The 57,671-nt window shown below is 60.6% G+C and carries 48 protein-coding genes (1 of these 48 cut by a window edge); 28 read left to right on the forward strand and 20 right to left on the reverse strand.

The genetic code is table 11. From position 1 onward, the window contains the following. A protein-coding gene (locus tag AC1DON_RS06125) for a TOL_0244 family TonB-dependent receptor (RefSeq protein WP_476933870.1) crosses the window boundary here: on the reverse strand, window positions 1-1,097 show its 5' portion. 805 nt of this gene lie to the left of the window's left edge; 1,097 of the gene's 1,902 nt are visible here — the first part of the coding sequence; its start codon is at window positions 1,095-1,097; its stop codon lies off the left edge, out of view. Window positions 1,098-1,284: 187 nt separating this feature from the next. On the opposite strand from AC1DON_RS06125, the gene AC1DON_RS06130 reads away from it, so the two are divergent. From AC1DON_RS06130 to AC1DON_RS06150, 5 genes are all read left to right on the forward strand, one after another. Continuing rightward, entirely contained in the window at window positions 1,285-3,444 is a 2,160-nt protein-coding gene (locus AC1DON_RS06130) for an alpha-glucuronidase family glycosyl hydrolase (RefSeq protein ID WP_476933871.1), read from the forward strand. Window positions 3,445-3,568: 124 nt separating this feature from the next. Continuing rightward, a complete protein-coding gene (locus AC1DON_RS06135) occupies window positions 3,569-4,339 on the forward strand; it encodes a FadR/GntR family transcriptional regulator (RefSeq protein WP_476933872.1) in 771 nt (256 codons plus the stop codon). A 191-nt stretch (window positions 4,340-4,530) separates the two neighbouring features. Further along, a complete protein-coding gene (locus AC1DON_RS06140; RefSeq protein ID WP_476933873.1) occupies window positions 4,531-5,343 on the forward strand; it encodes an alpha/beta fold hydrolase in 813 nt (270 codons plus the stop codon). Beyond that, window positions 5,343-7,739 (forward strand): PAS domain S-box protein, encoded by a 2,397-nt coding sequence (locus AC1DON_RS06145; RefSeq protein ID WP_476933874.1) that lies wholly within the window; start codon window positions 5,343-5,345, stop codon window positions 7,737-7,739. The genes AC1DON_RS06140 and AC1DON_RS06145 overlap by 1 nt, the downstream gene beginning before the upstream one ends. Before the next feature lie 10 nt (window positions 7,740-7,749). Further along, complete coding sequence (locus tag AC1DON_RS06150; protein WP_476933875.1) at window positions 7,750-8,178, forward strand: response regulator transcription factor; 429 nt, start codon at window positions 7,750-7,752, stop codon at window positions 8,176-8,178. Here AC1DON_RS06150 and AC1DON_RS06155 read toward each other — a convergent pair. Continuing rightward, window positions 8,175-8,588 carry an RrF2 family transcriptional regulator gene (locus AC1DON_RS06155; protein ID WP_476933876.1) on the reverse strand — a complete coding sequence of 138 codons (414 nt, stop codon included), beginning with the start codon at window positions 8,586-8,588 and terminating at the stop codon, window positions 8,175-8,177. The genes AC1DON_RS06150 and AC1DON_RS06155 overlap by 4 nt on opposite strands. 155 nt (window positions 8,589-8,743) lie before the next feature. Between AC1DON_RS06155 and AC1DON_RS06160 the strand changes: the two genes are divergently transcribed. Beyond that, window positions 8,744-9,790, forward strand: a complete 1,047-nt coding sequence (locus tag AC1DON_RS06160) for an ABC transporter substrate-binding protein (RefSeq protein WP_476933877.1) — start codon at window positions 8,744-8,746, stop codon at window positions 9,788-9,790. Between the two features lie 116 nt (window positions 9,791-9,906). Further along, a complete protein-coding gene (locus AC1DON_RS06165) occupies window positions 9,907-11,055 on the forward strand; it encodes an aminotransferase (RefSeq protein WP_476933878.1) in 1,149 nt (382 codons plus the stop codon). On the opposite strand, the gene AC1DON_RS06170 is transcribed toward AC1DON_RS06165, so the two are convergent. Continuing rightward, window positions 11,052-12,071: a cupin-like domain-containing protein gene (locus AC1DON_RS06170; RefSeq protein ID WP_476933879.1), complete on the reverse strand. Its 1,020-nt coding sequence runs from the start codon at window positions 12,069-12,071 to the stop codon at window positions 11,052-11,054. The genes AC1DON_RS06165 and AC1DON_RS06170 overlap by 4 nt on opposite strands. Before the next feature lie 503 nt (window positions 12,072-12,574). Here AC1DON_RS06170 and AC1DON_RS06175 point away from each other — a divergent pair. The 4 genes from AC1DON_RS06175 (at window position 12,575) to AC1DON_RS06190 (ending at window position 20,586) form a co-directional block, all read left to right on the forward strand. Next, complete coding sequence (locus AC1DON_RS06175) at window positions 12,575-15,838, forward strand: TonB-dependent receptor (protein WP_476933880.1); 3,264 nt, start codon at window positions 12,575-12,577, stop codon at window positions 15,836-15,838. A gap of 161 nt (window positions 15,839-15,999) precedes the next feature. After that, window positions 16,000-17,550, forward strand: coding sequence for a tryptophan halogenase family protein (locus AC1DON_RS06180; RefSeq protein WP_476933881.1), 1,551 nt, complete (start codon window positions 16,000-16,002; stop codon window positions 17,548-17,550). Next, window positions 17,543-19,057 carry a tryptophan halogenase family protein gene (locus AC1DON_RS06185; protein ID WP_476933882.1) on the forward strand — a complete coding sequence of 505 codons (1,515 nt, stop codon included), beginning with the start codon at window positions 17,543-17,545 and terminating at the stop codon, window positions 19,055-19,057. Before AC1DON_RS06180 ends, AC1DON_RS06185 begins: the two co-directional genes overlap by 8 nt. A 2-nt stretch (window positions 19,058-19,059) precedes the next feature. Continuing rightward, a complete protein-coding gene (locus AC1DON_RS06190) occupies window positions 19,060-20,586 on the forward strand; it encodes a tryptophan halogenase family protein (RefSeq protein ID WP_476933883.1) in 1,527 nt (508 codons plus the stop codon). Window positions 20,587-20,598: 12 nt separating this feature from the next. Here AC1DON_RS06190 and AC1DON_RS06195 read toward each other — a convergent pair whose 3' ends face one another. After that, window positions 20,599-21,312, reverse strand: coding sequence for a DUF6445 family protein (locus AC1DON_RS06195; RefSeq protein ID WP_476933884.1), 714 nt, complete (start codon window positions 21,310-21,312; stop codon window positions 20,599-20,601). A 103-nt stretch (window positions 21,313-21,415) separates the two neighbouring features. Here AC1DON_RS06195 and AC1DON_RS06200 point away from each other — a divergent pair, with 103 nt between their 5' ends. Then, the gene (locus AC1DON_RS06200) at window positions 21,416-22,105 is read left to right on the forward strand and encodes a DUF6445 family protein (RefSeq protein ID WP_476933885.1); all 690 of its coding nucleotides are present in this window, start codon (window positions 21,416-21,418) and stop codon (window positions 22,103-22,105) included. Here the strand turns inward: AC1DON_RS06200 and gabT are convergent. The 4 genes from gabT to AC1DON_RS06220 form a co-directional block, all read right to left on the reverse strand. Beyond that, complete coding sequence (gene gabT, locus AC1DON_RS06205; RefSeq protein WP_476933886.1) at window positions 22,102-23,379, reverse strand: 4-aminobutyrate--2-oxoglutarate transaminase; 1,278 nt, start codon at window positions 23,377-23,379, stop codon at window positions 22,102-22,104. The genes AC1DON_RS06200 and gabT overlap by 4 nt on opposite strands. Window positions 23,380-23,651: 272 nt before the next feature. Continuing rightward, window positions 23,652-25,208, reverse strand: a complete 1,557-nt coding sequence (locus AC1DON_RS06210; RefSeq protein WP_476933887.1) for a DHA2 family efflux MFS transporter permease subunit — start codon at window positions 25,206-25,208, stop codon at window positions 23,652-23,654. An 84-nt stretch (window positions 25,209-25,292) separates the two neighbouring features. Then, window positions 25,293-26,432, reverse strand: coding sequence for an EmrA/EmrK family multidrug efflux transporter periplasmic adaptor subunit (locus tag AC1DON_RS06215; protein WP_476933888.1), 1,140 nt, complete (start codon window positions 26,430-26,432; stop codon window positions 25,293-25,295). 110 nt (window positions 26,433-26,542) lie between these two features. Continuing rightward, complete coding sequence (locus tag AC1DON_RS06220) at window positions 26,543-28,003, reverse strand: efflux transporter outer membrane subunit (RefSeq protein WP_476933889.1); 1,461 nt, start codon at window positions 28,001-28,003, stop codon at window positions 26,543-26,545. A gap of 144 nt (window positions 28,004-28,147) precedes the next feature. Here AC1DON_RS06220 and AC1DON_RS06225 point away from each other — a divergent pair, with 144 nt between their 5' ends. Continuing rightward, window positions 28,148-28,774 carry a TetR/AcrR family transcriptional regulator gene (locus tag AC1DON_RS06225; RefSeq protein ID WP_476933890.1) on the forward strand — a complete coding sequence of 209 codons (627 nt, stop codon included), beginning with the start codon at window positions 28,148-28,150 and terminating at the stop codon, window positions 28,772-28,774. On the opposite strand, the gene AC1DON_RS06230 is transcribed toward AC1DON_RS06225, so the two are convergent. Then, entirely contained in the window at window positions 28,771-29,412 is a 642-nt protein-coding gene (locus AC1DON_RS06230; protein ID WP_476933891.1) for a dihydrofolate reductase family protein, read from the reverse strand. The genes AC1DON_RS06225 and AC1DON_RS06230 overlap by 4 nt on opposite strands. 113 nt (window positions 29,413-29,525) lie before the next feature. Between AC1DON_RS06230 and AC1DON_RS06235 the strand changes: the two genes are divergently transcribed. From AC1DON_RS06235 to AC1DON_RS06250, 4 genes are all read left to right on the forward strand, one after another. Next, the gene (locus AC1DON_RS06235; protein ID WP_476933892.1) at window positions 29,526-29,858 is read left to right on the forward strand and encodes an ArsR/SmtB family transcription factor; all 333 of its coding nucleotides are present in this window, start codon (window positions 29,526-29,528) and stop codon (window positions 29,856-29,858) included. Between the two features lie 3 nt (window positions 29,859-29,861). Further along, on the forward strand, window positions 29,862-30,374 hold the full coding sequence (locus AC1DON_RS06240; RefSeq protein ID WP_476933893.1) for an SRPBCC family protein: 513 nt from the start codon (window positions 29,862-29,864) through the stop codon (window positions 30,372-30,374). Window positions 30,375-30,480: 106 nt separating this feature from the next. After that, window positions 30,481-32,331, forward strand: a complete 1,851-nt coding sequence (locus tag AC1DON_RS06245) for a GAF domain-containing sensor histidine kinase (RefSeq protein WP_476933894.1) — start codon at window positions 30,481-30,483, stop codon at window positions 32,329-32,331. A 167-nt stretch (window positions 32,332-32,498) separates the two neighbouring features. Continuing rightward, window positions 32,499-34,142 carry an EAL domain-containing protein gene (locus AC1DON_RS06250; RefSeq protein WP_476933895.1) on the forward strand — a complete coding sequence of 548 codons (1,644 nt, stop codon included), beginning with the start codon at window positions 32,499-32,501 and terminating at the stop codon, window positions 34,140-34,142. Window positions 34,143-34,150: 8 nt separating this feature from the next. Here AC1DON_RS06250 and msrA read toward each other — a convergent pair whose 3' ends face one another. Then, window positions 34,151-34,744 carry a peptide-methionine (S)-S-oxide reductase MsrA gene (gene msrA, locus AC1DON_RS06255; protein ID WP_476933896.1) on the reverse strand — a complete coding sequence of 198 codons (594 nt, stop codon included), beginning with the start codon at window positions 34,742-34,744 and terminating at the stop codon, window positions 34,151-34,153. 11 nt (window positions 34,745-34,755) lie between these two features. Further along, window positions 34,756-35,214, reverse strand: a complete 459-nt coding sequence (gene msrB / locus AC1DON_RS06260; RefSeq protein ID WP_476933897.1) for a peptide-methionine (R)-S-oxide reductase MsrB — start codon at window positions 35,212-35,214, stop codon at window positions 34,756-34,758. A 260-nt stretch (window positions 35,215-35,474) separates the two neighbouring features. Here msrB and pstS point away from each other — a divergent pair, with 260 nt between their 5' ends. The 6 genes from pstS to AC1DON_RS06290 all read left to right on the forward strand — a co-directional run bounded on the left by pstS (window position 35,475) and on the right by AC1DON_RS06290 (window position 43,929). After that, complete coding sequence (gene pstS / locus AC1DON_RS06265; RefSeq protein WP_476933898.1) at window positions 35,475-36,563, forward strand: phosphate ABC transporter substrate-binding protein PstS; 1,089 nt, start codon at window positions 35,475-35,477, stop codon at window positions 36,561-36,563. Between the two features lie 135 nt (window positions 36,564-36,698). Beyond that, window positions 36,699-37,634, forward strand: a complete 936-nt coding sequence (gene pstC / locus AC1DON_RS06270; RefSeq protein ID WP_476933899.1) for a phosphate ABC transporter permease subunit PstC — start codon at window positions 36,699-36,701, stop codon at window positions 37,632-37,634. Window positions 37,635-37,644: 10 nt separating this feature from the next. After that, window positions 37,645-38,496 (forward strand): phosphate ABC transporter permease PstA, encoded by an 852-nt coding sequence (gene pstA, locus AC1DON_RS06275; protein WP_476933900.1) that lies wholly within the window; start codon window positions 37,645-37,647, stop codon window positions 38,494-38,496. A 42-nt stretch (window positions 38,497-38,538) separates the two neighbouring features. Beyond that, the gene (gene pstB / locus AC1DON_RS06280) at window positions 38,539-39,351 is read left to right on the forward strand and encodes a phosphate ABC transporter ATP-binding protein PstB (RefSeq protein WP_476933901.1); all 813 of its coding nucleotides are present in this window, start codon (window positions 38,539-38,541) and stop codon (window positions 39,349-39,351) included. Window positions 39,352-39,623: 272 nt separating this feature from the next. Further along, window positions 39,624-41,213: a hypothetical protein gene (locus AC1DON_RS06285; protein WP_476933902.1), complete on the forward strand. Its 1,590-nt coding sequence runs from the start codon at window positions 39,624-39,626 to the stop codon at window positions 41,211-41,213. A 64-nt stretch (window positions 41,214-41,277) separates the two neighbouring features. Continuing rightward, on the forward strand, window positions 41,278-43,929 hold the full coding sequence (locus tag AC1DON_RS06290; RefSeq protein ID WP_476933903.1) for a TonB-dependent receptor domain-containing protein: 2,652 nt from the start codon (window positions 41,278-41,280) through the stop codon (window positions 43,927-43,929). 185 nt (window positions 43,930-44,114) lie between these two features. Here AC1DON_RS06290 and AC1DON_RS06295 read toward each other — a convergent pair whose 3' ends face one another. The 5 genes from AC1DON_RS06295 to AC1DON_RS06315 form a co-directional block, all read right to left on the reverse strand. Beyond that, window positions 44,115-46,142, reverse strand: a complete 2,028-nt coding sequence (locus tag AC1DON_RS06295; RefSeq protein WP_476933904.1) for an ArnT family glycosyltransferase — start codon at window positions 46,140-46,142, stop codon at window positions 44,115-44,117. Window positions 46,143-46,206: 64 nt separating this feature from the next. Then, window positions 46,207-47,046 (reverse strand): alpha/beta hydrolase, encoded by an 840-nt coding sequence (locus tag AC1DON_RS06300; protein ID WP_476933905.1) that lies wholly within the window; start codon window positions 47,044-47,046, stop codon window positions 46,207-46,209. 57 nt (window positions 47,047-47,103) lie between these two features. Beyond that, window positions 47,104-47,418 (reverse strand): Dabb family protein, encoded by a 315-nt coding sequence (locus AC1DON_RS06305; protein ID WP_476933906.1) that lies wholly within the window; start codon window positions 47,416-47,418, stop codon window positions 47,104-47,106. 92 nt (window positions 47,419-47,510) lie between these two features. Further along, window positions 47,511-47,912, reverse strand: a complete 402-nt coding sequence (locus tag AC1DON_RS06310; RefSeq protein ID WP_476933907.1) for a MerC domain-containing protein — start codon at window positions 47,910-47,912, stop codon at window positions 47,511-47,513. A gap of 137 nt (window positions 47,913-48,049) precedes the next feature. Then, window positions 48,050-48,847: a GDSL-type esterase/lipase family protein gene (locus tag AC1DON_RS06315; protein WP_476933908.1), complete on the reverse strand. Its 798-nt coding sequence runs from the start codon at window positions 48,845-48,847 to the stop codon at window positions 48,050-48,052. 121 nt (window positions 48,848-48,968) lie between these two features. Between AC1DON_RS06315 and AC1DON_RS06320 the strand changes: the two genes are divergently transcribed. Then, on the forward strand, window positions 48,969-49,646 hold the full coding sequence (locus AC1DON_RS06320) for a DsbA family oxidoreductase (protein WP_476933909.1): 678 nt from the start codon (window positions 48,969-48,971) through the stop codon (window positions 49,644-49,646). A gap of 106 nt (window positions 49,647-49,752) precedes the next feature. Then, window positions 49,753-51,624 carry an ABCB family ABC transporter ATP-binding protein/permease gene (locus AC1DON_RS06325; RefSeq protein WP_476933910.1) on the forward strand — a complete coding sequence of 624 codons (1,872 nt, stop codon included), beginning with the start codon at window positions 49,753-49,755 and terminating at the stop codon, window positions 51,622-51,624. Between the two features lie 123 nt (window positions 51,625-51,747). On the opposite strand, the gene AC1DON_RS06330 is transcribed toward AC1DON_RS06325, so the two are convergent. The 4 genes from AC1DON_RS06330 to AC1DON_RS06345 form a co-directional block, all read right to left on the reverse strand. Then, complete coding sequence (locus tag AC1DON_RS06330; protein ID WP_476933911.1) at window positions 51,748-51,990, reverse strand: hypothetical protein; 243 nt, start codon at window positions 51,988-51,990, stop codon at window positions 51,748-51,750. Window positions 51,991-52,189: 199 nt separating this feature from the next. Beyond that, window positions 52,190-52,975, reverse strand: coding sequence for a 3-hydroxybutyrate dehydrogenase (locus tag AC1DON_RS06335; RefSeq protein ID WP_476933912.1), 786 nt, complete (start codon window positions 52,973-52,975; stop codon window positions 52,190-52,192). 4 nt (window positions 52,976-52,979) lie between these two features. Continuing rightward, complete coding sequence (locus tag AC1DON_RS06340) at window positions 52,980-53,348, reverse strand: phasin (RefSeq protein WP_476933913.1); 369 nt, start codon at window positions 53,346-53,348, stop codon at window positions 52,980-52,982. 176 nt (window positions 53,349-53,524) lie between these two features. After that, a complete protein-coding gene (locus tag AC1DON_RS06345) occupies window positions 53,525-53,920 on the reverse strand; it encodes a flagellar basal body-associated FliL family protein (protein WP_476933914.1) in 396 nt (131 codons plus the stop codon). A 227-nt stretch (window positions 53,921-54,147) separates the two neighbouring features. Between AC1DON_RS06345 and AC1DON_RS06350 the strand changes: the two genes are divergently transcribed. The 3 genes from AC1DON_RS06350 to AC1DON_RS06360 all read left to right on the forward strand — a co-directional run bounded on the left by AC1DON_RS06350 (window position 54,148) and on the right by AC1DON_RS06360 (window position 57,483). Next, window positions 54,148-55,068, forward strand: coding sequence for a response regulator (locus AC1DON_RS06350; protein ID WP_476933915.1), 921 nt, complete (start codon window positions 54,148-54,150; stop codon window positions 55,066-55,068). Further along, complete coding sequence (locus AC1DON_RS06355; RefSeq protein WP_476933916.1) at window positions 55,065-56,237, forward strand: hypothetical protein; 1,173 nt, start codon at window positions 55,065-55,067, stop codon at window positions 56,235-56,237. The genes AC1DON_RS06350 and AC1DON_RS06355 overlap by 4 nt, the downstream gene beginning before the upstream one ends. An 85-nt stretch (window positions 56,238-56,322) precedes the next feature. Continuing rightward, entirely contained in the window at window positions 56,323-57,483 is a 1,161-nt protein-coding gene (locus AC1DON_RS06360) for a hypothetical protein (protein WP_476933917.1), read from the forward strand. Window positions 57,484-57,671 lie beyond the last annotated feature (188 nt).

Genomic DNA, 57,671 nt, shown 5'->3' on the forward strand with positions numbered 1-57,671 from the left:
TCCTGTGCGAAAATCGACCCCAGGGCGATGGTTGTTTTGGGTTCAGCAAAGTGGAAAATGTTGTAGGAATTGAAGTCTTCCCACCAGTTGCGTACTTCGCCGCCCCAGACAATGCGGTGCCGTCCGCGCTGGGCCAGGGTGTGCTGGACATCGACGTTCAGGGTGTAACGGCTTTCATCCAGGCTGGGGTCGCTGCGTTCATTGTGGTCCACGTAGCCATTGACAGCCAGGGTCGAGCCGTCCTCAAGCGCGCGTGACCAGCCGGCATTCAGATCATAACCGCTAAAGTCGCCACCACCGTCTTTAATAGTGTTGCTGTACGCATTGCCTTTGAGGGTCCAGGTAGAAACGTCACTGACCCCATCGATGCGAAAGCCGCCATGGACACCGTCAATGGCATCCGATGGTACGCCGGCATCGACGGCTTTGGTTTCGCCGACCCGGAAGGCATCGGCAAAGACGCGATAGGTCACGGTCTCATTCAGCCGCCCGCCATAGCCGAGCGTCAGCTGGCGTTTGTACACGCCCATGGCGGCGCGGGCGACAAAGCCTTGCGCGCCACCGGCGTCCTTGGTGATGATGTTGATGACACCGTTGACCGCATTGGCGCCCCACAGCGTGCCACCGGGACCACTGATGACTTCGATGCGCTCTATATTGTCGGGAGCCACATTGACCTGGGACCAGACTATCCCGGATCCGATAGGTTCATAAACGCTGCGGCCGTCGACCAGGACCAGCAGCTTGTTCGCCGTTTCCGGCGAGTTAAATCCACGCGCCGTCACCGTCCAGCTATAGGCGTTGATGCGGGCGACTTCGAGATTGGGCGCCAGGCGCAGGATTTCCGGCAGACTGGTAACGCCCGACCGACGTATGTCTTCCTGGGTGATAATATAGGCGGCCGCCGGGGCCTCACTCAGCGCTTCAGGCCGTTTCGAGACAGAGACTATCTCAAGATTAGCCAGGTCTTCGATCGACATATTGCGCAGTTGTTCGATCGACGGCGAAGCATCATCGGCCCGGGCGGTGTTGGCACCTAGCCAGACAAGGCCGAAAACGGAAAAAACTCCGCAGCGAAGGATTATGCGAAGTGACAAACGTGGTGATCTCGGCCCCATTCTGTCCATATTACGTTGATAATATAAGGAATCGATACGAATTCGACTTTGAGCCGTTGCGCGGCCTTTGGCAACCAGGATTTGATATCGCTAACAGTGCGCTTGATCTGACCAATTTTGACGGTATGGTCTGATCTGCCGGAAAAGAACACCTTGGGAGGCTTTCATGCGTTTTCGTCCCCTTGCCGGGCTGTGCCTGGCCGTGTCCCTGGCATCCGGAGTTGCGTGTGCCGCGCCCGCCAGGGCCGAGGACGGCTATGACCTGTGGCTGCGCTATCGTCCGGTCGATGCCGATGCGCAGGCGCGCTACCGGCCGCTGGCGACGGCGATTGTCGGCGGGGACGGTGCGACGCTCGATGCAGCCGAAACTGAATTGCAGCGCGGCCTGAAAGGGCTGCTGGGCACAGATGCGGCGGTTGGCGTGACGCTGGCCGATGGCGCCATTGTCCTTGGCACGCCGGCCAGTTCGTTGCTTGTCAAAGGCCTGAATCTGCCGCTGACGAAGCTCGGCAAGGAAGGTTTCCTGATCCGCTCGGCGACGATCGACGGCCATGCTGTCACAGTCATCGCAGCGAACAGCGACGTCGGCGTGCTCTACGGCGCCTTTCGTTATCTGAGTCTCATTCAAACCCGCCAGGACGTGTCAAGGCTCGACCTCGCCGATGCACCGAAGCTCCAGGTCCGCGTTCTCAACCACTGGGACAATCTCGATGGCCACGTCGAACGCGGCTATGCCGGGGACTCGATCTGGGACTGGTGGCGGCTGCCCGATCTGGTCGATAATCGGTACACGGACTATGCCCGCGCCAATGCCTCGGTCGGCATCAATGGCGCGGTGCTCAACAACGTCAATTCCAAAGCGATCAGCCTGACCGCACCGTACCTGGCCAAGACGGCTGCCGTCGCCAAGACCTTGAGACCCTATGGCATGAAGGTCTATCTGTCTGCGCGTTTCTCGGCACCGCTTGAGCTCAAGGGCTGTCCGACCGCCGATCCGCTCGATCCTTGCGTCAAGGCATGGTGGAAAACCAAGGCCGACGAGATCTACGCCACGATTCCGGATTTCGGCGGCTTCCTTGTGAAGGCCAATTCCGAAGGCCAGCCAGGTCCGGGCGATTACAAGCGCAGCCACGCCGACGGCGCCAACATGCTGGCCGAAGCGCTGAAGCCGCACGGCGGCATCGTCATGTGGCGCGCCTTCATCTATTCCGAGCACGACGCCGACGACCGCGCCAAGCAGGCCTATAGCGAATTGCAGCCGCTCGACGGCACCTTCGCGCCCAACGTCCTGCTGCAGATCAAGAATGGCGCCATCGACTTCCAGCCGCGTGAGCCCTTCCATCCCCTGTTCGGCGCCATGCCAAAGACCAACCAGATGCTGGAAGTGCAACTGACCAAGGAATATCTGGGGCAGGCGACGCACCTGGCCTATTCGACGGCGCTGTACGAAGAGGTGCTCGACGCCGACACCTTCCAGGGCAAGGGCAAGACGAAACGCCTGACGGTCGCCGATGTCCTCGAAGCAACGCCCCTGACCGGCATGGCCGGTGTCGCCAATATCGGCGACGACCGCGACTGGACGGGCTCGGACTTCAACCAGGCCGACTGGTACGGCTTTGGCCGGCTGGCATGGAACCCGGACGCCTCCAGCCGCGACATCGCCGCCGACTGGGCGAGGATGACCTGGACCAATGACCCGGCCTTTGTCGCGCCCGTGGTCGACATGATGATGGCGTCGCGCGAAACGGTCGTGAAATACATGACGCCGCTGGGCCTGCACCACCAGATGGCGACGGGCCATCACTATGGGCCGGGACCCTGGGTCTGCGACCTCAGCCGCCCCGAATGGAATCCCTGCTACTACGCCAAGGCTGACAAAGACGGCATCGGCTTCAACCGGACGAAGACCGGCAGCAATGCCATCGCCCAGTATGCGCCCGGCGCCGCCAGGCAGTGGCTTGACCCGAAAACGATCGATTCCAAGGACCTGCTATGGTTCCACCATGTCCCTTGGACCTGGCAGATGCCCGATGGCCGCACCGTGTGGGACAGCTTGGTCGTCACCTATGGCGAGGGCGTCAAGGCGGTCGGCGGCATGCGCCGGACGTGGACGGGGCTTGAGACCCATGTCGACCCGCAGCGCTTCCGGGCCGTGTCGTCCAGCCTGGTCATCCAGGAAAAGGAAGCCAGGTGGTGGCGCGACGCCTCGATCGCCTGGTTCCGCTCCAAATCGGGCCTGCCGCTGCCAGCGGGCGAGGCCGAACCTGAAAAGCCGCTGGAGTATTACATGTCGCTCGAATTCCCCTATGCGCCGGGCAAGGGGTAAGATGGGCGGCTTAACTGGCCTGACCACCTTGCCATTGATACGACAAATCGATTAGAAAGGTCCCATCCGGCGGGATTCGGGACCTCGCCGGCGAACTTCCGGTCGCCGTCCCGGCTTTGATGTCATGCACCTTACGCCCAACAAGACTGTCCGTCTCTACCGCCGCGTCGCCGACGAACTCGTCGAGGCCATTCGCAATGGGACCTATGGGGTAGGCGACAAGCTGCCGGCCGAACGCGAACTGGCTGAAACCTTTGAAGTCAGCCGGCCGACCGTGCGCGAGGCCATGATCGCCCTGGAAATCTATGGCGTCGTCGAAATCCGCCATGGTTCGGGCATCTATGTCATCGAACCCGAAACGGCGGGCAACACCAATGATGCCGGCTCGACGCGCGACCTCGACGTCGGCGCCTTCGAACTGATCGAAGCGCGGATCATCATCGAAGGCGAAACCGCCGCGGTTGCCGCGGCCGCCGTCACCGACGCCGATGTCGCCGCACTCGACGCCCTGATCGAACGCATGGTCAGCGGCAATGAGGCCGAATGCGAGCAGGCCGATCGTGAGTTCCACGACTATCTGGCCGGCGTCACCGACAACAGCGCGCTGATCGACACGATCGACCACCTGTGGGACCTGCGGACGCGCTCACCCCTGGCCTCTCAGATCATGACGCGCGCCCAGGGCGGCGGTCGTGAGGCGCGCATCGACGAACACCGCCAGATCGTCAAGGCCCTGGCCAGCCGCGATCCGTCGTCGGCACGCGCCGCCATGCGCCACCACCTGGAGCAGGTGCGGGAATATCTGCTGGTGGCGACGGAAACGGCCGAGATGGAAACCCTGCGCCAGAAGCTGCGCGACAAGCGCAACACCCTGTCGCGGCGCACGGGTTACTAAAGCGATATGCCAAAAAGTGTTCAGCGGTTTTTGGCTAAATATCGGGATAAAACAAAACCGAGAGCATGATGGCGGTTCGATTTAAACGCATCATGCTCTAAGCCGGGTGACCGCAGCGACACGACGTCACGTTTTAAGACGATCATAACCCTGAAGTGGCATCATGCCGGGAAAGTATTCCGGTGTGCTACATGTCTGTCTTCAAACGAAATGCCGTCAATATCAGCGGCCGTGGCGACCAGCCGCTTGTTTTCTTGCATGGTTATGGCTGTGACCAGACGATGTGGCGCCATATCGCCAGCCATTTCGAAGCACAGCGCAAGGTCGTGACGTTTGACCACGTCGGTTCGGGCCAGTCCGATCTCAGCGCCTACGGCCGGACGCGTTACGCCACCCTCAACAGTTACGCCGACGATTTTATCGAGATCATCGAAGCGGCCGATCTCAAAAGCGTAGATGCCATCGGCCACAGCGTCGGCGGCATGATCATGCTTCTGGCAGCGCGCAAACGCCCCGACCTGTTCAGCCGCATCATGATGCTCGGCTCGTCGCCGTGTTATCTCAATCTCGACGGCTACCAGGGCGGTTTCGACCGCGAAGGTATCGAGGAGCTTCTTGCCTTTCTGGAAATGTCGCTGCAGGGCTGGTCGTCCTACCTGGCGCCGCTGGTCATGGCCAATGCCGACCGTCCGGAACTGACCGCAGAGCTGGAAAGCTACTTCGTCAGCAACGATCCCGACATCATGCACGATTTCGCCCGGGTCATCTTCCTGTCTGATCACCGTGCCGACCTGGCCGCCGTCACCACGCCGGCCCTGGTCATGCAGTGCCGCGAAGACATCATCTCGCCACCCCAGGTCGGCGAATTCATGCACGCGCAGATTCGCGGCAGCGACCACGTCATGCTCGACACCCGCGGCCACTATCCGCATCTCAGCGACCCCGACGCCGTGCGCGCAGCGATGACGGCCTGGCTGGACACGCGCATGGAGAAGGCCGCCTGATGGACCTGAATGCCGTTGTCCGTGCAGGCGAGGCCGCGTCATCGGCGGAACTGTTCGACCTGAGCCCGTGCGGCCTGGTCGTCTGTGACGACGCCGGCCGGATCGTGCGCGCCAATGCCAGCTTTTGCGACATGGCCGGCCTAGCGCCCGAAGCCCTCAAGGAAGCCAATATCGGCAGCCTGCTGACCCGCGCGTCCTTCTTCATCTACAAGGCGCGCGTCGCGCCCCAGCTTGCCCTGGCCGGAAGCGTCCAGGAGGTGTCTCTGGACCTGAGGCTGGCCGACGGCCAGACCCTGGCCGTCCTCTTGAGCGCACGCCAGGCGGTGGCGCATGGCGCGAACACCCTGACCCACATCGCTCTGTTTCCCGCGCGCGAACGCCGTCTGTTCGAGCAGGAACAGCTCAAGGCCCGCCGTGAATTGCGCCAGTACCGCGATTATCTGCAAATGGCCGAAAAGCTGGCCAATGTTGGCCACTGGTCGTACCAGCTGGCGACTGGAGACATTCAATGGTCTCCGGAGGTCTACACCATCTTCGGACAGGACCCGAAGATCAAGGCGCCGCTGCTCGACGACGTCGTGGAACTGTACCATCCGGACGACCGGGAGATGGCCAGGCGGGCGATGAACGGCGCCCTGGCCGATGGCGGCAGCTTTACCTACCGCGCGCGTCTACTGCGCGGCGAAAGCCTCGGCATCGTTCAGGTCCATGGCATCTGCGAACGCGCGCCTGGCGGCGAGGTAACCGGCCTTTTCGGTATCTGTCGTGATGTCACCAACTTTGTGCGCAATCAGGAACGGCTGGAGCAGAGCGAGGCGCGCTACCGGCTGCTGGCCGATGAATCGAATGACATTATTACGATTTTCGATCTTTCGGGATGTATTGAATATATCTCCCCCGCCGTCGAAAAGATTCTGGGCTACCAGCCCAATGAGCTGCTTGGCCGCAATGTCCGCGACGTCATCCATCCCGATGACTGCGAAGCGACCTTTGCCGCCTATAGCGTCTATGTCCGGAACAAGAACTGGGAAGAAGGCCTGCGCGTCCGCTATCGCGCCATGCACAAGGACGGCTATGTCGTGTGGGCCGAGGCGCATCCATCGCCCATCCTGGACAAGACAGGCGAGCGCGTCGTCGCCTTTCAGGACGTGGTGCGCGACATCTCGCACCAGAAGGCGACCGAGGATGCCCTGGCCCAGGCCAGTATCGAGGCCAATGCCGCCGCCGAGGCCAAGGCGCAGTTTCTCGCCAATATGAGCCACGAACTGCGCACGCCGCTGACCAGCATCATCGGCTTCTCGGCCTTGCTGCGCGACCTCCTGGCCGGCAATGACGACCTGCGCCGCCACAGCCAGCGCATCCATTCGGCGGGGCAGGGCCTGCTGAACCTGATCAACGACATTCTCGATCATTCGAAACTGGAAGCAGGCCAGCTTGAGCTTGACCTGGCGCCGGCGTCGGTGGGCGACATCGCCACCGAGGTCGCCGATCTTCTGTCGCTCCAGGCCGGCAACAAGGGGTTGACGATCTCGGTCGAAGGCGCGGAAACCCTGGCGCCCCAGTCGCTCGTCGACGATGGCCGCCTGCATCAGGTGCTGCTGAACCTTGTCGGCAATGCCATCAAGTTTACCGAAACCGGCGGTGTCACCATCTCGCTGTCCCAGTTCGAATCCCGTGAAGGCGACCGCCTGCGCGTCTCGGTCCGCGATACCGGGCCCGGCATCTCCGAAGCCGGCAAGGCGCGGCTGTTCGAGCGCTTCAGCCAGGTCGACCGCAGCGCCCATGACATGCCGGGCGGCACGGGGCTTGGCCTGTCGATCTGCAAGCAACTGGTCGAGCTGATGAGCGGAGCGATCGGCGTCAACAGTACCCTGGGCGAAGGATCGGAGTTCTGGTTTGAAATTCCGTTGCCCGACATGCACCAGATGCATACGGCGCCGGTTGCGGTTGCGCACCGGCCGGGCCGTATCCTGGTGGTCGATGACCAGGACGCCGTGACCGACCTGCTGGGCAACCTCCTGACTCCCTATGGCCATGAGATCGACGTCGCCATCAACGGCTACGATGCGGTCCAGGCCAGCCAGCGCGCGCCCTATGATCTAATCCTTATGGACATCAACATGCCGGTCATGGACGGCTTTGCCGCCGTCCGGACCATCCGCAGCGGTTGCCCGTTCAATGCCGATGCGCCCGTCCTGGGGCTGACCGCGGCAGGTGGCGACGCGCGCCTCCAGGCCTGCCTGTCTGCCGGCATGAACGCCATGCTGGCCAAGCCCATCATGCCCGCCGCCCTGCTCAATGCCGTGGCGCTGTGGCTCAATGTTCCGTCCGGATCGGCCTTCGATCCAACGGCGGCCATCCGCATGGCCAATGAAACCAAGTATAAGACTGCATGAGGATCCAGTCATGACTGAACCCCGCCGAATCCTGATCGTAGAGGATAATCCCGATATCGCCGAGCTGGTGGCGATTCGCCTGGGCCTCTCGGGTTACAACACGTGCAAGGCCAAGGACGCCGACACGGCTATGCGGCTTGTCGGTGAGTTCAAGCCGCATGGCATCCTGCTGGACATCGGCCTGCCGGGACGCGACGGCTTTTCGTTCCTGCAGGGGCTGAAAGCGACCGCGCCTTATCGGAACATACCGGTGCTGATGTTGACGGCACGTCAGGCGAAAGGCGACATCCAGATGGCGATGAGCCTTGGCGCCAAGGACTATGTCGCCAAGCCGTTCGACGACCACAAGCTTTTGTTCCGCATCGCCCGCATGTTGGGCGACCAGGTCGCCAAGCCGACGGCAAAGGAGCGCACCTATGTCTGGGGCGGTCAGTCTTAAACCGAAAACGGTTTGGCCAGGGTAGAGCCTTCCAGCACGCGCGCCATGGCGTCGCGGGCGGCGACCAGTATGGTGCGCAGGGAACAGTCATCCGGGGTCGGGCAGTCCTCGCACTGCGCATAGGCCGTGCGGCTGGCGCAGGTCGTCAGTGCCAGGGGGCCGTCGGTCAGGCGAATCAGGTCAGCGATGGAGATCAGGTCGGCCGGCTTGGCCAGGGTATAGCCGCCGCTGCGGCCGCGGCGCGATGTGAGCAGCCCTTCGCGGCGCAGGTCGAGCAATATGCCTTCCAGGAAGTGTTGCGGCGCCTTGATGCGGCTGGCCAGTTCGCCGGCCTGCAGGCTTTGTTCAGGGCCGCATCGGGCTAATTCCTGCATTACACGTATAGTATACTTGGCGCGCTGGGACAGCATGTCTGGTTTGTTCCCCTGATCACAACGCAACGATAGGGCAACTTATTGAACATCACAAGCGAGCGGTGATTTTTTCTCAATCGTCGCTGCAGAAATTTTCGCACGATAAATCTACACTTAAATGATAGGAAATATCCGCCACCCGGAGATTTCCCATGACGTTTACCAGCAAGGTTGCCGCATCCGCTAATGTTCCGCTGGTCTGGTACGCGCGCTGCCCGACCCTGACCGCGACAGGGCTTGTGGCCAATCGCGGCGTATTCCAACGCGAATTCCTGCGCGAGAACGTCCGCATGGTTTCTGTGCGCGAAACCGACACACCGTCGGTGCGTCAAGGACATCTCGACCACAGCCTGTCCAACCTGATCCGCGAAGCCGACGCCGCCACCGCCTTGTGGGCGCACGGGCTGAATGGGCGCTCGCGCCTGATCGCCCTTGGGGAAACGTGGCATTCTGTCAGCGTGGTTACCCGTCCCAAGACGCTGGTGTCCAGTTTGCGCGACCTTATCGGCCGCCGCCTGTCCCTGCCCAAGGAGGCGGGCAGCTTCTCACCAGCCCAGGTCCGGTCTTTGCGCGCCTGGGACACCGTGCTGCGGGTGAGCGGTGTGTCCCTCCAGGATATCGAATTTGCCCCGGTGGTCGCCGATCATCCGTCCGTGCCGTTTGGCGACATCGCCCGCCGCGAGGTCGAAGCTCTGCTGGGCGGCCATACCGATGTCGCCATCCTGTTTGGCGCCAAGGGCTTGGAACTGGCGCGTTCGGCGCACCTGCATGAGGTCCACCGCTTCACCGCCGAGGAAATTCGCAACCAGCCAAAGCTGGCCGGCCTCGTCGAACTGCGCGCCGTGACGGCCGATGAACCGTTCATCGAGGCCAGTCCGGACGTCGTGGCGCGTATCCTGAACAACCTGCTTCAGGCGGCGTCCTGGGCGGAAAGCTTCCCGAGGGAGGCGCTGCGCCACGTCGCGATCGAAGGCAAGGTCGAGGAGGGCGATGCGGCCACAGCCTATGGCGCGCACCTGGCTGAGGGCGCGCGCCTGGGGCTTGAGGCCGATCGCCTGCAAAAGCTGGCCGATCTGCAGGCCTGGCTGAAGACGCGTCATCTGGTGCCGGACGACCACGACCTCGCTGGCTGGCTGCGTCCCGACATTCTCGACAATGCCCACCAGCGTTCGAAGGCGTCCAGGCGAATCCCGGCCTGATTGCCTTCGCATTGAACGGGGTGCGATCTGGTGATCGCATCCCGTTCAAATTTGTTGGTCGCCATGCTCTGCCGAAAACCGCTATATACTTTCGGTATATCGCTATGGGCACGCACATGAACCCTGTTTTCGCCGGCCTGAAGACCAGCATATTCGAAGTCATGTCGCTCGAAGCCCGGGCGCGCGGCGCGATCAATCTCGGCCAAGGCTTCCCCGAGAGTGATGGCTTCCCCGAGGTGCGCCAGGCGGCAGCTACCGCTTTGGCGGAGCAGTCCAATCAATATGCGCCGATGCGCGGCTTGGCCGTGCTGCGCCAGGCCGTGGCGGACTTCTACCGGCGTACCCAAGGCGTAATGCTCGACCCTGAACGCAATGTCCTGATTACCTCGGGCGCCACCGAAGCGCTGTCCGCCGCTATCCTCTCGCTGGTCACGCCAGGTGACGAGGTCGTCGTCTTCGAGCCGATGTATGATGCCTACCTGCCGCTGATCCGCCGTGCGGGCGGCGTGCCGCGTATCGTGCAGCTCCAGCCGCCGCACTGGACCTTTAGCGAAGCGGACCTTGAGGCGGCCTTCAGCGACCGGACGCGGCTGGTGCTGATCACCACGCCCAACAATCCGACGACCCATGCGCTTAGCCGCGCCGAGCTGGAATTGCTGCAGCGGTTTTGCGTGCAGCACGACGCCTGGCTGGTCAGCGACGAGGTATGGGAGCAGATTGTCTTCGGCGCACCGCACCTGAGCGCCCTGCACCTGCCGCAACTGGCGGAACGGTCGCTCAAGATCGGATCGGCTGGCAAGATCTTCTCGCTGACCGGCTGGAAGGTCGGCTTTGTCTGCGGGCCGCAGGTCCTGGTCGATCAGGTGGCGCGGGCGCATCAGTTCATCACCTTTTCAACGCCGCCGGCTCTGCAGCACGGCGTCGCCTTCGGGCTTGGCCTGGCGCCGGAACGCTTCGCCCTTGCCCTGTCCGAGCTTGAAGGCTTACGCGACCTTCTGGCGTCGCGGCTGGGGGATGCGGGTTTTGCTGTCCTGCCGCCGCAGGGGACCTATTTCCTCAATCTTGACCTGCCGGCATCCGGCATTACGGAAAGTGCAATCGACTATGCCGGCCGGCTGGTACGCGACCATGGCGTAGCCGCCATCCCCCTGCCCGCCTTTTGCGACAGCGACCGTGAACTGGCGGTGTTGCGTCTGTGTTTCGCCAAGTCGGAGGCCACCCTTGTAAAGGCAGCTGCGGCGATGGCGGCATCGCGGCGAGCTTAACCCCGCAGGATTTGCTGCAGGGCGCGAATCAGGCCGTTGCGGATCTCGGCGGTGTGCCGGCCCAGACCGCCCTGGTGCCGGACCGGAATGTGCGCCACGGCGTCGCCATTGCTGCGGAAAATGTAATCGTCGAACATCTGCTTCCAGTAGGCGCGCTCCTGGTCTGGCAGGTCCTTGAGCGCCAGGATCGCCATGTTGAAGCAGGTGACGGGATTCTCCAGCGGGTTGGGCGGGGTGCCCCACCAGTAGTTGATCAGCACATTGAAGCGGTCGAGCGACTGGACGTGGTGCCACCAGTAGCGCGGCACGTAAAGCGCGTCGCCAGGCTCCATGTCGGCGACCTGGGCGTGGGCAATGGCTTCGCGCAAACGTGGGAACTTGTCGAAATCGGGCTCTTCCAGGCTGGCCAGGCTGATGGCGCGGCCCGCCGGCGTATGCTCCAGCGGACCGATGTAGAGATTGCCGGCCTGGTCGGGTGGAAAGAGGGTGAAGCGGCGGCGGCCAGCGACCACGCAGGCGATATTGTGGTCGTTGTCATTATGTGTCTGGGCGCGCGTCTGGTTGTTGATCCATATATTCGGCGTCACGAACGGTGGCAGGAGCGGGTTGACGTTTTCGACGGCGAAACGCGGCAGGTGCTGGGCGACCGGAGTGGACTGGATATAGGCGTAGGGTGGGTTGGGATGACCGATCAGCGCCAGAATCTGGTCGATGCCCTCGCTCACCGACCGGACCTTCCGGTTGAAATTGAAGTCATGCATGTCCGGGCCGTAGGCGAAACGTCCCTTGGTAACGCTACCGGCTTCCAGCACCGTGGTCGGGCGGCCCGTGTCCATAGCCTTAAGGTAGGTGCCTGCCGCTTCGGCCGACGTGCGGCCTTGCGCTACAGCCGGCCAGTGGTCCATCAGCCCTTTGAACAGAATCGGTTGCGCCGCCGGCAAAATGATGCGCCCGAACATTTCGGGCGTGACGTCGGTGCGGATGGCAACGGACGGGACGGAGAAATTTTCTAGCATAAGGGTAACTTGGCTGAACTGTGGAAGTGGCCGTTCTATCCGTGACACCAAAGACACGCAATCGCCATGCGCCGGTAAGCATTTTTTAACGCTGTCGTCAAAAGGGCGGGGCGTTTTGAAGCTTATTGAAAATCGTTTTCAAAGAAGCGCGTCAAGTGTGACATTCATGCCATTATCTGCCGCTGTTTTCGCAGTTTCGTCATATTTTGCCTAGCTTTTACCCTGCCCTTTGGATATCTAATAAAGATGAAATAATTAATCGGGAAGAAAGCACGTCCTGCTGAAGGGTAGCAAAACACCGGTCCGTATAAAAAACCCCAGATTTCATTGACGGCAAGGTCAAATCTCGGGGCGGCCAGGTGAGAATCTTAAGAATGATTCTGTACCTGCAGTTGATCATTAATAAAAATGAGGACGTCGCCCGTGAGGCGATTTCAATTGGCTAATTCGGTCTTTGCCGCCGCATCGGGTAATGGCGGCCAGAGCAACTAGGGAGAACAAATATGAAGAAAACTGGAAGCGCGGCCTTTGGGCTGAAGCTTTTAAAGGGCAGCGTATCGCTGGTAGCGCTAACGGCTATGGCCGTTACGGCGTCGTCCGCGATGGCCCAGGAAAAGACTACTGACGGCGCTGACGAAGTTGTTGTCACCGGCGTCCGCAAGTCGCTGAAGAGCGCCCAGCAGATCAAGAAGGACGCCGATACCGTCGTCGATTCGATCACGGCTAACGACATCGGTTCGTTCCCGGACAAGTCGGTTGCCGAAGCGCTGCAGCGCGTCGCCGGTATCACCGTCAACCGCTTCGCCGCTACCGGCGATACGGCCCACTTCTCGGCTGAACCGTCGGGCGTCGTCGTTCGCGGCCTGCAGCAGGTCCGTTCGGAATTCAACGGCCGCGACATCTTCACTGCCGACTCGAACCGTGGTCTGTCCTGGTCCGACGTTTCGCCGGAACTGATGGGCGGCGTCGATGTTTACAAGAACCAGACCGCGGAACTGATCGAAGGCGGCATCGCCGGCACGATCAACCTCCGTACCCGTCTGCCGTTCGACCAGAAGGGCCGTGTCCTGGCCGCTACCGCCGAATATACCTACGGCGACCTGGTCGAAAAGGGCGCGACTGCCATCTCGGGCATCTATGCGGACCGCTTTGACACCAGCGCCGGCGAGTTCGGCATAATGATCAACGCTGCGCATTCGGGGATTTACACCAACTCCGAAGGCGTCCAACTCGGCCGTATTGTCCCATACAGCAACTCGGGCGTCTGGGGCACGAGCGCCAAGCGTTACTTCCCAATGACTGTGTCGCTGCGCGACAACGTTTATGACCGCGTCCGTACGGGTATTGCCCTGGCCGGCCAGTGGCAGAATCACTCCAAGACGATGCTTGCCTCGCTTCAGTACAATCAGTCGAAGAAGACTGAAAAGTGGGAAGAGTATGTCGCAACGGCTGCTACCGGAGCGGATGCTTGGGCCCAGCAGATCGATTTCGTGTCTGGTGCGGACAACGTGCAATGCCTGACGGGCACCACCTGTACCTTTGACAGCAACGGTTTCTTCCAGACCGGCAGCCTCGTCAACGCCAATGGTGCGTGGTATGGTTCCTTCCAGAACCCGACCGGCTCGACCTCGCCGAATGGCCTGGCCCGCACTTGCTATTCGTGGGAAGCATCGACTTCCTGCCCGGCCACGCAACGCGCTACGTCCTACTCGAACGACACGCGCTGGAGCGACTCCACCAATGACACGCGTGACCTGTCGTTCAATTTCAAGTGGGATCCGACGGATCGCCTGAAGCTGAACTTCGACGTTCAGGCGGTTGAAGCGACGCAAGAGAACTACGACATCTCGACTCAGCTGACGACCTGGGCGACGGCCAAGCTCGATTTCTCGGGCGACCATCCGACCATGCAAATCGCAGATTCGGCAGTGGGCTGGTACCTGGCACCGGGCGGTATCACCAACAAGGACAACTATCGCGTACCATGGATCATGGATCACGTGACGGACTCGGAAGGCAAGTCCTTTGCCGTTCGTGCTGACCTGGCTTACAGCTTCGATTCGCCCTGGCTTAACACTCTGAAAGCCGGTGTCCGTTTCGCTGATCGTGAGCAGACCGTGCGTTGGTCGACCTACAACTGGCAGGCCGTCGTCAACAACTGGACGAACTACGACCGTGACAACTTCTACGTCAATGGTTCGAAATTCCCGAGCCAGAGTGCATACGGCAACTACACCTTCGACGAAGATTTCTACGGCGGTGGTGCAACCAATGTCAGTACGGCTCCGTTTATCCTGACCTCTGTCCTGCAGGATCGTGAAGGCTTCGCCAACACCTTTGGCAACCAGGCTTACAAGCCTCTCGACACTAGCGGGAACAATACTAATGGTTGGGCGCCGATCTGCATGCGGAGCGGCGAAACTGACGGCTGTTTCCGTCCGGCGGAAGTTGCCCAGGTCCAGGAGCAAACCAAGGCTGCCTATATTCAGCTGAAGTTTGGCGGTAATGACGCTACGATCTTCAACGGTGTGACCGTGACCGGCAACGTCGGTCTCCGCTACGTGGAAACCTTCAACGAGAGCACCGGCGGGACCAACTACAATAGCGGTGTCACCTATGATACGACTCCGCTGGTTGAGACGGCACCCGGCAGCGGTATCTTCCGTCCGAGCATCACCTACTACGTTTCGGCCGCCGATCGTGCGTTTATGGCGCCAAGTACAGCTCTGGAAACGGCAAGCATCACACACAAGAACTGGTTGCCGAGCTTCAACGTTCGCTTTGGCTTGACCGACGAGTGGTTCTTGCGCTTTGCAGCTTCGAAGGCCATGTCGCGTCCTGATATCGGTAACCTGAAGAAGTACACCAGCGTGGGGATGGCACTGCCGTCTGCGACGAATGCGACACTGGATTGTAACCCAACCACGGGTGCCTTTACCTGCAACAGCTCCGGCGCTATCGTGCAGACGAAGACACGCTTCACCGGTTCGGCGAACAACCCCTACCTGAAGTCGGTGACTGCGGATCAGCTCGATCTGTCGGTGGAAAACTATTTCTCCTCGACAGGGTCTATGACGTTCAACCTGTTCTACAAGAAGTTCCACGACTATATACAGTACGGCAGCTACTTCACGGACTTCACCAACAATGGTCAGACCCGTCAAGTACAGGTCAACGGTCCGATCAACGGGGACGGCGCCTCCATCAAGGGCTTCGAAGTCGCCTACCAGTCGTTCTTTGACAGCCTGCCGGCTCCGTTTGACGGTCTTGGTATCCAGACCAACTGGACCCACCTGTCGAACAGCGGCATCAAGGGCTCGGGCGTTGTCGTCAACTCGGGCGACGGCTCTTCGGGCACCACCGGTGGCGGTACGTCGCTGGCGGCTCTGAGCTTCACTGGCCTGCCGCTCGAAGGCCTGTCTGACGACACCTTCAACCTGGTAGGCATGTACGAAAAGGGCAAGCTGTCGGCACGTCTCGCCTACAACTGGCGCTCGCAGTATATGGTCACGGCTCAAGACTGCTGCGCGGTCTTCCCGATCTGGCAAGAAGCCATTGGCTACCTCGATGGTCGTGTGGCTTATCGCCTCAACGAGAATATCGAAGTGTCGCTGGAAGGCTCGAACCTGCTGCAATCGGAAACGGTATTGCTCCAGCAAGTCGATGGTCCGACGTCTAACGGCGGTACGAACGCTCAACTGCTGCTGCCGTACTCCTGGTTCAAGAATGACCGTCGTATCCAGGCGTCTATCCGCCTGAAATACTAAGTCTATACTTGTGTTAATAAATAAAGGCGCGCTGTCCGAAAGGGCAGCGCGCTTTTTATATGAGATAAGAACTGTTCTTGACCATTAGGTTGCAGTCGGTCTTTATTAAAAAAGCAAAACCGTCTAAACGGTGACACATCAACCGCCGGGAAGCGAACGATATGAGCCAGGTTCCGTTAAGGGTCGTTATTCTGGGAGGCGGAACGGCGGGCTGGATGACAGCCGCCACGCTCAACAAGGCCTTTAAGCCGGAGTTCTGCACGGTTCGGCTGATCGAATCGGATGAAATCGGTACGGTCGGAGTCGGTGAGGCGACGCTGCCTCAGGTGAAAAGTTTCAACGATTTTCTCGAACTCGATGAGCCCGAGTTCATGCGTGAAACCAATGCGACCTTCAAACTCGGTATCGATTTCTGCAACTGGGCGCGCAATGGCGACAGCTATATCCATCCGTTCGGTATCCACGGCCAGGCTATCAACGGTGTGCCGCTCTTCCAGTACTGGCTCCGTGCCCGGCAATCCGGATATGATTCCGACCTGCAGGACTATTCCTTCGCTATTTCAGCCTGCCGGCACCTGAAGTTCGATTTTCCGTCTGAAGATGATAATTCCGTCCGCTCGACCTTTGCCTACGCCTATCATTTCGACGCGGTCCTGTACGCGCGCTATCTGAGAAAATGGTCGATTGCCCGCGGTCTGCAACGTACCGAGGGCAAGGTTGTCGACGTGACGCTGCGGCCGGAAGATGGCTATATACAGTCCCTGACCCTGGCCTCGGGCGAGGTCATCGAGGGAGACCTGTTCATCGATTGCTCCGGTTTCCGGGGCGTGCTGATCAGCCAGACGCTGAAAATGGGTTGGGAGGACTGGACGCCCTGGTTACCATGTGACCGTGCCCTCGCCGTGCCATGTGACCGGGCCGGTGATTTTACGCCCTATACCCGGGCGTCTGCAAAGGAAGCGGGCTGGACCTGGCGTATTCCGCTGCAGCACCGTACAGGCAACGGCTATGTCTTCTCCAGCCGTTTCACGACCGAAGACCGGGCAGCCGAAGTCTTGATGTCAGGCCTGGATGGCAAGGCGCAGGCCGATCCCAGATTGATTAAATTCCAGGCCGGCCGTCGCCAGCAATCGTGGCATAAGAACTGTATCGCAATTGGTTTGGCCAGCGGCTTCCTCGAGCCATTGGAATCGACCAGTATCTATCTGGCGCAGATCGCGACCAATTTCCTGATGCGCCTGTTCCCGTCGAAAACAATTGATCCCAAGCTCATCGACGAATTTAACCGCCTGATCGATATTGAATACGAGCGGGTGCGCGACTTCCTCATTCTGCACTATCACGCGAATGAAAAGCCCCCTGAAGAGGATCCGACGGGCTTGTGGCGTTACGTTCGCGAAATGGCGGTGCCTGATACACTTACAACCAAGATGGAAACCTTCCGCCATCGTGGTCATATCCATCGCTACAAGGACGGACTCTTTGCGCCGCCGAGCTGGATCGCCGTCTATGCGGGGCAACGTGTCCTGCCGAACAATTATGACCGCCAGGTCGACAATATGAGCCTGGACAATGTTCTTGAGACACTGACGGAGGTGCGCGAGCGCGTCCGGGTTAATGTCGACGTCTTGCCGACGCACGAGCAGTTCTTGAAAGACTACTGTTTCGATCCCACGGGCAAAGTTATGCTGCAGGATGCTGTCAATGGATGAGTCCGCCCGCATATCCAGAGTTGTCATCGTCGGCCGCGACGAATCGTTATGGCTGGCCGCCAACGTGTTGTGGCGGGCTTTCGGTAAGGCCGGACTTGAAATCACGGCAATCGAGCTGCCGTCCATGTTGCGGCCGGGTGACGTATTTCCGACCCTGAAGCAGCAGGAAGCCTATCATCGACTTATCGGGATTGAGGAAGCGCCGATGATGAGCGCCTGCCAGGCAACCTACACCCTGGGCCAGCGCTTTGTTAACTTCTCCAGGACGCGCCCGTCCTTCATGCATGCCTATTCGACTTACGGCCGGCCCATCGATCGCGTGCCTTTCCATCATTTCTGGCTCAAGGCGCGTGCCGAGGGCATGAAGGCGGAATTTGACGATTTCTCGATCAATGCCGCCGCTGCCAACCGGGGGAAATTCTTTATTCCAGGTGATGAGACAGACGGCTTTGCGAACTGCAACTATGCCTACCACCTGGGGGCGACGGGTTACTGCTATGTTTTGAAAACCGTTGCCCTGGAACGCAAGGTCAACCACGTAGTTGCCAGGCTGGCCGAGGTCGTTCGCGACGCAGAGGATGGGCGTATTACCGCGCTTAAACTCATGAACGGCCAGACAGTCGAAGGCGATTTCTTCATCGATGCGTCGGGTGCCGAAAGCGCCGTGTTGGGCCAGGGACTGGGGGTCGAATTTCAGTCCTGGGGCCAGATGCTGCCTTGTGATCGCGTGCTGACGACCTATGGTCCTCCGATGTCGCCCTTGCCGCCTTACAGCCAGGTTGCCGCCTTCCGTTCCGGATGGGTGGGCATGTATCCTTTGCAGAATTGCACGGCGATCCAGCAGGCCTATTCCAGTGTCGACCTTAAGGAAGACGAGGCCTTCCAGGCAGCGGGAATTGTCGCGTCCATGCGCCTGAACCCCGACGCGACGGTTACGCCGTTCATGGCCGGAACGCGCAAAACCTACTGGGAAAAAAACTGCGTCGCGATCGGTGAGGCTGCGGCCGTACTTGATCCTATCGACAGCCTGCGAATCCATACCAGCTTCATAGGCCTCTCTCATCTGGTGTCTCTTTTCCCCATCGACCGCAATTGCGCGGTGGAAAGGGACGAATACAATCGCAATGTCGGTGCGTCTCTTGAGCGCGCGCGTGATTTCCAGATATGCCACTACGTGCTCAATCAGCGCGCCGGGCAACCCTTCTGGGACTATTGCCGGAATATCGAGGTTCCGGATCTTCTGCGCTACAAGCTGGAACTCTTCTTCGCCCGTGGCAGCCTGGCGCTATATGATGACGAAGCTTTCGAAGAAGATGACTGGATCGCCATGCTCCTGGGCCACGGCCTGATTCCCAACGCGTATGATCCCCTGGTCGATCAGACCGACCAGGCGGAAGCCATACAGCAGTTCCAGAAAATGCTTGGTTTCATCCGCACGATCGTTGAGCCCATGAAGCCAATGGAAATGTATCTTGGAAAGGTGCCGGTTCCGGCACAGGAGCGATAAACGTGCAGTCCGTAGTCAGGAAGATTGTGATTGTCGGCGGTGGGACCGCGGGCTGGATGACGGCGGCGTGTTTCGCAAAGGCGTTGAGCACGCACCACTACGACATAACGCTTGTCGAGTCCGAGGAGATCGGTACGGTCGGGGTCGGCGAAGCCACCATCCCCCCGATTATTGAGTATAATTCCTTCCTGGGACTCGATGAAACCGATTTTATTCGTGAGACCAATGCAACATTCAAGCTGGGCATCGAGTTCGTCGATTGGCGCCGGAAGGGCCACAGCTATATCCATCCATTCAGCGTGTTCGGCAAGGACATCGACGGCTTTACATTTCAGCACTACTACTTCCGCCACTATATCGAACGCGGTGGCGGCGACATAGACATCGGCAAGTACAATGCACCGACAGAAGCTGCGCTGCAGGGCCGTTTTTCCCGCGTGAAATCGGAGCCTGGCAAGCCCGACCTGACCTACGCCTTTCAATTCGACGCGGGGCTTTATGCGCGCTATCTGCGTCGGTATTCCGAAAAGCTTGGTGTGGTGCGCCAGGAAGGCCGGATCGTAAAGGTCAATCAACATCCTGAAACGGGCTATGTTACGTCGGTCCAGACCGCCGACGGACGGGTGATCGAAGGTGACCTGTTCATCGACTGCTCGGGCTTCCGTGGGCTGCTGATCGAAGAAACGCTCAAGACGGGTTACACCGACTGGAGCCATTGGCTGCCGATGAACCGTGCGGCCGCCGTGCCGTGCGAACGGGCAGATCAACTGGTGCCCTATACGCGGGCGACGGCGCGCGAAGCGGGATGGCAATGGCGGATTCCGTTGCAGCACCGCACAGGAAATGGCTACGTTTTCTGTAACGATTTTATCAGTGAGGATGAGGCCGTCGAGAAACTGCTGTCGCGTCTGGACGGTAAACCCCAGGCCGACCCCAAAATTCTGCGCTTTGTCACGGGTCGCCGCAATAAGGCGTGGAACAAGAACGTGGTGGCGCTGGGTCTTGCCAGTGGTTTCCTCGAGCCGCTGGAATCGACCAGCATTCACCTGGTCCAGGCGGGTGCCTTCAAATTGCTGGCCCTGTTCCCGCGCCACGGATTCAATCCGCACATCGTTGATGAATATAACCGCCAGGTCGAGCACGACTACGAGAACATCAAGGACTTCATAATCGCGCACTACAAGGTCACGGAACGCGATGATACGCCGTTCTGGCGTCACGTTCAGCAGATGGCTATCCCAGACAGCCTGCGCGACCGCCTGGATGTTTTCCGTGCGACCAGCCAGACGCTGTCGCGTGAACCGGATCTTTTCCGGGAAGTCAGCTGGGTAGCCGTTCTGACGGGACAGGGGATTGTGCCGCACGACTATCACCCAGCCGCCGATGCGATGGACAATGACGATTTGCGCATCCACCTTGGAAGCTGGCGCAATGCCGTGCTTGAGCGGGTCAAGAATCTTCCGTCGCATGAAGACTATATCCGCCGTCACTGCGCGTCCGCAGACTTCAAGATGCGCGAAGCCGGCTGAGAGAGGCGGGTGTTATAGCCCCTCGGTGTTGAAGAACATGTTCGCGGTTAAACGACCGGTGCGAGGCGTGTTGCCCAAATCGACGCCGGCCGTCAGGCATGCAGAATGGAACAACCCTGCCCGGTAAAAGATCAGGCGATTGAACCTTGCCTCAACGTGCGCAATTTCCTCGTATAGCTGGCGGACTTCCTCCAGCGGCCTGTCTTTGTGCGCTTCCAGCTCCTGGCGGCGCAATCGTCTGTATCCATCGCTGCGGATCGGTGTCACCACCTCGTAGCCCGTAGCCTTGTGACGATAAAATGCCGTTCCGCCAAAGGCGGCCGGGCTGAGATAGTGAACCGTCGCGAAGCTGTTCAGGCGATGCGAGTCGATGTGTGGAGCGGCTTGGGCGGGTGTCATCGCCTCAGGCCCCACGGTCGCCAGGCCGAAAAAGCCGTAGCTGGGTGGGCGAAAACCCGGGTTAACGCCAAAGCTGCCCGCCATTGGACCGAGCAACAGTTGTGCAACCTGGTTGCGGTAGGTGTCCGGCAACGGGGCCACAAGCCCGGGATAGCGTGACGCGGCGGGCGGAAGATCAAAAGCCGCCTGTGCCGCGTGTTCGATCAATGCGTCCGGATCAACCAGGACATTGTCGACGACCACGACGGGTTCCTCACTGTCCCCGACCCTGAGAATTTCTATACGGGCATCAGCATTGAAAACGAGGTCAGGCAGATGTGTGGTCATGACGCGATGTTCGATTTTCTTGAAATTTCAGAGGGCGTGCGGCGAGGTTTGCAATGGGCGTTGATTTGAGTCTAAAACGTCGAGCTTGTATATGGAGTAGGGCATGTCGGTACAGACTATCCGGATCGGGGAAGAGCAGACTCCCATCGTCGTTATCGACAATTTCTTTCAGAACCCGGACGAGATTGTCCAGATTGCCACCGATCTGGCGCCTTTTCCAGCGCAGAAGGGGCACTACTATCCCGGATTGCGTCATCGCATTACGCCACAGGATCTGGAAAGTTTCGCGTATGTCGAGGCAGTGTGCCGTGGTCTTGCCGGTATCATGGAAGATGTCTACGGGATTCGCAAATACGACATTCTTGACGCCGGGTTTTCCCTGATGACCCTGCAGCCGGATGATCTGCAACCCCTGCAAAAAATACCGCATTTTGACCACCATACGGCCGATGGTTTTGCCATTATCCACTATCTCTCAAAGGGGCCGAGCGGCGGCACTGCCTTCTACAAGCATGCGCGTACGGGGTTTGAGACTCTGACGGACGCCCGTTTGGAGGCTTATGCCCAGGCGCGCGAAACAGATATCCGTGAATACGGCGTGCCCAGCGGCTATCATTCGGGGGATCGTAGCGGATTTATTGAATTGGCGAGCGTTGAGGCGCGGTTTAATCGCGCAGCCATCTATCCCGGACGCATACTGCATACGGGGATCGTGCCCGAAAATTTCAATTTTAGCCCCGATCCGCGACGCGGGCGTCTGACGGCCAACATCTTCGTCAGAGCCTTGAGCTAAACCTTAAGCGCCCGTTCCAGCTTGTCGAGGCCTTCGTCGAGGATGGCGTCTGAGGCCGTCAGCGGGCACAGGATGCGGATGGTATTGGCATAGACGCCGCATGACAGCAGGATAAGGCCGTTCTCCTGCGCCTTCATGCAGGCGGACTTGGCGGCGGCGGCATCGGGTGTGTGGCTGCCGCGCTCGGTCACGATGTCGAAGGCGATCATGGCGCCCAGGCCGCGGATGGCGGTCATGGGGACGATGCCATTGCGGCGGCTCAGATCTTCCAGTCGCGCCTTGATTTTCGCGCCTTGGGCATTGGCGCCGTCGAGCAGCTTTTCCTCTTCGATGACATCCAGCACGGCCAGGGCGGCGGCGCAGGCGACCGGGTTGCCGCCATAGGTGCCGCCCAGCCCGCCGATGACGGGGGCGTCCATGACCTCGGCGCGACCTACGACGCCCGACAACGGATAGCCGCCGGCCAGCGACTTGGCCATGGTCATCAGGTCGGGTTTGACGTCGTAATGCTCCATGGCGAACAGCTTGCCGGTGCGGCCAAAGCCGGTCTGGACCTCATCGGCGATCAAAAGGATGCCGTGGTCGTCGCAGATTTTGCGCAATGTCTGCATCAGCTCCGGCGGGGTGATCAGGAAGCCGCCTTCGCCCTGGACGGGCTCGATGATGATGGCGGCGACCGCGTCCGGCGCTATGTCGGCCTTGAACAGGTAGTCGAGCATTTTCAAGGTGTCAGTGACGTCGATACCGTGCGCTTCTACGGGGAAGGGCAGGTGATAGATGCCGGGCTGCTGCGGCCCCAGGTCCTTCTTGTAAGGGACGACCTTTCCAGTCAGGGCCGAGGTCAGGGCGGTGCGGCCATGGAAGCCACCGGTAAAGGCGATGATGCCATCGCGCTTGGTGTAGGCACGGGCGATCTTGACGGCGTTTTCGACGGCTTCGGCGCCGGTCGTCAGGAAGACCGACTTGGCCGGCTTGGCGACGGGCGCCAGGTCGTTCAGGCGCTCGGCGAGGGCGATATAGGCCTCATAAGGCACGACCTGGAAGGCAGTGTGCGTAAAGGCATTCATCTGCGCCAGCGCTGCGGCCTGCACCTTCGGGTGGCGGTGACCGGTGTTGAGCACGGCAATGCCGCCGGCGAAGTCAATGAAGCGCTTGCCGTCGGCGTCCCACAGCTCGGCATTTTCGGCGCGCCCGGCATAAAGCGAGGTGGCGTGGCCAATGCCGCGCGGTACGGCAGCGGCACGGCGGGCGGCGAGATCGGCGTTTTGGGTCATGGGACAGCTCCGTTAGAAGCCAAGCGATAACAAATGTGATCACAATTTGCCAGTGAGCCATGCTCAAAATAAAAGGAGGGAGCGGGCCGGGAAGCCGCTCCCTCCGTCACGGTCCACCGTGACACCTCGTCGGGGGGGACGAGGGTTCTGTTGCAGCGCCGGAGCAATGTGCCAAAAAGTGTGCAGCGGTTTTGGCTTAAACATTGCGACCAGATTAGAAGCAATGTGCCAAAAAGTGTGCAGCGGTTTTTGGCTTAAACATTGCGACCAGATTAATGCGCGCTGCCCATATCGACCGGGCCCTTGGGCCGGGGCAGGGTCCAGGCCAGGCAGGCGCACAGGGCAAAGACGACGGCCGCGCCGATGAACATCTCATTGGTGGCGATCATCAGGGCCTGGCTTTCGACCATACGGTTGAAGCTTTCCAGCGCCACTTCGTGCGGCATGCCTTGCTGCGTCATTGTCTGCACCGCCGCTTCGGCATTGGGCAGGTGATTGACGATCTTGGCGTGGTTGGCATTGGCCGAGTTTTCCCAAGCCGTGGTGACGAAGGAGGTCGCCACCGCACCCGCCATGGTGCGGATGAAGTTCTGCAGACCCGCCGCTGAGGCGACTTCCTGGGGCAGGACCGAGCCCATCGACACCTGGATCAGCGGCATGAAGAAGAAGGGCATGCCTGCGCCGGCCAGGAAGATCCACACCGTGATGCTGGTGAAGCTCATGTCGGTCGTGGCCTGGCCGCGCATGAAGGTGATGAAGGCCAGCCACATGACGCCGAAGAAGATGATCTTGCGCGGGTCGTAGCGGGCCGCAAGCTGCGCGGCGATCGGGGCGGCGAAGATGGCCAGGATGCCGATGGCGCCCGTCGCATTGCCGGCCCAGCTGGCCGTCCAGCCGAGGTTGCCCTGCATCCACAGTGGCCCCAGCACGTTGATGGCGAAGAAGGAGCCGATCATCATCGCCATGCAGACCATGGCCAGTGAGAAGCCGGGGTGGCGGAATATCCTCAGGTCGACGATCGGGTTGTCGTCGGTCAGTTCCCAGATGACGAAGGCGATGAAGCCGAGCAGGGCCGTGACCGCCAGGCCGATGATCAGCGGCGACGAGAACCATTCGTTCTCCTTGCCGAGGTCGAGCATCAGCTGCAACGCGCCGACCCACAGGACCAGCAGGGCGAGGCCGATAAAGTCGATGCGCGCCTTGACCGTCTTGGTCTCGTAGCGCGACAGCACACGCCAGACCAGGAAGCCGGCGCCAAGGGCAATCGGGATGTTGACCAGGAAGATCGAGCCCCAGCCGAAATTGTCGCACAGGGTGCCGCCCAGGACCGGTCCGGCGATCGGCGCGGTCAAGGTCGTGATGGCCCAAATCGACATGGCGACGGGGCGCAGTTTCGGCGGGAAGATGGTCAGCAGCAGGGTTTGCGCCAGCGGCATCAGCGGGCCGCCGCACAGGCCTTGCAGGACGCGTCCCAGGATCAGCACGTCGAGATTAGGCGCCAGGCCGCACATCAATGAGGTGAAGGCAAAGCCGATAAGGGCGGTCGAGAAGACGCGCACGGCACCGAAGCGCGCGGCCAGCCAGCCGGTCAGCGGCACGGCGATGGCTTCGGCAACCGCGTAGGAGGTGATGACCCAGGTGCCTTGCGACGTCGAAACGCCGAGCGCGCCGGCGATGTTCGGCACTGAGACGTTGGCGATCGAGACGTCGAGAATGGCGACGAAGTTGGCCAGTGCCAGCAGGATGCCGCACGCCCACAGGGCTATGCCGGTCAACGGCTTGGGTTCGGAAGAGGGCAGCTTGCCTGCCGTGGTCGTGGCGCCGGACATGGGCCAGGTCCTTTATTGGAGACTTGGATAAGGCCCACCACTACATAACGCGCAGCGCGAGATGCAGTGGTGGGGCAGGCTCGCTTAGCGCGTACCGCTGATGTCGATCTTGGCCTTCATGCTCATGCCGACACGCAAAGGGTGCGCCTTCAGTTCCTTCGGGTCGAGCGCGACGCGGACCGGCAGGCGCTGGACAACCTTGATCCAGTTGCCGGTAGCGTTCTGAGCCGGGATGATAGCAAAGGCCGAGCCCGTGCCGCCCGACAGGCCCGAGACCTTGCCGTGGTACTTGACGGCCGAACCGTAGAGGTCCGAGGTCAGTTCGACCGGCTGGCCGATGGCGACCTTCTTCAGCTGAACTTCCTTGAAGTTGGCGTTCACATAGGCGTTGTCGATCGGCACGATGGTCATGAGCGGCGTGCCGACCTGGACGCGCTGGCCGACCTCGACCGTGTTCTTGGCGATGACGCCCGAGATCGGCGCGCGGATAACCGTGCGGTCGAGATCGAGGCGGGCCTGGTCGACACGGGCCTGGGCCAGCTTGACTTGCGGATTGCTTTCGACATCGCCGCCGGAAATCAGCGCGGCATTGGTGGCGCGCTGGCCTTGCGCGGCGGTGGCCTGGGCCTTGGAGGTGTTCAGGGCGGCCAGGGCGCGATCGAGCGCGGTCTTGGCGTTGGTCAGGTCTTCACCCGAAACAGCGCCCATGGTCGCCAGGTTGCGGCGGTCCTCAAAGGCGCGCTGGGCCTGGTCAAAGGCGGCCTGGGCCGAGGCGACCTGAGACTGCGCGGCGGCGGTCTGGGCAGCCAGCGTTGCGTCGGTCGAATAGTAGCCCTGGACCTGGCGGCGGACCTGATCGAGCTGGGCCTGGGCCTGGATGAGGGCCAGTTGCGCGTCGCTGTCGTCGAGGACAACCAGGACGTCGCCCTGTTTCACCAGCTTGGTGTCGTTGATATTGGCTTCCTTGACCGGCGCGGACACCAGCGGCGTCACGGCAGCGGAAGAGGCTTCGACATAGGCGTTGTCGGTTTCGACCGACTTGCCGCCTTCGATGATGTGATAGACGCCGAAGGCTGCAGCAGCCAGTGCCACGACGCCGCCGAAGATCATGAACAGCTGGCGGCGGCGCGGATTACCCGCAGGTTTGGCGGCGGCGACAGGGGCGCCGGTGGGGGCGGATTGCTCAGTGGACTTGTCGAGCTTGGGGGAGGAATCATCGGCCATTGGAGGTGCCTTGCGGATAAGCGCATCCCGAAAAGTGGTCACCGGTTTTCGGATAAGATGCGCGACAAAACAAAAATTTAGAGCGTGTTTCGATGAAATCGAAACAGGCGCTAAGGTTGGAAACCGCCGCCCAGCGCGGCGATGAAGCGGATACGGTCGTTATAGGCCTGGGCTTTGAGGTTGTTCTCCTCAAGCTCAGCCTGCAGCAAGGTGGAGTGGGCGCGCAGGACATCGATAGTCGTGTCGAGCCCGCGGGCCTGTCGGGCCTTTGAGTTGTCGTACGTGCCCTGGGCCGAAGCGACGCGGGCGTGCGCCTGGCGCAACTGGTCGGCGGTCGATTGGGTACCGGCGGCGGCGTCGGCGACGTCATGCAGGGCCTGGATCAGGACCTTGTCGTAGGTGGCGACGGCGTCGTTGTAGTCGGCTTCGGCCGAGCGGTACTGCGCGCGTAGCTGGCCGCCCTTGAACAGCGGCACGCTGACGGCGGGACCAATGCTGCCGATGTCCGAACCCTTGGCGGTCAGAGCGTCGAGACCAAGACCATCCTTGCCCAGGGCCTGCAAGCCGAAATAGGCGTTCAGCTTCACGTTCGGATAGAAGTCAGCCTTGTAGTACTTGATCTGCTGGCCGGCGGCTTCGACGCGCAGGCGGGCGGCCTGGATGTCGGGGCGGCGGCCCAGCAGGTTGAGACGGACGTCCGACGGCAGGCTGTCGGCCGAGGCTGGCGCCAGTGCGGGACGGGTCAGCGACAGGGCGCGGTCAGGACCGGCGCCGGTCAGGGCCGCGATCAGGTTGCCCTGGATGCGGATGGCGCCATTGATCGCCGACAGGCGCTGGGCGACCTGGGCCTGGTCGTCCTGGGCGTCGAGCAGGTTGTCTGTCGTATCGAGATTGTGGTCGAGGCGCGCCTGGACCAGTTCGACGCGCTTGTCGGCGCCCTGGCCGATTTCGACCAGGTCGTCGCGCTCCTGATAAAGGCGATCCAGTTCGACATAGGCGCGGGTGACGGCACCGGCCAGGTTCTGGCGGGCCATTTCGGCGTCGAGGCCGGCGGCCTGGGCCTGGCTGAGCGCGCCTTTCGAGGCGGCTTTATGCTTGCCCCACAGGTCGAGGTCGTAATTGGCGTCGAGCGTCACGCGGTCGGCGTACCAGTAGCCGTCGGGCAGGAAGGCCTTGAATTCATCCGGAAAGCCCATATTGACGGACGACTTGGCGGCATCGACTGAACCGTTGAGCGTAAGCGTCGGCGAACGCACGGCCTTGACCTGATCGAAGACCGCAGTCGCCTTCTGGATGCGGGCGCGGGCCGTTTTCATATCCGGTGAATTGGCCAGGGCCTCGTCAATCAGCGCGTTGAGCTGCGGGTCATTGAAGCCTTTCCACCATTGCGTTTCTGGCCAGGCACCGGCCTCACCCTTCAGGGTTTCGGCGGTGGCCAGGCGTGTGGCATCGATCGGTGTTTCGGTGGTTGCGGTGGGCACGGCAGCGCATGAGGCCAGGCCGAGGGTGGCGACTATGATCGCCAGAGCACTTATTTTTTCAAAGCGATGTGCTGTGGGGGAGGGCAACATCAGGGACGTCCTACAGGGAACAAGAATTTCGCGGCTGTCAGATTTTGGAACACGCTTTAGTGAACCGTACTGTACAGTTCAGTCCGTATGCGCTATATGATGCGTACAGTCAACAAAAAACGTACAGTATGGTACAGATTATTTATGGACACCCAAACCAGTAATTTTCGTGATGAACGCCGGGCGCGTATCCTGCAGGTGGCTCGCGATGTGTTTTATGAGTTCGGTTACGCCGGCGCATCCATGGCAACCATTTCGGCGCGGCTTGGTGGCTCGAAGGCGACGCTCTATGCCTATTTCAGCTCTAAGGAGGAGCTGTTCGGCGCCATGATCCTTGAGCGCTGCGAAGCCATGGGCCGTGTTTTCCAGGCCCATATCGGCGCGGACGACCTGCGCAAGGCGCTGAAGGAAATGTCGCTGCAGCTTATCAATGTCGTGATGTCCGACTGGGGCACGCGCACCATCCAGCTGCTGATCGAGGAAAACCGCCGCAATCCGGGCCTGGCCAGGCTGTTCAGCGAGGCCATGGAGGCGAACGGCCGTGCCAGCCTGCAGGTGCTGCTGGAAACGGCGCGCGACCGTGGCCAGATCGACGCGCCGGATGTTCCCGAGGCGACCAAGATATTAAAGAGCCTGCTGTTCGGCGATATCCACTTCAAGCGGCTGCTGGGCATCTGTCAGGGCATAGATCCCGTTGATCTGAACAAGCATATCGATCGCGCCATAGACGTCTTCATGACCTACTATGGCGCGAAGGATAAGGCGGCTTAACGCTTAAAGGTCAGGTGGATGATGCCGCTCTCGGCCGTTTCCGATCTGACCGTATAGCCGGCTTCAAGGCCGCGCAGGTCTTCCCACAGGTTGATGCCCTGACCGAGCAGGATCGGGGTGATGGCGACATGCAGTTGGTCGACTAGCCCGGCCTTGAGATATTCGCGCACGACGCTTGGGCCGCCACCGATACGGACATCCTTGCCATTGGCGGCCTTTGTCGCCTGCTCAAGCGCGTCTGCTGGCGTCGTATTGATGAAGTGGAAGGTGGTGTCGCCCGCCATTTCGAGCGATGGCCGGGCCTTGTGCGTCAGGACGAAGACCGGGCAGCCGAATGGCGGCTCATCGCCCCACCAGCCCTTCCAGTCGGGATCATTGGGGAAGTTGTGCAGGCCGAACATGCCGGCACCCATGATTTCCGCGCCGATATTTTCGAAATATGCCGTGGCATAAGCGTCGTCCATGCCAGTCGTGCCCTTGCCGCTCGTGTCCTTGAACACACGCTGCTGGAAGGTCTTCGTCGCGGCATAGGCGCTGGTCAGGCGGCCCCAGTCCTCGCCGAACGGCTTTTCCGGCGTCTGGTCCGTCGTTGTTGCAAAACCGTCCAGCGAAATCATGAGATCGACACGCACTGCCATGGGGGCCTCCTTGAGGACAATACTAAGGTGATTGCCTTCATATCTGAGCTTCAATACTAAGGCAAGTGCCTTATTTTTGTTGACCGGCGTGCCGGCGCGTTTTAAAAAATCGCATGCCCTATCATTCGACCCCACTGGATCTTGCTTTCCACGCGCTCAGTGACCCGACCCGCCGCGCCGTAGTGTCGCGCCTGGCCGAGGGGGAGGTGCCGGTTAGCGTCCTAGCCGAGCCCTTCGACATGGCGCTGCCGTCCTTCGCCCAGCATCTCAAGGTGCTTGAGGATTGCGGCCTGATCGCCAGCGAAAAGCGCGGGCGCAGCCGCTGGTGCCGGCTGATGAAGTCGCGCTTCGATGAGGCCGCGGACTGGATGCAGACGGAGCGCCAGGGCTGGGCTGACCGGCTGAACCGGCTGGAAGACTATCTCGACAGAACGGAAGAGGGCTAGGATATGGGTAGCGAGAAGGACGGGGGTAACGCGAAGGGCAGGGGTAATCTCTATGACTGGTCGCTCGATCGTGAAATCGTACTGGTCAAGCTGCTGAACCACCCGCGCAGCAAGGTCTTCGCCGCCTGGATGAACCCGAAGGCCCTGGTCGAATGGTACGGCCCGGCCGGCCTTAACATCGAAAGCCACGAGGCCGATATCCGTGAGGGCGGGGTGTGGCGGTTCGACATGGTCGGCGTGTTCGAAGGCAAGGCGCAGCGCTTCCCGAACCTGATGCGCTTCTTGGAAATCGTGCCGAACGAGCGAATCGTCATGGACTACGGCACGCCCGACCCCGAAGACCCCGAACGGTTCCGAGTCACGGTGACCTTCGATGAGCAGTCCGACGGCAAGACGGTCCTGACCATGCGTCAGCTCCACCCGACGCGCGAACGGCGCCAAAAGGTTATCGGCTTCGGCGCGGTCGAATACGGGCTGCAGACCCTGGACAGTCTCGCCGCCTGGCTGGACGCTTGAGTTTCAGCCATCCGATATCGGTAAGATTGGTTAAGAACGGCGCGTTTTCATTTACAAATGGGTAAACCTTTTTGGTTAACTATGGATCATCCATAAAGGTTTACCCATGTCGCAACTCGCAGAAGATATGTCTTACACCGCCGCAAACGCTGCTCCGGCGCAAGGTTCGGGCCGCGATCTCGAATTCGGCCGTATCGTGAAATCAATCTGCGAGCTGGCCGTCGGCCTGTTCGAAGCGCCGATGGCGATGATCAAGCTTTACGAAGGCAGCCAGCTGGTCGTGAAGGGTACGATCGGTTTCGCCTCCGAAGCCATGCTGGATGACCTGAGCTTCTGCCAGCGCAAGCTGATCCCGGGTGAAAGCCTTATCCTTTCGGACGCCACGGCCGACGCGCGCTACTTCCTGGAAAGCGCCGTGTTGAGCGGCCCGAAGATCCGTTTCTATGCCGACATTCCGCTGGTCTCCGACGGCGTCGTTCTCGGTGTCCTGGCGATGTGCGAGCGTACGCCGCGCCACGACTTCACCGGCAACAAGCTGAACCTGTTCCGCCAGTTCGCCAACAATTCGGCCACCACGATCGCGCTCGCCCAAAAGACGCTTGAGCGCAACACCCTGGCCACCGAGATCAAGTCGCAGCAGAGCCGCTTCGACCTGGCCCAGGAAATGACCGGCATCGGCTATTGGTCGATCGACCTGAAGACGCGCGACATCACCTGGTCGCGCGGCCTCTATGCCGTCTATGGACTGACGCCCAAATCCTACAAGCCGCGCGTCGCCACCCAGCTCGACATCTATGAAGAGCAGGACCGTGCCGTCATCATCGACCGCTTCCAGCGCGCCGTGAACTATGGCGAAGACTTCGACTTTACCGTCGAGATCATGCGCCGCAAGGACAAGGTCACCCGCACCGTCCGCACGAAGGGCGGCGTCGAATATGGCGACGACGGCAAGCCGCTGCGCCTGTGCGCCTGCGTCCGCGACATCAGCGAAGGCGCCAATGACGCCGAGGAACTGATCCGCGCCCGCCTGGCCGCCGAAGACATCAACGACGCCAAGAACGCCTTCCTCGAGCAGATCACCCACGAGCTGAAGACGCCGCTGACCAATATCCTCGGCTATGCGCGCCTGATCAACGAACAGCGCCACGAAAATCCGGACATCGCCTCTTATACGCAGAACCTGATGAAGTCGGCCAAGGCGCTGCAATCGGTCGTCAAGGACACGCTCGAAGTCTCGACGCTGGATACGCCGACGGTTCGCGAAACCAGCCACGCCCACACCTCGGAAGAAGCGACCAACATCGTCTCGCTGGTCCGCGACGTGGTCAACCAGTTCGGCGCTCAGGCCCAGGTCAACCAGACCCGCCTGAATGCGCACTTCGTCGATTTCGACAATTCCTGGGCCCAGATGGACTCGATGCGCGTGCGTCAGATCCTGCAGAACCTGCTGTCGAATGCCTGCAAGTTCACCAAGGGCGGCCTGATCAACGTCACCGCTTCGCAGGTCATGGTCGATAACGCCCAGTGGCTGCGCATCTCAGTGCGCGACACCGGCATCGGCATGGCGGATGAGCAGGCGCTCAGCCTGTTCGGCGGCAATGTCGAAGACATTAACGGCAACCGCGTTTCCGGCGGCGGCCTCGGTCTGTCGATCGCGAAAGCCATTGTCGATCTGTTGGGCGGCCATATCGGCGTCGTCTCGCGCATCGGCGAAGGCTCGAACTTCTGGTTCGAACTGCCGGTCAAGTGGGTCGATGCGCCGGCCAAGGCCCGCACCGCGGACATCGTGCCGGCCCCGATGGCCCGCAATGTCAACCGCGTCCCCGGCAACGATCCGATGCACGATGCCCCGCGCGCCCCAGCGCCGCTCCAGCGTGCGGCGACCGTCGACGAAGACCGCATCAACCGCGAATACCTGCGCGCCCTGCTGCAGGACATGAAGCTCGATATCGGTTAAATCCCGCAGTTACAAACGGCTTGAAAGCGCGTCTGGCTATGGCTGGGCGCGTTTTTGCATCTGTCTGATTTCATCCGGGTGCACCAATTTCTTAAGGCTTCGCGCGTATCCTCGTTCTCACGGACCGTCAAAATACGGCCGGTGTGCCCAGAACGGGGGATTATATATTGGCCGACGATTATAAAAGTCAGCGTGACAGCTATATCGCATTCTCGCTTGCCGCAGCTGATCTGCTGATTGAAGCCGGCGCCGATTTCAGAATTCACCGCACGATTGGCGCAACCCAGGCCCTGCTCAGCCACCTTGGTGACCTGAAGGGCAGGAATATCTGCGACATCTTCGCTGCGTCCGACCGGTCCTTTGCCCGGCGCCTGCTTGACCGCGCCCGCAAGGTCGGCCGTATCGAGCCGTGTAGCGTCCGTTTGGACCAGCCCGACGATCGCTCGATCCTGGTCAATCTCGGCGCCTGCTATTTGCCCAACACCGACAACGCCATCTATATCAGCCTGACCGTCCTGTCCGACGCCGTTGTCGTCACGCATGAGCCACGCGATGCCTCCGGTCTGCTGGACCGCGAAGACTTCGAACAAATGGCCAGCCGCGCCATGGATCATCCGGATGGTCACGCGCCGAAGGAAATGAAGCTGATTCGTCTGAAGGGCCTGTCGGGCGTGGTCGCCAGCCTGCCCAAGGACAAGTCGGATCTGCTGCTGGGCGAAATCGGCTCGGTGCTGCGCGCCCAGTCTCTGGCAGGCAATGGGGCAGCGCGCCTGTCCGACGAAGAATTCAGCTATGTGGCGCCGGTCAAGGGTGACAGCGCTACGCCGGACTCACTGACGCGCGACCTCTGTGGCGTCATGAGCGCCGCCGGTATCGACGAAGATATTCGTCCCAATGTCATGAGCTTCGAGCTCAATACCGGCAATCTCGATCAGGACAGCATCGCCCGCGCCCTGACCTATGCCCTGACGAATTTCTGCCATCCGGACAACAAGCCGCCAAAAGCTTCGCTGGAGGCAAGCCTCAAGGATGCGATGGACGAGACGGTCCAGCACTTCGATTCGATCCGCAACCTGATCGATGACAACAATTTTACGCTTTTCTACCAGCCGGTGGTCAATCTCGAGACCCGCAAGGTTCACCATTACGAAGCCCTGATGCGTTTCAAGGACGGCCGTGCGCCGTTCGACACCATCCGCATGTCGGAACAACTGGGCCTGGTGCAGGATTTCGACCTAGCCGTCGCCAAGAAGGCGATTGAGACCATCAATATCCACAAGACCGTCAGCATCGCCATCAACCTGTCGGGCCAGTCGGTCCAGGACGAACAGTTCCGCAATGATCTTCGCCAGTTGCTGGCGCCTTACCGCATGACAACCAAGCTTCTGATGTTCGAACTGACGGAGTCGAGCGCTATCGAGGATCTGGAAGCTGCCGGCAAGTTCCTGAAGTGGCTGCGCCAGTCGGGCTTTGGTGTCTGTCTGGATGACTTCGGTGCGGGCGCCGCCGCCTATTCCTATTTGCGCCGCTTCGATGTCGACTTCGTCAAGATCGACGGCCCCTTCCTGCGCGAAGCCAAGGAAAACCCCCGTCAGCGCGCCTTGATCCGGTCGGTATCCGTGCTGTGCAAGGAGCTCAAGAGCAGCGTCGTCGCCGAGATGATCGAGGACGAGGAAACCGCCAAGCTGTGCAAGGCGCTGGGCATCGAATACGGCCAGGGCTATCTGTTTGGCAAGCCGCGCGCGGAGATCGCCGTGGCCAAGGATCCGGTTGCCGCGCGCCGCTCAGGCACAGTTGAAAGCTGGAGCTAGGCTACAGCTTATCCGCCCCAGAGTTTCTTAAGCGCCGGACCACGGCCGCAGCCGAAGTGATAGCGATCATATTCAGATTTGTGCGTACGCCAGTAATGCTGGTGGTAGTCCTCGGCCGCGTAGAAGGGCAGGGCGATGGTCGATGCCTTGACGATCTTCGTCACGACTGTCTTCTTCAGCCTTGCCTGGATATTGGCCTTGGCCTGGGTCGCTTCGGTGTATTGCGCGTCGTTGAAGGTGAAGATCGCTGTGTGATAGCCCGGGCCCTTGTCGCAGATGACGCCATTAGGGTCCGTCGGGTCGGTATGCTTCCAGTAGGCGTCGAGCAGGGTGGCGTAAGAGACCTTCTTGGGGTCGTACTTGACCTCCACCGATTCGAGGTGGCCCGTCCCGCCACGCACGACCTGCATGTAGTCCGGGTTCTTGACCGTGCCGCCATAGAAGCCCGCGCGTGTCGACGTCACGCCCGGCACGTGGTCGAAGGCCTTCTGCGTGCTCCAGAAGCAGCCTCCGGCAAAGATGGCGGTGTCGGCCTGCGCGGCAGGCGCCATGGCCGCCAGGCCCAGCGCGGCGGTGGCAATCAGAAAAGTGCGTTTCAGCATGTCACTCAGTCCTATGCCGGGATGAATTTGAGGGCGACGCCGTTATTGCAGTAGCGCATGCCGGTCGGTTTCGGCCCGTCATCGAACAGGTGGCCGTGGTGGCCACCGCAGCGGGCGCAGTGATATTCAGTGCGTGGATAGACTAGCTTGTAATCCGTCTTGGTCTTTACGTTGCCGGGCAGGGCGCGGAAGAAGCTTGGCCAGCCGGTGCCGCTGTCGAACTTGGCGTCCGAGCTGAACAGGGGCAGGTCGCAGCCAAGGCAGGCAAAGGTGCCCTTGCGTTTTTCGTCATTAAGTGGCGACGAAAAGGGACGTTCGGTCGCCTCTTTGCGCAGCACGGCGTAGGCGGCTGGCGGCAGGCGCTTCTTCCACTCAGCATCGGTGAGCACGAGGGGTTTGACGGCTTCGGCGCGGGCGGTGCCGGCCAGGCCAAGTGCGCTTAAGGATATCAGGACATTGCGGCGATTCATGTGAGGACTCCGGTCTCTGTCATAATATACGTTCAAACGCCCAGGCGGGTTACACCTCAGGACAATATAAATGCACGCGCCTGTAAAGGGGCATTGCGGCGCGTGTCCTTGACAATTTCATGACAAACGCCGAGGAAATAGCCCGTCCCATATCGCCGTGAGCCCTGCCCGGCATGACGACTGTAACAATAGTGTCATAAAAAGCGGATAGACGCTCGCTCATGTGTAGCCGGGTCAGCCCCAGGCTTAAGGAGATGGACATGAAGAAGTTGCTTTCGATGGCCCTGGCGGCCGTTCTGATGACGGCGGTCGCGGCCTGTTCGCCAGCTGGCAAGGATAAGGCAGCCGCTCCTGCCGCCGATGCGGCCGGCATTTCCGGTGCAGGCGCGACCTTCCCGGCTCCGCTGTATGCCAAGTGGTCTGAAACCTACAAGGCCACCACGGGCAACAATCTCAACTATCAGGCCATCGGCTCCGGCGGCGGCGTCAAGCAGATCCAGGCCAAGACCGTCGATTTCGGTGCGACCGACAAGCCGCTGACCAAGGACAAGCTGGACGAAGCCGGCCTATATCAGTTCCCGACCGTCATCGGCGGCGTCGTGCCGATCGTCAACCTGCCGGGCGTTGCCTCGGGCCAGCTTAAGGTGTCCGGCGCCCTGCTGGCTGACATCTATCTCGGCAAGATCACCAAGTGGAATGATCCGGCGGTCGCCGCCCTGAACCCGGGCGTAAAGCTTCCTGCTCTGCCGATCACCGTCGTCCACCGTTCGGACGGTTCGGGCACCACCTTCCTGTTCTCGTCCTACCTGGCGCTCAAGAGCGCGGAGTGGTCGTCCAAGGTCGGCGCCAGCGATTCGCTGCAATGGCCGGCCGGCGTCGGCGGTGCCAAGAATGACGGCGTGGCCGCCCTGGTCCGCCAGACGATCGGGTCGATCGGCTATGTCGAGTACGCCTACGCCATGAAGACCGCCAATGTCGCTTCGGTCCTGGTCCAGGCCAAGGACGGCGGCTGGCCGAAGCCGGACGCGGCCTCGTTCGCCGCCGCCACCGAAGGCGCCGACTGGAAGAATGCGCCGGGTAACTACCTGCTGATCCTTGACCAGTCGGGCGCTAATGCCTGGCCGATCACCGGCGCCACCTTCATCCTGATCTACAAGGACCAGGCGGACGCGGCCAAGGGTTCGGCCGTCCTGAAGTTCTTCGACTACGGCTTCGCATCGGGCGACACGACGGCTTCGGAGCTCTACTACGTTCCGCTGCCGGCCTCGGTGAAGACCATGGTTCGCCAGCAGTGGGCCGAAACCATCAAGTCAGGCGGCAAGCCGGTCTACACCGCACCGGCTTCGTAAGGGCCTGAAAGCGTGATCTGAATACCACGAATGGGCGGGGCGGTCAGCCTCGCCCGAATCGTGTAAAACGCCTGTCATAATTCTTGCCTCATGGTAGAGGCATCGTTTTGTACCCGAGAGCCGACCGAGATCTATATGACGCCTGCGCCGACTCATAAGACTGATCCCTTCGATCCGATCTTTCGCTATGTCGCCTTCTCGGCTGCAACGCTTCTCCTGGTGACATTGGGCGGTATCGTCATGTCGCTTGTCATCGGCGGCTGGCCGGCCTTGTCGAAGTTCGGCCTGGGTTTCTTCACCTCGGTCGACTGGAATCCTGTAACGGATGTCTATGGTGCAGCCGGCCCCATCGTCGGCACCATTGTTTCGGCCTTCCTGGCCCTGGCCATGGCTCTTCCCATCGCCATCGGGATCGCCGTCTTCATCACCCAGTTCGCGCCACGCGCCCTGGCCCAGCCGATCGCCATCGCGGTTGAGCTGCTGGCTGGCATCCCGTCGATTGTCTACGGCATGTGGGGCCTGTTCGTCTTCGCGCCGTGGTTCGCGCGTACGGTCCAGACGCCGCTGATGATGGCGTTTGCGGACAATCCCGACGGCTTCTGGGCCACGATGTTCTACGGTATCCCGAACGGCGCCAACCTGTTTACGGCCTCGGTCATCCTTGCCATCATGATCCTCCCCTATATGGCGGCGGTCTTCCGCGAACTGTTCCGCTCCATTCCGCCTCAGGTCCGTGAAGCGGCCTTCGGTGTCGGCGCCACGCCGTTCGAAGTCGTCACCTCGGTCATCATTCCCTATGTCCAAAAGGGCATGGTCGGCGTCGTCATGCTGGGCCTTGGCCGCGCGCTGGGTGAAACCATGGCCGTGACCTTCATCATCGGCAACACCCACCTGTTTCCCAAGTCTTTGTTCGACTCGTCCTCGACCCTGGCCTCGACTATCGCCAACGAGTTTAACGAAGCCACCGGCATGCACACGGCGGCGCTGATGTCGCTGGGCCTCGTGCTGTTCCTGATCACCTTCTCGGTGCTGGCGATCGCGCGCTGGCTTCTGTCGTCGCAGCGTTATTGAGGAGATCGACATGTCCGCACGCGCCGCCCGCCGTCAGATTGCCTCGCAGATCTTCGTTGTCGTCTGCGGCATCGCGACCCTGATAGCCCTGTTCGCCCTCGGCCTGATCCTCTATTCGCTGTTGAAACAAGGTATCGGCGGGCTGAACCTGGCCGTCTTTACGCAGGACACGCCAGGGCCGGATTCGATCGGCGGTTTGCGTAACGCCATTTTCGGCTCGATCATGATGTGCGGCGTCGGCATGCTGATCGCCCTCGGCGTCGGTATCCTGGCGGGCACCTGGCTGGCCGAAATCGGTGGCGATACGCCCTATGGCCACGCCGTGCGCTTCCTGAACGACGTTCTGCTGTCGGCGCCGTCTATCCTGGTCGGGTTGTTCGTCTACCAGATCCTGGTCTATCCGGGGCCACTGTCGCTCGGCACCTATTCCGGCTGGGCGGGCGCCATAGCGCTGGCCATCCTGGCGACGCCGATCGTTACACGCACGACCGAAGACATCCTGAACCTTCAGCCCAATGCCCTGCGCGAGGCCGGCATGGCGCTGGGCGGCTCCCAATTCATCACCATCCGCCGCATCATCTGGAAGGCGGCGGGTGCCGGCCTTCTGACCGGCGGCCTGCTCGGCTTCTCGCGCATCTCGGGCGAGACGGCGCCGCTGCTGTTTACCTCGCTGAACAACAACTATCTCGATTTCAACATGGGCCACTTCATGGGCAGCGTGCCCGTGGTCATGTACAACTTCGCGCTCAGCCCCTACGAAAGCTGGAACAAGCTGGCCTGGGCCGGCGCGCTTCTGGTGGCGGCTGCCGTTCTGGCCGTCAATGTCATCGGGCGCTGGATGGCGCGCGAACAAACCAAGTAAAGCTTTTCATCTGGACCCCATTTTTCGTTTCCTAGGCCCTTCATGAGCACCGACACCGCCTCCGCCGACTTCAAGAGCGTCATTACGCCGCCGCCAGCCGACAGCCTGGTGATGGAGGTCAAGAAGCTCGACTTCTATTACGGCACGCACCAGGCGCTGTTCGGCGTCGACCTGCCGGTCAAGCGCAATGCGATCACCGCGCTGATCGGTCCGTCCGGCTGCGGTAAGTCGACCCTGCTGCGCACCATCAACCGCATCTACGACCTCTATCCCGGCCAGCGCGCCGAAGGCGAGATCCTGCTTGAGGGCGAGAACATCCTGGGCCCCAAGATCGATGTTTCCTCCCTGCGCGCCCGCGTCGGCATGGTATTCCAGAAGCCGACGCCGTTCCCGATGTCGATCTACGACAATGTCGCCTATGGCGTGCGTCTGCATCAGTCGAAGACCAAGTCCGAGATGGACGAACTGGTCGAAACCTCGCTGCGCCGAGCGGCCTTGTGGGACGAAGTCAAGGACAAGCTGAGCAAGTCGGGCCTGGGCCTGTCGGGTGGCCAGCAGCAGCGCCTGTGCGTGGCGCGCGGTATCGCCGTTAACCCCGAAGTCCTGCTGCTCGACGAGCCGGCCTCGGCGCTTGACCCGGTTTCGACAGCCAAGCTGGAAGACACGCTCGAAGAGCTGAAGCGCGACTACACGATCGTTATCGTGACGCACAACCTGCAACAGGCCGCGCGCCTGTCGGACTACACGGGCTTCATGTTCCTGGGCAAGATGATCGAATTCGGCCCGACCGAAGAAGTCTTCGTCAAGCCGAAAGTGGCGAAAACCGGTGAATATATCGGCGGCCGATTCGGCTAAGCTTTCGCTTTACAGGTGCAATTGGGACTTTACTCTATACTCGCCTCACCTGTGGGGCGAGTATTTTTATTCTGTCCGCGGTTTCTGCGTGACTGAATAGCCACACGACTCATATGTGGTGGCCAATTACATAAAAGCGTCACACAAATTTGGCCGTTTTGTCACATGCCGTGCCTAATAGGCTTCTCCAACAGTGCCAGGCCGTAATGAGAGAAGGGGGGCGTTCCGTTCGCTCTTCGACGCGCCTGTCCGTAATTGTTGGAGATATGGACATGATCAAATCGAAGAAACTGCGCGTGGCCCTGATGGGCGTTGGCGCGATGTCGGCCATGGCTGCCGTCCTGGCGTCGTGCGGCGGCGCCGATGGCGTCGCTTCGCCGGGCGAAGGCTCCTTCTGGGGCGGTTTCTCGTCTTCGTCGTCCAGCTCGTCGTCGAGCTCTTCGTCGTCGTCCGACACCGCCGCCGCGTCGTGCCCGACCGGTTTCACCAATGCGGGCGTGATCGCCAACAAGCGTAACTGCCAGCTGCCGAACCGCATCGTCGGCAACCTCAACCTGCCGAAGCTGCCGGGCGTCGTTTACTCGATCAGCGGTCGTGTCGACGTCGGTTATGACATGGGGGCGGATGCTGCTAACCCGCTGTACCAGGCCGGTGGCGAAGCTTCGACGAAGGGCGTGCTGTCGGTCGATCCGGGCGTGACCGTTTTTGGCTCTCAGGGCCTCGACTACATCGCCGTCAACCGCGGATCGCAAATCTCGGCTACCGGCACGGTTTCCCAGCCGATCGTCTTCACCAGCCGCCAGAACGTCGAAGGCGCTGGCGCCGCGATCGGCCAGTGGGGCGGTATCATCCTGCTCGGCCGCGCGCCGACTAACCTTTGCCCGACCAATACACCGCCGGCGACCCTTGACGCTTATAAGGACTGCACAGGTGTTTTTGAAGCGGTCGCGACGCTGAACTACGGCGGCAACAAGGTAGACGATTCTTCGGGCACGCTGAAATACGTCCAGATCCGTTACTCGGGCTATGCTATTGCCCAGGATAAGGAAATCAACGGCCTGACCATCGCAGGCGTGGGCGCCGGCACGGTCCTCGACTACATCAACGTCTACAACTCTTCGGACGACGGCATCGAAGCCTTTGGCGGCACCGCCAACCTGAAGCACCTTGTCCTGACCGGAAACGATGATGAACAGTTCGACACCGACTTGAATTATTCCGGTTCGGTCCAGTTCATGATCGCGAAGCAGCGCGACAATGGCGGCGACTTCCTGTTCGAAATGTCCTGTAACAAGTCGGGCTCGGGCGGTATTACTTCCATGTGCCCGCCGCCGTCCGGCTACACGGTCCGCGCCAACATTTACCCGAAAATCTCGAACGCGACCCTGATCATGCGTTCGTCCACGAACAAGGACGGCATCAAGCTCGATACCGGCACCGGCCTCGGCCTGTACAACTCGGTCGTGACGAGCGCCCGTACCGGCGGAGCAGGTGCTTGCCTGGTGTTCAACAACGCCAACACCCTGACGACCATGACGCAGATTGGCGGCGCCAATGCCTTCAAGTCGGTCTTCTTCTCTTGCGCTACGTCCTACAAGGGCGACGCGGCGATTACGTCGGACCAGATCAAAGGCGTCTTTGAGGCGGGTGCAAACGTGACCCTGGCGGGTGTTACCTCGCTGGCGGATTTCGTCAACGGGACGAACGAGACGGCCGTCACCGCTTATGACGTTACCGCGCTCAATACCTTCGGCAACAACAATATGGGCTTCTTCGTCAAGACCACCTACATCGGCGCCGTCAAGGACAGCACCGACACCTGGTGGAAGGGCTGGAGCTGCGGCCTCGACGTCGAGTGCTGATAAGGCATAGGGCGGCGTTCATACGCCGCCCAACTTCATTTCCTGTCAGCAAAAGGTTACACCCATGAAGACCCAAAAAATATCACTCGGCGTTTTGCTGATGGCGACTACGGCCCTGGTGGCGCCGTCATTTGCCATGGCGCAGGACACATCGGCTCAGGCAACGGAAGTTCAGGCCACCGAGCCGGCTCCGGAAGCCGTGCCTCAGGAAGAGCAAAAGGAAGTCATCGTTCGTGGCCGTCACGTCCCGAATACGATGCGCCGTACGGCGGAAGTCACTTCAATCATCACACGCGAGGATCTGGTTCGCACCGGGGATGATTCCGCAGCTCTGGCTCTGACCCGAGTGACCGGCTTGAGCCTCGTTGAAGGCAAGTTCGTCTATGTCCGCGGCCTGGGCGAGCGCTATTCGTCGGCCCTGCTCAACGGCGGCGCGCTGCCCTCTCCGGAGCCGCTGCAACGCGTTATTCCTCTCGATCTGTTCCCGGCCTCGATCCTGAATCGTGTTGCAGTTCAAAAGACCTATTCCGCTGATTATCCTGCTGAGTTTGGCGGTGGCGTGGTTGACCTGGAAACCGTCGCGGTTCCGCGCGAAGGGTTTCTCAGCGTTGGCGTCAGCACGGGCGGCAACTCCGAAACGACCTTCAAGAAGGGTGTCACGCACTACGGTTCCGACACCGACGTCCTCGGCTACGATGACGGTACACGCGATCTTCCTGATCTACTGAAGGCGGCAAACGCCACGGGCAAGCAGGTCAACTCGGCGAATTTCACACCACAGCAACTGCAGGCCATCGGTCAAAGCTTCACCAATGCGCCGCTCAATCTTATTCAGTATACGGACGACCTGCCGGCCAATTTCGGCTTCAATGCCAGCGCGGGTGATGCCTATGACCTGTGGGGCGGCCGTCTCGGTTTTATCGGGGTCGTGGACTTCTCGAACAACTGGCAGTCGCGCAATGGTATCAACGAACGCGGACAGGATCCTGGCACGGGCTTTGAGGTTGATCAGCATTACGACTACAACCTGACCAATAACAACGCTGCCCTCAACGGTCTCTTCGGCCTTGGCTTCACGCGTGAGGGGCATTCGGTCAAGTGGACGAACCTTTACATCCACCGCACGACCAAGCAGACGCGCGTCCTGGAAGGCAACAACGAAAACAACGATGAGGTCCGCAAGGACACCACTGGATGGTACGAACGTGAGCTTGTTCTGACCCAGTTGAGCGGTCGTCATCCCATGGGGGACGCGTTCCAGTTCGACTGGCAGGTCAGCCATGCGGAAACCAGCCGTGATGCGCCCTATGAGAAGGAGATCAACTATCTCAAGGAAGTGGCGACCGGCAATACCAAGGGCCTTTACTATTGGGGTCCGACCAACAGTTATACGCCTGCAACCACCAACTTCAGCACGCTCAGCGACAAGGTCGATAACCTGACGGCTAGTCTGACTTACAATTTCAGCCTTGGCGAAGGTCGTGACGGCAAGATTGTCGGTGGTGTGTATAACTATAAGGACGCCCGTGACTACCAGAAGCGCAGCTATCGCCTCACCGGTGATCTGCCCTACCCGGCCCAGTTCGAACGCGTCGACTTCCTGTTCTCCGACGTGAATATCGGGCCCGGTCGTCTTGTCCTGCAAGAAACGACGCCGGACACAGGACCTGCATACGAAGCAACACTGGACGTTGACGCCGCCTTCCTCAAGGCCGACGTGGCGGTGCTTCCGCTGGTCCGTGTTGCAGGTGGTCTGCGTTTCGAACACGCCAAGGAGCAGGTTGTCCTGCGTAACCTTTACAACACCAATACCGTCCTGACGCAAAGCCCGGCAATCGAGAAGGATTACAGCCTTCCGTCCGCTACGGTAACGTGGAACTTCGCCGAGGACATGCAACTGCGTCTGGGTGCTTCGCAGACGATCGGTCGCCCGCAGTTCCGGGAATTGGCGTTGCCGACCTATACCGATCCGGAAAGCAACCGCAGCTTCATCGGTAATCCGACCTTGCGTGACACTGAAATCACCAATTTCGATGCACGCTACGAGTGGTATTTCGACGCGGGCAAGTACATCACGGTCGGCGCATTTGCGAAGGATATGAAGAACCCGGTTGAATCCATCTTTGCCGGCAGCTTCCTGACCCAAACCTACGTCAACGCACCGCGGGCCGAACTGTATGGCGTCGAAGTCGACTACAAGACCCTGTTCGACTCGCCTTTCAGCGGCGCCTTCTTCGAATCGAAGCGCTGGCTGTTCCAGGCGAACTACACTCTGTCGCAATCGAAGGTGAAGGTGAAGTCGGGTGATACCATTGCGTTCAACCTGACTCTGTTCCAGCCCGTTGATGCTTCCGTCTACATTCAGGACGGCGCGCGTCTGCAGGGCCAGTCGGACCATGTCGCCAACCTGCAGTTCGGCTGGGAAGACGCCGAAGCCAAATCCCAGGCGACGCTGCTGCTGACATATGTCAGCGACCGCGTCTCTGTTCGTGGCAGCACCACGGAACCGGACTTTATCCAGGATCCGGGCGCGACGCTCGACTTCACCTGGCGCAAGGGCTTCAAGTCCTTCGGCAAGGATGTCACCTTCTCGCTCGAAGCGCGTAACCTGACGGGCACGGAGTACAAGGAATATCAGGAAGGCAAGGAGCGCGTGTACGTCGACAACTACAAGATCGGCCAAAGCGTCTCGCTCAGCCTGTCGACACAGTTCTAACTTACGGGGTGATGAGTGCCGGTTTGCTCTTAAAGCAAACCGGATGAGATTGAGACTAAATGTCTCGATCTCCACGAAGAACGCCCGAAGCCATGCGAAGGGCCGACCCGTGGCCCCACGTCTTTCTGCTTACAAAACGGCCTGCCCCCACTGGGACAGGCCGTTTTTTGCTGTGTTATGACCGCTTACTTCTTCTCAATCACGTAGATCGTTCTTGCCGGGCCGTTCGCCAGGCTGCCGTCTGGCCGGGTGCCGCGGACGGCCAGTGTATGCTCCCCAGGGACAAGCACACCTTGCGGGAACTTGTAGTCGAACTGCAGGTTCGGCCAGTTCGGATCGTAGTTCAGCACGTCCGGCGTTGGGGACTCCTTGGTATTCAGCCCGTAACGCACCGGAATGACCGTCTTGCCGTCCAGCAGTATCTCGACCTTGGCAAGTCCGGCCGGATCGGCCGCCATGCCATAGTGGTTACGGTCGTCGCCAGCCTTTATGAAGCGGGCGCGGCCGGGACTGGCGATGTAGAGGGCGGGGATCAGCGGGCAGGGGCCAGAGGGGGCCTGCGCCAAAGGCTGTGGCCGCACGCGCGCCGTATAGAGGCTGATCAATGTCCGGCCGGGTGGCAGGGCGCTCTGCTTGAACGGCTCGATGTCCTGGAACGTCGCACACAGCCGGCGATAGACGTCGATATCCTCCTGGACATGCAGCAGGTAGTCAGGCTCGTTCATGGCGATAACGACGCCCTTGCCGGCGCGGTCGCGTTGCAGGGACTCCAGATCGAGTTTCCAGTCGTGGCGGGCGACGACAAAGCGCGCGACGATGTCGTAGGGATCGCCCAAGGCGTAGACGTGGCGGCCTTTATGGCCGTCGGCTGGGAATTCGAGGTGGACGGCGCTGATGTGGCCCGAGGTGGCGATGGCGACATCAGGACCGAAGCGCACTTTGGCGCGGGCCGTGGCGGCCGCCAGGTCCGGCTCCAGCAGGCTCCAGTTCTCGTTCTTGAGGATGTTGTGCTGGCGTTCGGTGTAAGGAATTTCCGCCGAATGACGGTACTGCCACTGATAGATGCTGGCGGCGATGCCGATGGCGAAGGCAAGCAAAGGCCCGGTGGCGATCAGGACCGCGCGGACATTGCGGCCCATATTGCTGGTGGCGGCATCGGCAAAGGCGATCAGCACGCCAGGGACGTAAGGAAGCAGCGGCAGGTAAGCCATGAACGGCCAATGCGGCATGACCTTCTTGTTCACCAGGGTCTGAAAGACATAGAAGACGAAGATGATCGCCGTCTGGTAGCCCAGCATGGCGCCGGGCGTCCCGCGATCCCGGAACAGCGACGTCTTTCCGGCGGCGACCAGGGCGATAAAGAAGAGCGGCGTGGTGATGCCGAACTGCGTCATCAGAAAGCTGATGATGCGGCCGATATCGGGATCAAAGCGCGGCCGGTTGACGACGTGGAACTGGATGGCCGGCCAGTCGTGTGTGGCGTTGTAGATTAGGGCCGGCACCAGGCCGACGACCGCCAGGGCCGCGGTGATATAGGGGCCGGGCTGCGTCCAGAAGGTGCGGCCACGCTTGTCGGCCAGCATATAGGTGACCACCGCCAGGCCGGGAATGAGGAAGCGGAAATGGACCAGTTGCCCCAGTCCGGCGCATACCCCCGCCCAGATCCACCACTTGTGGCGTTTGTATAATGAAGTCTCGGTCGTGGCGTCCTCATCGAAGGCGCGCACCAGGCAGCCAAGCATCAGGATCAGCAGAAGCTGCAAGGCGCCTTCGGGATAGAAGATCGTGCCGTTCAGGGCCGACGGCGGCAGCAGCAGGGAGATGATCGCCGCCCAGATGGCGTTGCGCCGCGTCGTCAGCGGCTGGGCCATGAAATAGACGGCAAACGGGATGGCAGTCGCAATAGCCAAAGCGACGATGCGCAGCGGCCAGACCTGCCAGCCGAAGATCGATGTGATGATTCTGGCCAGCCAGGGGAAACCGGCCGGAATGTCGGGATAGCCGAAGTCGAAATATTCGCCCGAGACGACGAAATGGCTCTCTTCCCAGATGACGTGGCTGATCAGCCCGATATAGAAGCGCCAGACGGTCATCAGGACGACGAGGGCTAGCCCTGCATTCAGGAGGGTGTCGTCGTTGCCAAACAGCTGTTTGCGCGGTCCGCTTTGCTGGACGGGCAGCTCGTCAAGGGCATAGAATTTCGGTTCGGCCATCGTTCCCCCGGTGGAATCTGGAAGGGCGGACTATGGCCTATCGTTTCGCGGAGGAAAAGGGGCGTTACTTCGACAGATAGCCCTGATCGTGCAGCCAGTCGGCCAGGCGGTCCGGCCAGTTGCGCACCGCCTGACGCTTTGAGCGGTCGCCCATATTGAAACCATGCCCGTCGCCGGAAACGATATGGCGCTCAAAGGATACGTTTGGCCATGACTGATAGAGGGCCTGAATGCGGCCCGTGCTTTCGACCGCCATATGATCGTCATAGGCCGTCAGCATGAAGACCGGCGGCGGCGCGGCCGACAGGCGTGAAGGGATGCCGGCCGGGCCGGGATAGATTTCGATCAGGAAATCGGGGCGTGCAGCTTGGCGGTCGACCGGATCGGTGGCCGATGCCTCGGTGCCCTGAGGATCAAAGGCCAGCATGGAGACCAACTCACCGCCCGCTGAAAATCCCATGACACCGACACGATTGGGGTCGATGCCGTATTCAGCGGCGTGGGCGCGGACATAGCGGATGGCGCGGACGGCATCAGCCTTGGCGTCGGCTATGGCGTAGGGCGAACCCTCTTCGCGCGCCAGGACGTATTTCAGCGCAAAGGCCGTGACGCCCAGGCCTTGCAGATGCTGGGCGGGCTTTACGCCTTCCTCGCCGAAGACCAGTTCGCGGTGTCCACCGCCGGGCAGGATGATAACCGCTGTGCCCCTATTCTTGTCGGGGGCGGCTGCGTAGACCGTCAGCGACGGATTGTTGATGCTGCGCCACCACCACTGGGCATGCTGTTCGGGGATATCGCGGCGGGCTTCGAAGCCGGGCTGGCCGGCTTCCCACAAAGGAATAACGGATTGCGCCATGGCCTGTGGCGCCATCATCAGTGCGCAGAGCGCGAATACAAGACGCATGTCATCCTCCCGAATTGTGTTTTCGGGGGAGATTAACGGAAGTCAGCGGTTATGCAATCAGGCCTCGATCGGCTCGCGTGCGGCATTGCCGATCGTATAGTCGGCGGCGACGCGGACATCGCGCAGGTGGCGGACGCGACGGATCGATTCTTCGTAGAGCGGATGGGCCTTGTAGGCACGAAAATCTTCTAGCGTCTCGAACTCGCCATAGACAACGACGTCGATATCGTTGGCCAACTGGTCGATTTTTTCGTTCAGCGACACTTCCAGAAGCCTGGCGTGTGGGATCTGGGTCAGGACGGACAGACCGCTATGGATGGCGGTGAGATCGGCGCGATCCTTACAGCTAAACATAACGATGTGACGGATCATGCGGACCAAACGACGTATTTCAAAGGCAGCGGGGCCTTCTCCTTAAAGGCTTGGGGCATGCCGTCAAGCGACTTGTTGCCGCAGCCTCAGGCTTACGCGTCGGTGGCGCAATCAGCCGTGTGACGGTGATCGAAGCGCGGGGCGCTGTAGTTGATCGCATGGGCGGCCGCGACCAGCAGGGCGCCGATGATGCTCAGCTGCGTTTCAAAGTCGTGCAGGGCCGGCACGAAGGCAGCAGAGGCCAGCAGGAACAGACCGCCGGCCATAGGCAGGGTCACATCAGTCTTCAGCCAGGCTTTTGACTGCTGCACGGCCAGGGCGCTCATCGGGACGGCCATCAGGACCAACGCCTTGTGTACCCAGTCATTCTGCGCGACGGCGCCGAACATAGGCAGGGCAGCGATCAGGAACGGCAGCAGCAGGCAGTGGGCGACGCAAAGGGCCGACAGCCCTACGGACGCAATATCCAGCCACTTGCTTTTCGAAGGAGTCATCTGTGCCGTTTCCTGTGGCTACTGCAAATATGTTATACCGTAACTCTTGGCAAGAGGGCGCGATGAGAATTTAACCGCGCCGCCCGATGTTGTTATAGTATAACATAGCACAAGGCAAGCCTGAAAATGGCAGCAGGCTATTTTAGGTAGGGCCTGATCTCAGGGCTTTGCGCTGCCCAGCTCTCGACGGCCAGCTTGCCGAAATAGGCAGAGCCGGCAGCGCCCAGATGGGTATAGTCAAAGGCCTGCTTGTCGGACTTGGTGCCCTGTGAGGCGTCGCTGAAGACGGCGGGGACAGAGGTGCCGCTGTTTTCGCTGTCGAGGATGTTCTGCGGAATAGGATCGCCGGCTAAGCGGTTGGCGGCCGGCAGGCCCATTTCCTGGACGGCTTTCTGGCTGACGGCATAAAAATCGACAACCTGATAGCCCCGGTCGCGCGCCACCACCTTGATGGCGGTCGACCACGGCAGGAGGTCCGCGCGCAGCTTGCCATCCTTGAACCAGCGCTGGGTCAGCGGCGTGACATAGACGGGCACGGCGCCGGCGGCGGTAATGTCGTCGCCGAAGCGGCGCATATTCAGCGGGAATTCGGCCTTGATGTCGGTGTGACGTTCGGGCTTTGAGGAGCCGTCATTGTGACCGAAACCGATCCAGACATAGGTTTTGCTGTAGGCCGTATTGTCGCGCATCTGCTCCACCGCCGTGTCCCACAGGCCTTCAACGCGATAGCTCTTGGAGCTGCGGCCGCCGCGCGCCAGGTTGACGCAGGTCACTTCCGGCTTGAACTGCGCACAGAAGCCTTCGCCATAGCCAGACTTATTGGTCATGGTCGAATCACCGATCATCATGACACGGATGGGCTTGAACGCTTCGGCATGAGCCGGGGCAACGAATGCAAGCGCCAGGATGGCGAGGAAAGCATGACGGATCGGCATTTAAGGGTTCCCCTCTGGTTCTGTGTATTCAACGGGCAGGCGGCGGCTGTCTGTCGCTGGCGGGCTTGACCCAAACCGTAACCGCACTACATACAGATCGTCGCGACTTTGGGAGACCGTCATGCATATCGAAATCTGGTCGGATGTCATCTGTCCGTTTTGCTATATCGGCAAGACGCAGCTGGAGGCCGCGCTCAAGGAGGCCGGCGTCGAGGCGCAGATCGAACATCGCGCCTTCCGCCTGATGCCGGGCGACGCCGTGGCCCCCGTCGAGGAGATGTTCGCCAGGAAGTACGGTCAGACGCCACAGCAGGCCGAAGCGACCATGCGCAATGTCGAAGCCAATGCGGCCGGCGAGGGGCTTGAGTTCCATATCGCCGGTACGCTGACCGGCGATACGCTGGATGCGCACAAGCTGCTGATCCTGGCGGGGGACAAAGGCGTGCAGCCGCAGGTGCTCGACCGGCTCTACCGCGCCTATTTCACAGAGACCCGGAATGTTTTCGACCGTGTCACGCTGCTCGAGCTGGCGGCCGAGGCGGGGCTGGACCGCGACGACGCCACGGCCGCCCTTGATTCGGCCGAACTGGCGGCGCGCGTGGCTGCGGACCAAAGGACGGCACAGACCTTCGGTGTACGCGGCGTGCCTTTTGTCGTCATCAATCGCAAGTTCGCCGTGTCGGGCGCGCAGGGAAAAGACAATTTCGTCAAGGCCTTGCAGGCAGCCATCGCCGAAGCACCGGTCGTCGTCGGCAATGATGGCGCGGCGTGCGACATAAATGGCTGCGATCCCGCATAAAAATAAAGCAAGCTTAAGATTGGCGCAGGCGGAAGTGCGGCCTATATAGGGCGAAATAATGGGTTTGCCGCGATAAGTGCGGGAGCCGCACTTTGAAAGCTTCATTATGAGTCCTCCGCCAGCGTCTCAAGCCACTCAGACTGCTAATTTTCCCAAGCCCAAGCCAAAATTCCAGGAAACCCTGGCCTTTCTCAACCCCTACCTCTGGCCGCGCGACCGCGCCGACCTGAGGCTGCAGGTGGTGTGGGCACTGCTGTTCATGCTGTTCGGCAAGCTGCTGACGGTCGCCATTCCCTATACCTACAAATGGTCGACCAACGCTCTGACCGAAAACAAGGACATTCAATTCTGGGGCTTGCTGGCGGCCGGCCCGATCGTCCTGGTCATCGCCTATGGCGTGGCGCGGATGATGGCGCAGATTCTCAACAATATCCGCGATGCCCTGTTTGCCGCCGTCGGCCAGCACGCGGTGCGCGGCCTGGCCAACCGCGCCTTCGGCCACCTGCATAACCTGTCGCTGCGTTTCCACCTGCAACGTCGTACCGGCGGCCTGTCGCGCGTCATTGAACGCGGCAAGGCTGGCATCGAAACCATCATTCGCCTGACCATGATGGTTGGCATCCCGACCGTGGTCGAATTCATACTGACGGCCATTATCCTGTGGCTGCAGTTCAACATCCTGTACGTCATCGTCGTCGCCGTGACGGTCGTGATTTACGTATGGTTCTCGATCATGGCGTCGAACTGGCGCATCTCCATCCGCAAGGACATGAACGAAGCCGATTCCGATGCGATGTCGAAGGCGGTCGATTCGCTGCTTAACTTCGAGACCGTCAAATATTTCGGTAATGAGCAGCTCGAAGCCGATCGCTACAACCGCGCCACCGGCATGTACGAAAAGGCCGCGATCAAGACCTATACGTCGCTGGCCTGGCTCAATATCGGCCAGGCGGTGATCTTCTCGATCGGCATGGCCATCGTCATGGTGATGTCGGCCTGGGAAGTGGCCAATGGCCGCCAGACGGTCGGCCATTTCGTCATGGTCAACGCCTTCATGATGCAGCTGGCCATTCCGCTGAACTTCATTGGTACGCTCTATCGCGAAATCTCCACGGGCCTGGTCGACATGGATGCCATGTTCACCCTGCTGGATGAGCCCAAGGAGGTCGTCGATGCAGCCGATGCGAAGGAATTATCGGTGGCGGCGGCCGCTGTGTCGTTCAAGAACGTGCACTTCTCCTACGATCCCGATCGTGAAATCCTGAAGGGCGTCAGCTTCGATGTTCCGGCCGGCAAGACGGTCGCCATCGTCGGGCCTTCGGGCGCCGGCAAGTCGACCATTTCGCGCCTACTGTTCCGCTTCTACGACGTCAAGGGCGGTTCGATCGAGATCGACGGCCAGGACATACGTACGGTGACACAAGCTTCCTTGCGCCACGCCATTGGCATGGTGCCGCAGGACACGGTGCTGTTCAACGACACGGTCGCCTACAATATCGGCTACGGCAAGTTCGGTGCCTCGCGCGAAGAAGTCGAGGACGCCGCCGAACGCGCCCAGATCGCCGCCTTTATCGCCTCGCTGCCCAAGGGGTATGAGACCGAGGTCGGTGAACGCGGTCTCAAGCTGTCGGGTGGTGAAAAGCAGCGCGTCGCCATTGCGCGGACGCTTCTGAAGTCGCCGCCGATCCTGATCCTCGATGAGGCGACCTCGGCGCTCGATACGCACACAGAGCGCGAAATCCAGGCCTCGCTGGACGACGTATCCAAGAACCGCACGACTCTGGTCATCGCCCACCGCCTGTCGACGGTCGTCGGCGCCGATGAGATCATTGTGCTGAAGGAAGGCGTGGTGGCCGAGCGCGGCAAACACCACGAACTGATGGCGCTGAATGGCATCTACCACTCGATGTGGGAACGCCAGCGCGCGGCCGATGCCGCCCGCGAAAACCTGGCCAAGGTGGTGGCAGAGGTCGAGTAAATCTCTCTAAGTATGCGCACATTAAAACGGGCCTAGCAGCTCTCCCTGCCAGGCCCGTTTTGCCAGTGTCCGTAAGAACTGCCTCTCACACAGTCCTCAAGGCCTGGGCATTTCCTACCCGTATTAGTGTACGGCAGCCGCCGACGTGGTCGTCGTGGTCGTCGTCGTTTCAGCAGCGGCCGGGCTGGCTTCCGAAGCCGCGGCCGAAGCCATCGGATCAGCGGCCATCGGGTCCGCGACGACCGAGGTCGTTTCGGTCGTGGTCTCGGTGGTGGTATGGGTGTCTTCCGTCTTGGTGCAGGCGGCGACAGTCAGGGAGGCGGCCAGGGCAGCCAGGATGGTCAGCTTGATGGAGGTCTTGCGCACGGGAGATTTCCTTCTTCACAAAGAAGTGAAACTTATGACTGACCCGGCGTTGTGAAGCGGTAAGTCAGGCACGCCGTTTTGATAAAATTTCGATAAGTGAGCTTTGTTCCGCTCACGGCATTTCGCCAGACGCGAACGCCTCCGCGAGGGCGGCAGACGACTGCCGGGGCCGCTTGGCCCCTGTGAGTTTATCTAACGACTACTGCGCTACCCAGCCGCCATCCATGCTGAGTGGGGCGCCATTGATCTGGCTGCCGGCGTCCTGGCACAAAAAGACAGCCAGGGCCGCGACCTGTTCGGCCGTGACGAACTGCTTGGTCGGCTGGGCAGCCAGAAGCACGTCGCGGATGACCTGTTCTTCGGTGATGCCGCGTGCCTTGGCGGTGTCGGGGATCTGCTTTTCAACCAGCGGCGTTTTCACATAGCCCGGGCAGATGGCGTTGCAGGTAATGCCGAACTCGGCGCCTTCCAGCGCGATCGTCTTGGTGAAACCCAAAAGGCCGTGCTTGGCGGCGACATAGGCCGACTTGAACGGCGAGGCGACCAGCGCGTGCGCGGAAGCGATATTGATAATCCGGCCCCACTTCCTGGCCTTCATTTCATCAAACACCAGCCGTGTGGTGTGGAAGGATGCGGTCAGGTTGAGCGCAATGATCATGTCCCACTTTTCCGGCGGGAAGGTTTCGATTGGCGAGACGTGCTGGATGCCGGCATTGTTGACCAGGACGTCGACGCCGCCCAGCTGGTCCTGGGTATTGAAAATCAGCGTCTTGATGGCGTCTGGCTTCGTCAGGTCGGCGCCGTCGAACAGCACCTTGACCCCCGCCGATGCCGCCAGCTCAGACCGCACCTTTTCGATCTCGGCCGCATCGCCCAGGCCGTTGAGCATGATGTTGGCGCCCTGCGCCGCCATCGCCCTGGCGATAGCCAGCCCGATGCCGCTGGTCGAACCTGTGACCAGTGCCGTCTTACCCTTGAGTTCCATAATGTCAGTCCTTTTTCGGCTCGCCGCCGGCCGGTGCAGCGGAATTGAGCGCCTGCTTGCCGCAATTCTGGACGAAGGTCATGGTCGCCTTGGTCTGGTCCTGGCCATACTTCAGGCAGGTCTTCGTCCATTTCTGCTGTAGCTCGGACAGGGCGGCCGGGTCACGCGTTTCGGACGCCTCCTTCATCAATTCATAGGCATCGCGCGTGAACGCCTGTGTATCCTCGGCGTAGCGTCGTGAGGTCGTCGAAATCATTTCGATGAGATTGATCAGGCTGCGCGCCGCCAACTGCTGCTGCGCCCCCATCATGCGCAAACCGCTTTCGAAAGGACCTGCGCCGGGTGTCGAACCCGGTTCTGGCGCGTCACTCATCCCTTTGATTCCTTTGTTAATCGGCTTTTGTTTTGTCGCGATATCTATGGCGAAAACCGCTGACACTTTTCGCCATATCGCTCTAACGGCCGCTTATCATGGTAAACAGACTATGCCGATAATCATTTTCTTGTGCAATGCAAAAATACGCGCCATTGCATGGATCAACGCCGTGGTTAGTTAAGCAGGATAGAGCCCATCAGCACCTTGGCCCCTGACTGGCCCAGGACCTGGTCGGTGATGGTCTGGAGTTGCGTCGCCAGATAGTCGGCATCGACCAGGCTGGAGGCCGTCAGGCCGCCGGCATAGGACTGCAGCCGGCTGACATAGGCGTCTTTGAGGCGCGGCATGTACAGCTTGATCCGGTCGACCATCTTGGCATCATTGGAATAGAGGCCCATATCGAGGCTCAACGTGCCGTGGCGGTGGCCGTTGCCGCGCGTGAACACGCTCATCATCGGGAATTGGGTAAAGCCCGGCCCGCCGCCCTTTTTCTTGGGCGCATTGGCCAGGGCCGACGAGGCGGTGAACAACAGGCAGAGCGAGGAGGCGAGGAGCGCGCGACGGTACATTTCGCCTGTTTACCACAGAGCGGTTAAGCGTGGGTTGATGTCAGGGTCTCTATTGGTCACATGCCTGGCGCGAAAACCGGTTTCCACTTTTTCGAACCTGCTCCGGATTTACGCAAATTTAACCATAAAAATCAGGACCTTGGTCAACCTGAAATTAAGGTGTGGCTGTTATTTTCGCAGGCGTTGTTCCGGTATCGGAGCGCCGCATTCGAGCCATTTACCTCACGATGAAGACATCGCATTCCCAGACCCAACGGTTGCTGCGCAAGATTGATTGCGCACGCGCCGCCGTTCTCGTGGTCGAGGATCATGATGCCTCGCGCCGGCTGATCCTGGAACTGCTGCGCGGCGCCGGCTTTGAAAACCTGACCTTTGCCCGCGACGCCGAAGAGGCGATAGAGCAGATGCAGGGACACGATCCGGATGTGCTTTTGCTCGACTGGGGCCTGCCCGGCAAGACAGGTGTCGAGCTGGTGCGCGAAATCCGTGCCGCCGCCCACGCACCCGACCCGCGCTTCGCCAATCCCGAAGTGCCGATCATCATGATCACCGCCCGGCAAAGGGCGCGCGACGTCACGACGGCGCGCAATGCCGGCATCAATGAATTTGTCATCAAGCCGTTTTCAACCGGCTCGCTGCTCAAGGCGCTGGCCTCGGCCCTGACGCAGAAGCGCCGTTTCGTCGCCACGCTGGACTATACCGGTCCCGACCGCCGCCGGCGTCGGGCCGAGTCCTATCCAGGCTTGCTTCGCCGTAACGAAGACGTCGAACAGACTGCCGAGACCCATTCGCGCAACATGTTCCGCGAATCATTGACGGTCGAACTGAACGCGGTCCGCGCCATGATGAGCGCGCGTGGTGGCCTGGACCGGGCTACCATGACCCACATGGTCGAAAAGCTGCTTGTCGCCGAACGCCGGGCCCACAATTTCCGCCTGAACCTCATCGAACAGGCAACACGATCACTCAACACCTATATCGCCATGGCCGGCGACCACGCGGATCAAAAAATCCTGGATGCCCATCTCGACGCCCTGATGCAGCTCAATACCGTGCCGTTCGATCAGGAAAGCCAGGCCGCGGCAATTGTCCAGCGCCTTGAAAACCTTGTCGCCCGGCGGCGCCAGAACAGGAAATTGCTCGCATGAACGCGCATGCCTTCTCATCGCCGGCGGATTCGAAAGCCGCAGGCAACCAGGCCAATAATCGCGATGTCCGCAATCTCGCCAATCTGGGTGAGACCGCTTCGACCAGCCGTGTCCTCAACCTGTCGCAGGTCTATCTCCAGTCGGCGCGCGAAAAAGAATACCAGCTCCGGCCCTTCTTCCGTGACTCGCAACTCAACAAGTGCATCCTGGTCAAGCACACACTGCGTGCCAACGAACGCGACCTGTTCGCCCGTTCCAAGCGTACCGCGACCAAGATCATCCTGCCCTTCGACCCGCTGGACCTCAAACTGGGCGGCCGTTCGATCTTCGTCAACCAGACAGGTTTCGACGCCTTCTGCCGCGCCTATTTCAACATCGACGACGTTATGTCCAATGCCGATGTGCAGCTATTGCGTCTGATGGACCAACTGCCATCGCTTGATCCCTTCCTGGTGCGCGAACACCTGGGCCGCAACGGCTTCAAACCCGGCGCCTGCTACCTCAAGATCTCGCCCTTCGACGTCCAGCGCATGGTCGGTTTCGCCAATGCCGAGATCGAGCGCCTGGTCGTCACCGCCTTCGGCGACGGTTTGTCAGGCGAGGCCGGGGTCAAGCTGACCGGCAAGATCCTGGCCGACGAGCTTGACAAGGAGTTGTCGCCGCTGCGCCGCGTCCTGCGTATGAACGAGGAGGAGTTCTCCGACGGCATCTTCTCGTGGCGAGGCTTCCTGTACTTCAAGTGGCGCCACCTGGAACTGCAGGAAGAAATGCGGAAGGTCCTGGAGGGCCTGGCCAGCTACCAGCCTGTCGGTTCGGCCGACGAGGCATTGAAGGAATACCTCCGCGAGGTCCGCCCCAGACTGGCGCGCAAGATCGTCGATGCCGTCCAGGGCGTCGGACGGACGCTGAACGTCTACGACCAGGCCTACCACGCCCTCGTCCAGGGCGAAAATGCCGGCCCATTCCGCCGCTTCCTGCTCGACGGGCCGGGCCTGTTTTTTGAGCTTGGCGAGAATATCGGAATCTTAAGTCATATCGGCTCATTCTGGCAGTACCGCATGGGCCAGGCGATGATTAATCAGCGCCTGACGCCGACGGAATACAGCGACATCCTGATGGATTTCGAGGACTCGCTGAGCATGATCGGCAGCCGTGAAGAAGAAGCGTAACCGGTTTATTTTTTTGTCGCGATATCCAGCCAAAAACCGCCGCACACTTTTTGGCATATCGCTGGACCGGAAAGGATGAGTATTCGTGTTTGTTGAAGCCCCCGTCATGGCCAGGCTGGCTGAGAGCCAGTTCCGCACCTCGCGCGAGATGCGGAATCTGGCGCACCTGACCTTTGGCGGGTCGTCGGATCGCGTGCTCAACCTGTCGCGCGTCTATCGCGCCTTTCGCGATGACGAAGATTACAACGAAAACCCGCTGTTCGAAAATTCGTCTCTGAACCGCGCCATCATCCTCAAGCACAATCTGCGTGTTGACGAACGGCACCTGTTTGCCGGCAGCCGCCAGACCGTGACCAAAATCATCCTGCCCTTCGATGCCTATGACCTGACACTGGGCGGCCGCGCCTTCTACTTCCGCCAGGCGCATTTCGAACAGCTGATGAAGACCTATCTCGGCATAACCGACCTGTCGCGCAGTCGTGACGTCGAGATCCTGCGCTGCATGGACCGGCTGCCGTCCCTCGACCCCTTCCTGTTGCGCGAACACCTGCTGGCGATGAATGTCAGGGCATCGCCGAAGTATTTCCAGATTTCGCCGAACGACCTGCAAAGCATGGCCAAGTTTACGGCGCATGAGATCGAAAATCTCGTTGCCGCAGCGCTTGGGGGCGAAGGCGGCCAGGGCGCGTCACGCCTCGGCAGCAAGATCCTGTCCGACCAGCTCGATCGTGAACTGTGGCCGCTGAAGGAAACGCTCGGCATGACCGACGAGCAGTTTTCCGCCGGCATCATGTGCTGGCGCGGCTTCCTCTATTACAAGTGGGGCTACGTCGAACTGCAAGACGCCATACGCGAGGTGCTGAACGGTCTGTCGACTTACAAGCCGGTGCCGACGCACGAAGACATGGTGCGCAACTATCTGCGCCGCGCCCGTCCGCGCATCGCCAAGGCCATCGTCAAAACGATCCACGAAGCCGGGCGTGTGCTTGAAAGCTATGACGAGGTCTATATCGCTCTGGCCGTTGAGCGGAATCCTGAGCCATTTCGCCAGTTCCTGATGCGCGGGTCGAATCTGTTTTTCGACCTGGGTGAGAAGCTGGGCATCCTCAACCACATCGTGTCGTTCTGGAAGTTCCGCATGGCGCGTCTGTACAAGACACAGTCGCGCCAGCTGGAAAGCGTCGAATACGCCGACATCCTCATCGACTTCGAAGCCAGCCTGTTCCGCTCGCTGACGGCGGAGTAGGTCTTCCGGGTTATCTGAACGCACTTCGCCCTCCCCATTTATGGGGAAGGGGACCGCAGCTTGCTGCGGTGGGCGGGGCCTCTTTCTGCTAAACAGTGACGTGGATGCGGTTGTAATACGTCAAGCGCTTAGCCTGCGACTTCTGCTATAAGCCCCGCCCACCATCTGCTCCGCAGATGGTACCCCCT

It is taken from the genome of Asticcacaulis sp. P4_H10 (genome assembly GCF_056400965.1).

What these genes read in the sequence shown, in the direction of transcription:
- AC1DON_RS06130 (WP_476933871.1), top strand. Translation starts at nt 1,285, where the DNA reads ATGCGTTTTCGTCCCCTTGCCGGGCTGTGCCTGGCCGTGTCCCTGGCA.
- AC1DON_RS06135 (WP_476933872.1), top strand. Translation starts at nt 3,569, where the DNA reads ATGCACCTTACGCCCAACAAGACTGTCCGTCTCTACCGCCGCGTCGCC.
- AC1DON_RS06140 (WP_476933873.1), top strand. Translation starts at nt 4,531, where the DNA reads ATGTCTGTCTTCAAACGAAATGCCGTCAATATCAGCGGCCGTGGCGAC.
- AC1DON_RS06145 (WP_476933874.1), top strand. Translation starts at nt 5,343, where the DNA reads ATGGACCTGAATGCCGTTGTCCGTGCAGGCGAGGCCGCGTCATCGGCG.
- AC1DON_RS06150 (WP_476933875.1), top strand. Translation starts at nt 7,750, where the DNA reads ATGACTGAACCCCGCCGAATCCTGATCGTAGAGGATAATCCCGATATC.
- AC1DON_RS06155 (WP_476933876.1), bottom strand. Translation starts at nt 8,588, where the DNA reads ATGCTGTCCCAGCGCGCCAAGTATACTATACGTGTAATGCAGGAATTA.
- AC1DON_RS06160 (WP_476933877.1), top strand. Translation starts at nt 8,744, where the DNA reads ATGACGTTTACCAGCAAGGTTGCCGCATCCGCTAATGTTCCGCTGGTC.
- AC1DON_RS06165 (WP_476933878.1), top strand. Translation starts at nt 9,907, where the DNA reads ATGAACCCTGTTTTCGCCGGCCTGAAGACCAGCATATTCGAAGTCATG.
- AC1DON_RS06170 (WP_476933879.1), bottom strand. Translation starts at nt 12,071, where the DNA reads ATGCTAGAAAATTTCTCCGTCCCGTCCGTTGCCATCCGCACCGACGTC.
- AC1DON_RS06175 (WP_476933880.1), top strand. Translation starts at nt 12,575, where the DNA reads ATGAAGAAAACTGGAAGCGCGGCCTTTGGGCTGAAGCTTTTAAAGGGC.
- AC1DON_RS06180 (WP_476933881.1), top strand. Translation starts at nt 16,000, where the DNA reads ATGAGCCAGGTTCCGTTAAGGGTCGTTATTCTGGGAGGCGGAACGGCG.
- AC1DON_RS06185 (WP_476933882.1), top strand. Translation starts at nt 17,543, where the DNA reads ATGGATGAGTCCGCCCGCATATCCAGAGTTGTCATCGTCGGCCGCGAC.
- AC1DON_RS06195 (WP_476933884.1), bottom strand. Translation starts at nt 21,312, where the DNA reads ATGACCACACATCTGCCTGACCTCGTTTTCAATGCTGATGCCCGTATA.
- AC1DON_RS06200 (WP_476933885.1), top strand. Translation starts at nt 21,416, where the DNA reads ATGTCGGTACAGACTATCCGGATCGGGGAAGAGCAGACTCCCATCGTC.
- gabT (WP_476933886.1), bottom strand. Translation starts at nt 23,379, where the DNA reads ATGACCCAAAACGCCGATCTCGCCGCCCGCCGTGCCGCTGCCGTACCG.
- AC1DON_RS06210 (WP_476933887.1), bottom strand. Translation starts at nt 25,208, where the DNA reads ATGTCCGGCGCCACGACCACGGCAGGCAAGCTGCCCTCTTCCGAACCC.
- AC1DON_RS06215 (WP_476933888.1), bottom strand. Translation starts at nt 26,432, where the DNA reads ATGGCCGATGATTCCTCCCCCAAGCTCGACAAGTCCACTGAGCAATCC.
- AC1DON_RS06220 (WP_476933889.1), bottom strand. Translation starts at nt 28,003, where the DNA reads ATGTTGCCCTCCCCCACAGCACATCGCTTTGAAAAAATAAGTGCTCTG.
- AC1DON_RS06225 (WP_476933890.1), top strand. Translation starts at nt 28,148, where the DNA reads ATGGACACCCAAACCAGTAATTTTCGTGATGAACGCCGGGCGCGTATC.
- AC1DON_RS06230 (WP_476933891.1), bottom strand. Translation starts at nt 29,412, where the DNA reads ATGGCAGTGCGTGTCGATCTCATGATTTCGCTGGACGGTTTTGCAACA.
- AC1DON_RS06235 (WP_476933892.1), top strand. Translation starts at nt 29,526, where the DNA reads ATGCCCTATCATTCGACCCCACTGGATCTTGCTTTCCACGCGCTCAGT.
- AC1DON_RS06240 (WP_476933893.1), top strand. Translation starts at nt 29,862, where the DNA reads ATGGGTAGCGAGAAGGACGGGGGTAACGCGAAGGGCAGGGGTAATCTC.
- AC1DON_RS06245 (WP_476933894.1), top strand. Translation starts at nt 30,481, where the DNA reads ATGTCGCAACTCGCAGAAGATATGTCTTACACCGCCGCAAACGCTGCT.
- msrA (WP_476933896.1), bottom strand. Translation starts at nt 34,744, where the DNA reads ATGCTGAAACGCACTTTTCTGATTGCCACCGCCGCGCTGGGCCTGGCG.
- msrB (WP_476933897.1), bottom strand. Translation starts at nt 35,214, where the DNA reads ATGAATCGCCGCAATGTCCTGATATCCTTAAGCGCACTTGGCCTGGCC.
- pstS (WP_476933898.1), top strand. Translation starts at nt 35,475, where the DNA reads ATGAAGAAGTTGCTTTCGATGGCCCTGGCGGCCGTTCTGATGACGGCG.
- pstC (WP_476933899.1), top strand. Translation starts at nt 36,699, where the DNA reads ATGACGCCTGCGCCGACTCATAAGACTGATCCCTTCGATCCGATCTTT.
- pstA (WP_476933900.1), top strand. Translation starts at nt 37,645, where the DNA reads ATGTCCGCACGCGCCGCCCGCCGTCAGATTGCCTCGCAGATCTTCGTT.
- pstB (WP_476933901.1), top strand. Translation starts at nt 38,539, where the DNA reads ATGAGCACCGACACCGCCTCCGCCGACTTCAAGAGCGTCATTACGCCG.
- AC1DON_RS06285 (WP_476933902.1), top strand. Translation starts at nt 39,624, where the DNA reads ATGATCAAATCGAAGAAACTGCGCGTGGCCCTGATGGGCGTTGGCGCG.
- AC1DON_RS06290 (WP_476933903.1), top strand. Translation starts at nt 41,278, where the DNA reads ATGAAGACCCAAAAAATATCACTCGGCGTTTTGCTGATGGCGACTACG.
- AC1DON_RS06295 (WP_476933904.1), bottom strand. Translation starts at nt 46,142, where the DNA reads ATGGCCGAACCGAAATTCTATGCCCTTGACGAGCTGCCCGTCCAGCAA.
- AC1DON_RS06300 (WP_476933905.1), bottom strand. Translation starts at nt 47,046, where the DNA reads ATGCGTCTTGTATTCGCGCTCTGCGCACTGATGATGGCGCCACAGGCC.
- AC1DON_RS06305 (WP_476933906.1), bottom strand. Translation starts at nt 47,418, where the DNA reads ATGATCCGTCACATCGTTATGTTTAGCTGTAAGGATCGCGCCGATCTC.
- AC1DON_RS06310 (WP_476933907.1), bottom strand. Translation starts at nt 47,912, where the DNA reads ATGACTCCTTCGAAAAGCAAGTGGCTGGATATTGCGTCCGTAGGGCTG.
- AC1DON_RS06315 (WP_476933908.1), bottom strand. Translation starts at nt 48,847, where the DNA reads ATGCCGATCCGTCATGCTTTCCTCGCCATCCTGGCGCTTGCATTCGTT.
- AC1DON_RS06320 (WP_476933909.1), top strand. Translation starts at nt 48,969, where the DNA reads ATGCATATCGAAATCTGGTCGGATGTCATCTGTCCGTTTTGCTATATC.
- AC1DON_RS06325 (WP_476933910.1), top strand. Translation starts at nt 49,753, where the DNA reads ATGAGTCCTCCGCCAGCGTCTCAAGCCACTCAGACTGCTAATTTTCCC.
- AC1DON_RS06335 (WP_476933912.1), bottom strand. Translation starts at nt 52,975, where the DNA reads ATGGAACTCAAGGGTAAGACGGCACTGGTCACAGGTTCGACCAGCGGC.
- AC1DON_RS06340 (WP_476933913.1), bottom strand. Translation starts at nt 53,348, where the DNA reads ATGAGTGACGCGCCAGAACCGGGTTCGACACCCGGCGCAGGTCCTTTC.
- AC1DON_RS06345 (WP_476933914.1), bottom strand. Translation starts at nt 53,920, where the DNA reads ATGTACCGTCGCGCGCTCCTCGCCTCCTCGCTCTGCCTGTTGTTCACC.
- AC1DON_RS06350 (WP_476933915.1), top strand. Translation starts at nt 54,148, where the DNA reads ATGAAGACATCGCATTCCCAGACCCAACGGTTGCTGCGCAAGATTGAT.
- AC1DON_RS06355 (WP_476933916.1), top strand. Translation starts at nt 55,065, where the DNA reads ATGAACGCGCATGCCTTCTCATCGCCGGCGGATTCGAAAGCCGCAGGC.